Origin of the sequence: Mucilaginibacter phyllosphaerae, from assembly GCF_004378255.1 — a bacterium.
Classification (GTDB): domain Bacteria; phylum Bacteroidota; class Bacteroidia; order Sphingobacteriales; family Sphingobacteriaceae; genus Mucilaginibacter; species Mucilaginibacter phyllosphaerae.
The window spans coordinates 461,373-519,043 of the sequence record NZ_SNQG01000004.1; the positions used below are offsets into that span (position 1 = coordinate 461,373).

Here is a 57,671-nt window from a genome sequence, read left to right on the forward strand (position 1 = left end):
GGCTACGTACTCCGGCGAACGCTGGGCGATACCCGTGCCGCGTGCCTTGGCCGACTCTGCCATTTCATCACATATCATCACCGCATAATCTGCATGTTGTGCAGTTGCTACGGTTATGTCAAAATCTTGTATGGTCATTATAATAGAAAAATTACCGTTAAATTATTGGCATTTGAGGCCATAATAATCAGAGGGACATTGCTTAAAGAAGTTTAAAAACAACTTCTTTATTTGGGGCAGATTAAAACCTAATTCAAACCCGGGGGATGAACACCCTTCGTCGGCTGGGAGGGAATAACAAAACAAAAGAAACTAAAGCAGCGGCAACCTGGGTAAAAAATGCCCGGTTATCCATTCTGTTTATGTTTTGTTTGATCATTTTATGTAAAGTATTATACTTTTTAAATTTTGTGCAAATTATTGCATTAAATTTTACTTATGCAAGAAAAAACTGTTATAATTTGCACGTGCGCACAAAACATTACAATTGTGCAATACTGCAGTAACATTTAACAAATGCAGATAAGTTAAAAAGGTGCTTTAAAATGCCCCATAGCATAGTATGTGCATTTGTAAAACCATCAGCTGTAAATGATAACCATGCAAACAACAAACCCGCTTTTACTAACGCTGAATATCGATACTGATGCGCAGCAATTTTTTAATGATCTGAGAAAACAGTATTTCCCTGCCGACAGGAACTTTCTGGATGCGCATCTGATGCTTTTTCATCAACTGCCGCCTCACGAACCGAAGATTATGGAGGATATTGAAACTATTGTTCAAAAGCATCAAAATATATCTTTGCAGGTTTCCGGCTTATCCAGTATTGGTAATGGCGTGGCTTACAAGATAGAGAGCGGCCCTTTGCAACAATTACATAAACAGCTGCAGGTGCTTTGGGCGCAGTGGCTTATCCCGCAGGACAAAAATAAATTATGGCCGCATATCACCATACAAAACAAAGTTAAGCCGGATGCTGCCAAAGCTTTACTAAATCACCTATCTGCCGGGTTTATACCGTTTGCAATGCAGGGCACCGGCCTTAGCCTTTGGGAATACCAGGGAGGCCCCTGGCAGTTTGTACAAGAATTTAATTTTACCGGGGCAGCAAACCAAATTTAAATCATCATTGCTTCCGCATGATATCTGCAATGATCAGTTCTGCATGGATGCGCGAGTTTTCGATGAACCATAAATGGGTATCTAACCCGCCGCAAACTACTCCTGCTAAATACAGCCCCGGTTGGTTGGTTTCCATCGTATCCGGGTTATAGGTAGGGATAAATTTATCTTCTGTTAATTCAATGCCGAGTTTTGCCAGAAAATTAAAGTTGGGTTTATACCCTGTCATGGCCATTACAAAATCATTGGGGATGGTAACTTTACCATCGGGTGTATCAACATCTACCTCGGTTTGGCGTACCGCCGACAGGCTGGAATTGAAAAAGGCCTTAATGCTGCCTTCTTTTATCCGGTTAATAATATCCGGCCTTACCCAATATTTAACGCGGCTGCTTATCTCTGCCCCCCTAACCACTAAAGTAACCTCCGCACCTTTGCGGTAGGTTTCTAAAGCTACATCAATAGCCGAATTACTGCTGCCTACTACAACAACCTTTTGCGCGGTGTAATAATGCGGGTCCTGGTAATAGTGCTTTACTTTTGGCAACTCCTCGCCGGGGATATCCAGGTTAACGGCAATATCATAAAAGCCGGTAGAAAGAATTACTTTTTTAGCCTGATAAGTTGCCTTGCTTGTCGTTATTTCATAACCGCTATCCGCAGGTTTAACATTAGTTACTTCTTCAAATAAATTTAAAGGCAGGTTGTTAGATAGCGCAACCCTGCGGTAATACTCCAGGGCATCGTTACGGGTGGGCTTGTTATGCACGGTTACGAAGGGTACGCCGCCTATCTCCAGTTTTTCTGATGTGGAGAAGAACGTCATGGTAGCGGGGTAGTTGTATAACGAATTTACCAGGCAACCCTTCTCTACAATCACAAAGCTTAACCCGGCTTTTTGGGCCGCCAGTCCGCAGGCTAAACCAATGGGGCCACCGCCAATAATAAGTATATCAAGCATAATTGCGAAGATAGGCAGTTATGCTTTACAAAATATCGAATAATGAATGCTGAATGTAAAATTCCGAAGTAAACCTTATGGGAGCGAAAACAGGGCAAAAAAAATGGGATAAGCTACTTTTATCGCGCCGCTCAACTCTCTACCCTTGCTGCGTTCCCACCCTGGGGGAGTTCAAGAGGAGCTGGCCGTAAAAGACTTATCCCGCCGCAAAGATAGAAAAAGGATGCATTTTAGGTTAAGAAATTATTAAAAAAGGAAATTGTGTGGCAGGATGCTTGATTATCAGGAAGATTGATTTAGATATAAACGCAAGAACCCTGTACGGTTTGCACCTCGTACAGGGTTATCTTGCCTCACTTAACAGTATATAATAATTGCTTATTATTCTTTTTACGCTACCGACCCGCGCAGCAGCAGCGCGCCTACGGTTACGTTGGTGCGGCTATCAATAATAATTGCGCCGCCGTTTGCCTTATTTACTTCATAGGCATCAAAGGCTAAAGGCTCGGCGGTTTTGATCACAATGCGGCCTATATCGTTCAGTTTAAAATCCTCATCAAAATCTTTATCAAGCGTGTTGATGTTTACTTTGTACAAGATCTCGCGTATCTTACAGCGGATGGTTTTGGTATTGTGCTGCACCAGGTAGGTGAGCGATGGATCCAGCGGGCGGGTATCCATCCAGCACAGGTCGGCCTCTATCACGCTGCTTAATTGGGGCTGCCCGGCGCTGTTTACGATGATATCGCCGCGGCTGATATCGATATTATCCTGCAGGTGGACGGTTACCGACATGCCTGCCAAAGCTTCCTCCGGCTGTTTATCATACAATTCAATTTTTGATATTACCGAGCTGAAGCCCGATGGCAAAACCGTTACCTTATCGTTCACCTTAAACGCCCCGCTGGATACACGGCCGGCATAGCCGCGGTAATCATGCAGTTCGTCTGTTTGCGGCCTTACCACCCATTGCACCGGCAGGCGGGCATGGGCCGATGAATCATCAATGGTGATCTCTACCTGCTCTAAATGCTGCAGCAGGCTGTCGCCGGTGTACCAGCCAATGTTGGCGGATTGGTAAACAATATTATCGCCTTTTAGCGCACTAACCGGTATATAGGTAACCTCATTCAGGCCAACTTTTGCGGCCAGCTTTTTATAATCGGCAACAATATGGTTAAATACATCTTCGCTGTAGTTAACCATATCCATTTTATTGATACAAACCACCACTTTGGGAATCTGTAACAGCGATACCAAAAACGAGTGGCGGGTAGTTTGCTCGATAACCCCCTTGCGGGCATCTATCAAAATGATAGCTAAACCGGCATTGCTGGCACCGGTAACCATGTTGCGCGTATATTGAATGTGGCCGGGTGCATCTGCAATAATAAATTTGCGTTTATCGGTTTCAAAGTATTTGTATGCTACATCAATGGTAATACCCTGCTCGCGTTCGGCCTTTAAGCCGTCGGTTAAAATTGCCAGGTCGATGGTGCCATCGTCATTTTTACGGTTGGATGCGTGCAGGGCCTCCAACTGGTCGGCCAGAATGGCTTCACTATCGTACAGCAAGCGCCCTATTAACGTGCTTTTGCCATCATCAACACTACCTGCGGTTATAAATTTTAGTATATCCATTGTTGGATTTTAGATATCAGATTTACGATTTTTAGATCTTTACATTCAAAAAGAAAAAGCTTTTATCTTTCGCCTTTTACCCTTCTTTTAAAAGTATCCCCCTTTTTTTCTGTCTTCCATAGCGGCTTCGCTTACTTTATCGTCCATACGGGCGCCGCGTTCGCTTATTTTTGAGGATGCTATCTCATCGATAATGTCATCAATTTCAAAAGCGTATGATTCTACAGCTGCAGTACAGGTCATGTCGCCCACGGTGCGGAAACGTACATTTTTGCGTGCTACCACATCCGCCTCGTCCATATTCAGGAATGGCGATGCAGCCATTAATTGCCCGTTGCGGGTAATACAATCGCGCTGGTGCGCAAAATAAATAGTAGGCAGGGGGATGTTTTCGCGGCGGATGTAGTTCCAAACATCCAGCTCGGTCCAGTTGCTTATCGGGAACACGCGCACATTCTCGCCTTTATGGATCTTACCGTTGTAAATGTCCCAAAGTTCGGGGCGCTGGCGTTTGGGGTCCCACTGGCCAAACTCATCACGTACCGAAAAGATGCGTTCTTTAGCGCGGGCTTTCTCCTCATCGCGGCGTGCGCCACCAATACAGGCATCAAAGCCATGTTTGGCAATGGTATCTAACAAAGTAACCGTTTGCAAAGCGTTACGGCTGGCGTTTTTGCCTTTCTGTTCTATCACTTTGCCTTCGTTAATGCTATCCTGCACGTGGCCAACAATCAGTTTCTCGCCAATGCGGGCAATCATATCATCACGATAGGTGATAGTTTCTTCAAAATTGTGCCCGGTATCAATATGTACCAGCGGGAAAGGGAACTTACCCGGGCGGAAGGCCTTTAATGCCAGATGCACCAGGGTGATAGAATCTTTACCACCGCTGAATAGCAGCGCAGGTTTTTCGAACTGCCCCGCTACCTCGCGCAATATATAAATGGCTTCTGCCTCTAATTCGTCCAGATAATCTAACCGGTATTTGCTCATTCTTTTAAATCATTTAGCTGTACTGCATGTAACCCACATTCTTTTTTGCTTTGGTCTTCCCACCACCAGCGCCCGGCCCTAAAATCTTCGCCGGGTTGTACCGCCCTGGTGCAGGGCAGGCAGCCAATACTGGGGAAACCCTTATCATGCAAGGTATTGTACGGTATATTATATTGTTTGATGTAAGCCTTTACATCCTCTAAATTAAAATTAAAAATAGGGTGGAATTTGATCAGTTGATTACCCTCGTCCCATTCTACATCGCTCATTTCCTCGCGGTTAGGCGATTGCTCTGCACGGATGCCGGTTATCCAGCATTGGTTGCCTGCCAAAGCACGGTGTAAAGGTTCTATCTTACGGATACCGCAGCACTCTTTACGGTTGGCTACAGATTCGTAAAAGCTGTTTGGCCCTTTGGCGTTCACCATATCCTGCAGCTTAGTATTATCCGGGTAGTAAGCGTAGATAGGCTGTCCATAGATCTCCATCGTACGGTTCCACACATAATAGGTTTCGGGGAAAAGGCGTCCGGTTTCCAGCGTAAAAACTTTTATCGGGATATTGTTGGCAAATATCATGTGCGATATTACCTGGTCTTCCCAGCCAAAACTGGTAGAAAACACGATCTCGCCGGGAAATAACGCAGCTAAAGCCCGTAAAGCCTCAACCGGGTTTTTCCCGCTTACTAATTGCGATATGTAGTTTATATCTGCCATTAGAAAGGTAGGTGAGTTAAAAATTTAAAAATACTGCGGATGCTAATAAGGATCACAATAACCGCAACCGAGAGCATGATGGCTTTTGCCGAGATCTTATTAGAGATCCGTGCGGCAACCGGCGATGCCAGCGCGCTGCCGATAACCAAGCCGGCTACCGCATCCCAATGCCCGCTGTTAAGCATGGTAATAAATGTAAGCGACCCCATCAGCGCGATAAAAAACCTGGATAGTTTTACCGTGCCTAAGGAAAAGCGGGGGTGACGGCCGCCTGCTATTAAGGTAGACAGTACAATAGAACCCCAGCCGCCGCCGCCAACGGCATCAATAAAACCGCCGCCTAAACCCAATAACGATATGCGTTTTATTTTTGGCGTGGTACGCTTCTTTTTAATATTCAGCGCTTTTGTGAAAATAACCGTACCCAATATTAAGGTGTAAACCGATACTACCGGTTTGGTATATTGTGCATAATGCTCTAACGAGGAGAGTAAATAGGCGCCTGTAACTGCGCCAATGATGCCGGGCAGCAGTAATAACTTAAATAGTTTCCAGTTTACGTTGCCCATGCGGTAATGCATCCAGCCGGCAATTCCGTTGCTCATGATCTCGGACAAATGCACACCCATACTTGCCGAAGCAGGAGGAATGCCCATAGATAAGGAGAATGTGGTTGAGGTTACCCCGTATGACATGCCTATGGCGCCATCTATCAGCGCAAAAACAAAACCTGCCCCCAAAAAGTAATAAAACATGGGGGAGATGTTCTCTACATAGTTTTTAAAGGATGGGTCTTTGGTCCAAAGTACAGCGATGGTAAGGCCCAGGAAAACCACAAAAGTTGCCCAAACCAATAGTTTGATATTGTTGTTGCTCGGCGCTTTTTTAGGTCCGAGCAGTATTTCGGTTACGCGGTTCAGTTCTTTTACCTTGTAAGTAAAATCGCCGGATAGGGTGTTACGCACTTCGGCCATTTGCTGCAGGGTTATATCCAGTTCGCCGGGCAGCGATTGGTTTAACACCTCTTTTAAGCGTTTGGCAATGGTTGGCGATTTACCGTTTGTTGAGATGGCAATCTTTAAGTCGCCCTTTTGCACGATAGAACCTAAATAGAAATCGCAAAGTGCTGGCTTATCGGCAACGTTGATTAGTAGTTTACGGTCATGTGCCGATTGGCGTACATATTTGTTCAGCTCGCTGTCATCGGTTGCGGCAATAACAATATCGGCGGCATCCAGATCCGTATCAGCAAAAGGTTTTTGGATGATGTTTACCTGCGGGTATTGGGCAACAAGTGTATGCAACTGGGGCAAAAACTCCTTGGCAATAATGGTAACAGCAGCAGCCGGGCTATTGTTAAGCAGGGCCGTAAGCTTTTCTAAGCCAACATTGCCACCGCCAACCAGCACGGTATGCAGGTTATTCAGCTTTAAAAACACCGGGAACAACTGGTTACCCTGCGCCTCTGCCGGCCGAACGTCTGTTAAATTATTATCCTTTGGCAACAACGTCATAAACTTCTTTTACCAATTTAAATGTTGGATGTAAGGAAACCACTTCGCCTAATACGATTAAAGCCGGGGAGGTGATGCCCTGCTCTGCAGCTAAAGCCGTAATGGTATCCGCTACGCCAACAACCACTTTCTCGTTTACAGTAGTGCCGCTTTGTATTACGGCTACAGGTAATTGTCCTTTGCCTTCATTTTTAAAGATCTCCGCTATTTTAGCCAGTTTGTGGATGCCCATCAGCACCACAATAGTGGCGTTGGTTTTGGCGGCATCGTACAGGTCTGCAGATATTTTACCATCGGTTGTGGTGCCGGTTATCACCCAAAAGCTTTCGCTTAAACCACGGTGCGTAACCGGGATGCCTTGCAAGCCCGGCACACCTATAGAACTGGATATACCCGGTACTACCTGTGTAGGAATGTTAAATTCGGCAGCAAAATCCAACTCCTCGTGGCCCCGGCCAAATACAAAGGGGTCGCCGCCTTTAAGGCGCACCACATGGCCGTAGTTAAGGGCGTAATCAACCATTAAACGGTTAATATTATCCTGCGAAAAAGAATGATCGCCGGAGCGTTTGCCTACATAAACCTTTACCGCGTTTACCGGGGCAAATTCTAAAATTTCATCATTCACTAAAGCATCATACAATACCACATCGGCAGTTTGCAGGGCTTTAATGCCTTTCAGGGTGATGAGTTCTGCATCTCCGGGGCCTGCGCCAACAAGGGTAACACGTGCTTGCTTTATATTATCGGTATGGTTTTGTATCATGATTGCAACACTGCCTCTCTCTTTGCTTTTACAGCCTCTAAAAAATCTGTAGCCTGTTGCTTGTAGGCAGTGGCAAATTCTTCAGAAGGCTCATTTTTATTTATCTGTAGTGCCAGATCGTTAAAGGTGCCGTCAAGCGCCAGTTCGGCGGTTGCTACATAGTTGTTATCAAATTCTTTAATTACGCCGGTTTGGGTGCTGCTGTTTACGCCTTTATCAAGTAACAGGGCTTTTGCCGCGCTGATCATGGTGTTGTAGGAATGGTATATCGCATCTGCCCATAAACCTTTGGCATAAGCGCCATTTGCCCAGCCCAGCTTTTCTTCACTTTCGAATAACAGGGTGGCAACCAGATCTATAATTACACCGGCACACTCGCCCACACCAATGGCAGATACGTAGGTTTCCTGGTGGCCCCAGTCTACAAACTCATCTTCGGTTAAGGTGGTCAGATCGGCCAGGGGTTTTAGCAGGCGGTAGAAATAATCCTTGCCCTGCCTGTCGTAATAGGCATGGAAGGTCTCATTTTCACCCGAAAAAGCTTTATAATCGTCCAAAATCGCCCGCAGAACGTCCGTGGCACGTTTGGATGGTACTTTAATTACGCGTTCTGCGGCGCGGCCTTCGCCGTTACCTACCGTGCCGCCACCCAGCATCACCTGTACCGATGGCAGCACTTTTGCACCCGCTTTTAATGAGCTGCCGTGAAACCCGATATGCGCCAAACCGTGCTGGCCGCAACTGTTCATACAACCACTTATTTTGATCTTGATCTCGCGGTTGTAAATAAAATCTTCATATTCGTTATAGATCACATCTTCCAGCACCTTAGCCATGGTCATGCTGTTGCTGATGCCCAGGTTACAGGTATCGGTACCGGGGCAGGTAGTTACATCGGCCAGGCTATCAAAACCCGGCGCTGCCATATCTAAATTGTGCAGGCCGGCATATAAGGCAGGCAAAGCGTCTTTACGTACATATTTTAACAGCAGCCCTTGATTTTGGGTGATGCGGATCTCATCGCCCACGTAAGGTTTGATGGCTGCAACCAGTTTGCGTGCGGTGGCTGTTGGTATATCACCCACAGGCACTTTTATATATACACCGTAAAAACCTTGCTGTTTTTGCTCAAAAACGTTGGTTGCCAGCCATTGCTCGTAACGGAGCGGGTTGGCTATTTCTGTATCGCTATAAGTAATATCTTCCGGTAATTCTGGTTGCGGAACGGTATCACGGTTTATTTTGTAAGTTTTAACTTTTAAGGCAGTGCGTTCTTCATTGGCCAGGCGCAATACCTCATCTAAACCTATCTTTTGGATCAGGTATTTTAATCGAGCCTTGTTACGGTTGTTGCGCTCGCCGTGGCGGTCAAACACGCGGATGATGGCTTCTATATAGGGTATCAGCTGATCTTCCGGCAGGAAATCTTCTACCGGGCTTGCCAGCAGGGGTTGTGCGCCTAAGCCGCCACCCAGCAGTATTTTAAATCCTCGTTCGCCGGTTTCATTAATTTTGGGTATTGCACCAATATCATGGATATAAGAGAACGCCGTGTCTGCATCACTTGAGGAGAATGCGATCTTAAACTTACGGCCCATTTCCTGGCAGATGGGGTTGCGCAGAAAATATTCGAACGTAGCCTGTGCATAGGGCGATACATCAAATGGTTCCAGCGGATCTATCCCTGAGGTAGGCGAGGAGGTTACATTCCTGACCGTGTTACCGCATGCTTCGCGCAGGGTAATATCATCCTGCTCCAGTTCGGCCCATAGCTGTGGTGTGCGGTCGAGGCTTACATAGTGGATCTGGATATCCTGGCGGGTGGTTAAGTGCAGGTTACCGCTGCCATACTCGTCGGCAATGTCGGCAATTTTTAACAGCTGCTTAAAGGTTACTTTACCGAATGGCAGTTTAATCCGCACCATTTGTACGCCCGGCTGCCTTTGGCCATATACGCCACGCGCCAGGCGCAGGCTGCGGAATTTTTCGTCGTGGATCTTCCCCTCACGAAACGCACGGATCTTCTTTTCCAGATCAATGATGTCCTGTTCAACTATAGGGTTCTCCAGCTCTGTTCTGAAGCTTTGCATATCGGTACGTTATTTAGTCTTATCTCAAAAAAAAGCCTCTTCTGCTGCGGCTGAAGAGGCGAATATCATTTATTACACATTTACAGCCATGATCTATCTGTACGCATACAGCAGTTAATCAGGTTGTTATGATATGTAAAGCCTATTTGTTCCATTTCTATTCCCCAAATATATATATAGTATAGGGGATTAGTAGAATATATTTTAAAAAAGATGGTTTGTGATGTTGGAATGACGAGGGAATTTTAAATTGGATGGAAGGAAAGAATAAGGGTTTGTGCTTTTATTAACGTTAGTCGGCTCATCGCCTCAGGGGCTACTTCTTTTGTAAATGAATTTTATTTTTTGTCCTGAGCGATAGCGAAGGATCTATTAATGAATTTGCATATAAGTTACTTGGTGGTAAATAGATACTTCACTATCGTTCAGAATGACAAGGCTTAAACAAAAAAGCACCGCTTTGCAGCAGTGCTTTTAAGATATGATTAGCACATATTAGGTAGTATAACCCAGTATCTTTAATACTTGCTTGCTGTTTTGTTCTTCGCCAAATACCTCAAAATTAAATGTTTCATCGCGGTTGCGGCGGATGATAACATGCTTGGGCGATGGCAGCAGGCAATGGTGGATGCCGCCATAACCGCTTAATACTTCCTGATAGGCGCCGGTGTTAAAGAAACCCATGTATTGTACCTTACGGGTTTTAGGCATGTACACACTGTTCATGTGTGCTTCCTGGTTGTAATAATCCTGGCCATCGCAGGTGATACCGCCTAAATTTACACGCTCGTATTCGCTATCCCAGTTGTTGATGGGTAAAAGCACATACTTTTGGTTCAATGCCCAAACATCCGGCAGGTTAGTGATAAATGATCCATCCAGCATCAGCCATTTCTCACGATCATTTTGTTGTTTACGGCCCAACACTTTGTACAGGATGCCCGATGCTTCGGCTACAGTGTATTTACCAAACTCGGTAATAATATCCGGTTCCATCGTATCGTGCTCTGCGCAGATCTCTTTGATCCGGCTTACGATCTCGTTGATCATGTACTCGTAATCAAAATCAAACACCAGCGAATCTTTGAAAGGCATACCGCCGCCAATATCCAAGGTATCCAGGGCAGGGTTTATCTTTTTAAACTTGCAGTAAAGGGTTACGTATTTCTCCAGCTCGTTCCAGTAGTATGGTGTATCAGAAATACCCGAGTTGATAAAGAAATGCAGCAGCTTTACCTGAAAGTTGGGGTTCTTCTCTATTTTAGTATGATAAAAATCAATAATATCTTCCATACGTACGCCCAAACGCGAGGTATAGAATTGCGAATCGGGCTGCTCTTCTGCCGCTATACGGATGCCCAGGTTGCATGGGGTATCCATCTCTACCTCATCATCGTACAGGTTAAATTCTTCTTTATTATCCAGCACGGGGATGATATTGGTAAATCCATCGTGCAGCATATCAATAATATACTGTTTGTACTGGAAGGTTTTAAAGCCGTTGCATATCACGGTAATATCTTTGCTCACCGCACCCTTTTTCTCTAAGGCTTCTATCATCGGCATATCAAAGGCCGACGATGTCTCCAGGTGGATCTCGTTCTTTAGCGCTTCTTCTACAATATGCTTAAAGTGCGAACTTTTGGTGCAATAGCAGTATTTATAAGTGCCACGATAATTGTTTTTGATGATAGCCTGCTGAAAAAGCAGCTTGGCCTGCTGAATTTTCTTGCTGATGATGGGCAAATAAGTAAAACGCAGGGGCGTGCCATACGTTTCTATCATTTCCATCAAATTAAGGTCGTGGAAGTATAATTCGTCCTCTATTATCTCGTAACCATCCTGTGGGAAACCAACGCTTAGGTCAAGAAATTCCTGGTAACTCTGCATCTATTAAAATTTTGGCAAAAATGTAATTTTTTAACGGATTTTTTATTAAAATGTTGGGTGTATTTTATAGATGGATTGTAATTTGTTTGGGGCGCTCATTGTATTTGCAGGGTATGTACTGATAAGCCTATCGGAAGCATCAATCAAGCGTACTTGCATCGTGCCTTGCAATAGCGGTGCTTTCTCTACTGGTTCAGGTTAGCATAGCGTAACCCGGACCTGAAAATTCTGTAAGCTTTCAGCTTACACAAGCAGCATGCTTGCCCGGGTTTTAGGACGAAGTTGAAAACTTCGACCAGTGAGGTTTCAACATGTCATGGTGAGCCTGTCGAACCATTAGCCGCTTTGCTAAGTCTTCGACAAGCTCAGACTGACATGGTGTTTGTGTCCTGGTGAGCCTGTCGAACCATTAGCCGCTTTGCTAAGTCTTCGACAAGCTCAGACTGACATGGTGTTTGTGTTATGTGAGCTTGTCGAACCATTGCCGCTTTGTTATTCTTCGACAAGCTCAGACGGACATGGTTTTTGTGTCCTGGTGAGCCTGTCGAACCATTAGCCGCTTTGCTATTCTTCGACAAGCTCAGACTGACATGGTGTTTGTGTCATGGTGAGCCTGTCGAACCATTAGCCGCTTTGCTATTCTTCGACAGGCTCAGACTGACATGGTGTTTGTGTTATGTGAGCCTGTCGAACCATTAGCCGCTTTGCTATTCTTCGACAGGCTCAGACGGACATGGTATTTGTGTTATGTGAGCTTGTCGAACCATTTGCCACGCGTTATTGTTGTGACAGGCAGATTACTAACCGCTAATCTCTGACCCCCAAATGCACCTCTGCCATCATACACCTGGCGCTGCCACCACCATTGGTTTCGATGGTATTGATATCAGCATAAACCAATTTGCCGTATTTTTCTAAAGCGGTTTTTTGCTCGGCTGTTAATGATGCAAATGCCGCTTGCGACATTACCACCAAAGTTTCGCCTTTATCATTTCTTACCTCCAGCATATTACCGGCGAAGTGGTTCATCTGATCGAAGGTAATAGCAACGATCTCTTTTCCTGCCGATCTGATAGAATTGATAACTGATTCTTTTTCAATACTATTAATTATGCTATCTAAACAGATTACGGCGAACTTGCTGCCGATGGCCATCAGCACGTTGGTATGGTAAATGGCCTGTCCGTTTTGGTCAAAGGCATCAAAGGTTACTGCTTTATAGCCGGTGTAATCACAAAAGGCTTTCAGTACTTCTGCATGGGTACGGGGCGATAGGCAGGCATAGGCAATTTTGTTTTCCCTATCCAACACCATACTGCCGGTGCCCTCTAAAAACTCATTGTTTGCTTCAAACCTGCTCAGGTCAATTACATGGTTGGCTTTGAATTTTTCTTCCAACTGCCGGATGATATCTTCACGTCGTTCTAACCGGCGGTTTTGGGCCTGCATCGGGTACAAAAAAATGTCGCCGTTATCATGAAAAGATACCCAGTTATTCGGGAAAATAGAGTCGGGGGTATGCGGCTCTGCCGTATCACTAATTACGGTAACGTTTACGCCGTTATCGCGCAGTACATTTACAAAGCCGTCAAATTCCTGTACAGCTTTTTGCTGCACGGCCTGCTGGTCGCTCCCTTGTTTCTGGAAGGCGTTACTCCCTGCCGTTTGCGCGTTAAAGCCAAACGCCACCGGGCGTATCATTAATAGGTTGTTGGTAGATTGTTGGGTCATTGTCTGAATCAGAATTTACAGGATTTTAAAATTTACAGGATTGGGTCACTGAATACATTCTCATAATTCATTAATTCTGAAAATTCTGATTCAGACTTTATCCCTGTTCAGCGGCATGCTCATACAGTGGAAACCGCCGCGGGCGCGAGATAGTTCGGCGCTTGGCATCAGTATCAGGGTATCCGTCATGCTTTGCGGGTTAAGTTCGCCGCTTTCAAATTTGGGCAGCAGGTCGGTAACGTGGATCACCTCAAAACCGCTTTGTTTAAAGGCCTCTACCGTTTTGTCATTACGGTCGTAACCTACCACAACGCCATCCTTTAAAGCCAGCAGGTTGCAGCTATCCGTCCATTGTTCGCGGGCGTCATAAGGGAACTCGTCGTTACCGGAGTATATAAATTTGGTTGGCTCGGTGCTTTCTAAATCCTTTTGGCTAATGTTGTCCAGCAGGTCTTCCAGCGTATTAAAAGTTTTTGGCTTTTTATCTTTTCTAAACTGTACTATTTCGGGCTTGTCCTTATTCTTTTTATCGGCAAACCAGGCAATAGGCTCACGCTGCGATTGCTCTGTTTCGGTAATGGTTAATGATCTTAACAGCACCCACACATTACGTTTTACCTGCGTAAAAACGGTATCTATGTGCATGTAATCGCGCTTGTGCGGTATTTTTACGATGGATACTTTAGTAACTACATCACCCTCCAGTAATAATTTAATAGCTTCATTTGCACCGCTGATGGAAGTACGCTCGCTGCAGCCGATGATCAAATGTTGCGGACTAACCATCATTACATCACCACCCTCTATGGTAGTTTTCTCTTCATTAACCTCGCCGGGGCGTAAAAAGTGCTGCTTGTTTTCAGAGATCTCGATGATGTTATCCCGGTAGGCTGCAAATAACGGGTGGTTGAAGAATATGTAGCGCATCAGCAGCGTTTCGCGTGAGCGGGCTTTTTTAGCGGGCCTGTTCAGCAGTATGTGGTTGTTGATGGTTATCCCAAGGTCACGCGAAAATATCAGGTTGGGGATAGGTGCAAAGATCATGGTATCATCCGCCAGCGAGCCGGAAATGAAGATCTTGGCCAGCTCTACAGGATTGGTATTAATTAGTTGCAGCTGCATGCGGTAATTGCAGCTTTCTATAGCGCAAACGGCCGCTACCAGTTTTTTGCGGATATCGGTTTGCTGCAGAATATCACTCAGCAGCGTTTGGATCTCGATAACCCTGGCAGAGTTATGGAAACCTGCATTATCCGGCTTGAAAAAATCGCGGTTGGCCTCAGGGCTGTCTATTTGGTTTAGCTTGCCATGTATCTTATCCGGATCTAAAAAATATAGCAGCAGCTTTATATAATAATCATACTCTTTGCGGCGCATGGTGTCCAGGTGCACAATATCTTCAAACAGCCAGTCCTGGGCTTTTGAGGGTACCACTTTACCCAGCCCGCTGTCAGGGCTATGCACTAAAAGGGTACGCAGGTTGCCAATTTCAGATGTTACATCTATTTTAAAATCCTGGTCATTAAGTATCATAAATGGTTATAAGAGGAGCAAATCTATTATTTTTAGTCGGGAATTTATAGCGCTGTAAGCTACAATCGGGGCGTTTGCAGCAGGTGCAGTAAATTAAGTAATGTTAAAACAAGCCTATCTGTTTCTTGTCTTCTGCATCAACGGTTTCAAAACCCTTAATCCCTCTAAACCTAAAGGTTTTACAGGGTTCCCATTTTGGGGAGCCGCCGAAGGTTTCGCGCTTTACAATTTTCAGTTCGCTGATCCAAAAAGGCTCTACCAGCTTTTTGTGGCGAAAGTGAGGCCATAGCGTATTAAAATCGGCTTCGGGGATATCCCTTACCACGGTAATATGTGGTACCAGCATTTTTTTAATACCGAGATTTTTTCTGAGCAGCGTAAACCAGGCATCCACGGCAGGCGTAATGCGGATGTGTGCGTAAATAGTGTACCGGCTATGCAAATGGGCAAAATATTTAAAACCGTCAATATGCAGCAAAACCGGTGGCATCATGTGTAAAGCCTGTTGCATGCGGGCTATGGTATGTTCGGCAAAGTAAGGTTTCTGGCGCTCTGCATGCATAACAGAGATATGCGCAGGCGACTCCATACTTTTAAAATTACCAATGTGTTTTGCCGATGCCTTTTTGTATTTATCAACAAGCTCTTTAACAGGTTCGGGCGGCGAAAGCAGGAAGAGATAGTCGGCATAGCTGGTCATAATTAGTATAGATTATCGGCACAAATTTTACTAATTATTTTAGCAATTCAAATTATATTTTGATATTTGTGTATGGATGCAAAGCGGCATATCGTACATATCGACCTGGATTCGTTCTTCGTATCTGTAGAGCGTAAATTCAATCCGTCGCTCATCGGCAAGGCTGTTATTATCGGCGGCTCGGCAGATAGGGGCGTGGTGGCATCCTGCAGTTACGAGGCGCGTAAGTTTGGCGTACATTCGGCCATGCCCACGCGGCAGGCGCTAAAGCTTTGCCCGCATGCTATTGTGATCCACGGCACACACGGGCGTTATTCAGAGGCATCGCGCGAGGTTACGCAGATCATCCACAATATGGTGCCGCTTTACCAAAAATCGTCGGTAGATGAATTTTATATCGATCTAAGCGGTATGGAGCGCTTTCATGACCCGTTTAAACTGGCTTGTGAACTGCGCCAAAAAGTGATAAGGGAAACCGGGCTGCCCATTTCCTTTGGGATGGCATCGGGCAAAACGGTGGCTAAAATGGCTACCAATCAGGCTAAACCAAACGGGCAGCTTTGGATACAGCACGGGCAGGAAAAGGCTTTTTTGGCGCCTTTAAATATCGGTAAGATCCCCGGACTGGGCGAAAGTACCTGCCAAAAGCTTTACCAATACGGTATCGAAAAAATTGGCGATCTGCAGCGTGTTAACCTTAAGTTTTTGGAAGCGGTGTTTGGCAAGATGGGTACCTATATTTACAACAAAGCCCACGGTATTGACGATAGCGAGATCATCCCTCACAGCGACCGTAAATCTATCTCTACCGAGCATACTTTTGAAAGTGATGTAAACGATAAACGCACGCTCGAGAATATATTGGTAAGCATGACCGAAGAACTGGCCGGCAAACTAAGGCGGGAAAACAAGGTGGCATCCTGCCTGGCTATCAAGATCCGTTACGCCAATTTTGAAACGCACACCCAGCAAACTAAAATAGCACTTACCGCGGCAGAGCATATCCTGATACCGGGCATCAAAAACCTGCTGAACAAGGCCTGGAACCGCCACCGGCCCATCCGCCTGATAGGAGTAAGGCTCAGTAACCTGTGCCCCGGCAGTTACCAGATCAACCTGTTTGAAGACAATGAGGAGCGCATCCGGCTTTACCAGGCGATGGATAACATCAATTTCAGGTTTGGCGATAAAACGATTTGCCGCGCCGCAGGGATGGAAATAGGCGCCAGAACGTTTAATCCTTTTTTGAAGGGATAGGGATTTTAGATGTGCAGATTTGCGGATTATATATATTAACTACAAAGTACGTGTTTGCGAGGTACGGAGCAATATCCTGATTAGCTGTCAATATGCAAAACGTTCATGAAAAGTTTAGAGATTGCTTCGTAATGACGCCGCTGTAAGCGCTACAACTCTTTTTTCATTAAAATATCTGTTTGCTCATCGCTGCCCAGCATAAAGTTATGACTGCCGAAGGGCCCAAACCCCTTGATTTTATAAAAACCGATAGCTTTGGTGTTGTGTTCCCACACGCCAAGCCAAATGTACTTAAGCTGCCTGCTGGTAGCTTGCTGCATGGCAAACTCCATTAGCTGTTTACCAACCTGCTGCCCCTGGAAGCTGTTTAAAACATAGATCCGCTCCACCTCCACCGCATGAGCATCTTTTAATTCGGTTTGGGCAGCGTTGTAATTGAGTTTTAGGTAACCGGCAACAGCGCCGCCAACCAAAGCAAAATAAAATTCAGAATCGGGGTTATTTAATTCCAGCTGTATTTTTGGTAGTGTGAACGCAGCAGCGGCGTAAGCCTCCATATCTGCCGGATTGTTTTGATGCAAAAAGGCATCAAAAAAAGTGGTCCTGCTAAGTTCCAGCAGGGTAGCTGCATCCTTAACATTTACTTTAGAGATTTGAATGTTGTTGGGCATTTATCAATCAAATTGCCCTTGCAGGCGTTCTAATCGGTCTATCATCAGGTTAAGTTTCTCTTCCTCGTTTTTTATCATCCTGGGTTTAATGTAAAAAGTAGTGAACATAAACCATAAAAAGGTTGAGCCGTAGGTTATCAGCTTAAAATACAGCGGTGCATTCTCCAATACTTCCACAAAATATAAGCCCAGGCCGGCGCTTAAAAGCAAAATATAGATATAGTAAAACCAGCCGACAACCTTGCTGCGGTTGCGCTGATATTCTTTAAGGCTGCCCAGGTAAGCCGATGGGTTTTGGGTCAGGTCATGCTTTTTTAAGATATGATAATGCCTTAATATCATGCTGAGGTACATCACCATGGTCAATACAATTATTAAGATACCAATAGTAGTGGCCGGCGATTTAAACGCCATAAAAAACATAATTATAAATGCACCGGCAATGGTAGCTATCATGGTTACAATAGCCCAGTAAATGCGGTTAGTTAAACCGCGTACGCCGCTTTTTACCTGTTTAAGCACTTCATCTACCGATAAAGGCTCCTTTTTTGGCTGCGCCTGCCAAACCGACATTAAATGATCAAAGTCTTTCATGCTGATTGTATAACTCTGTCAATTTTTGTTTAATGCGATAGATCTTCACCCTCAAATTCCCTTCTGATATGCCCGAAACGTCTGCAATTTCGGGGTACGGCACCTCATCCAGTACCAACGTAATAATAATTCTTTCAGATTCTTCCAGTTTGGATATACACTTGTACAACAAGGCTACCTGCTCGTTCTTTTCCGAAAATACTTCGGGTTTATTTTCGGCAATGGCCGGGGTCAGTTCGTCCTTCGCCTGGCGTTTTTCTGATCGTAGATAAGTTAAACAAGTGTTTACCGCTATGCGATAGATCCAGGTAGAGATGAGCGCCTGGTTACGAAACTTGTGCAGGTTTTGCCAAACTTTTAAAAAGGTTTCCTGCAGCAGGTCGTTTGCCGCATCGTCATCGCCGGTATAACCATAGCACAAATGGTAAATTTTCTTTGAATTAGCTTCGTAAATTTTCCGGAAAGCGTCTTCTCTGTCTGCCACCTGATTAGTTAATTTTTAGTTGGACAAATTAACGCCATAAAAGTTACAACAGGTAACTTTTTTTATTAAACCAGGTTAATTTTGCTTCTGCATCGTCCAGAAGTTTGCTATAGTCCTGGCTATAATCGAATTGCAGGTCCTCATGCAGTTTGCCTATCAGCGTTTTTATCTTTTCAATTTGCCTTACCAGTATCAAACGGATAGGTTTATGCGAGGTTTGCCTGATGACGTACTGTAAAAAATTCTGGCAAAAATTCAGCAGCAGCTCAATTTCGGCCGTTTTGTTGCCGATGAATTTGGTGTATTTGGTGAGCATCTTCAAGATCTTGCGCAGGCCTTTAGCCGTAAAATAACTTTGTGACGGCAGCTGGCTAAACATAAATCCTGCTTCGGCCTTTATGCTCTCTACAAAGTCCTGTTCGTTGTGGGCGTCGAACAGCAGGTAGGCCAGCAGTTCCTTATTTTCTTTTTTATAACGTACCAGCCGCAAGCATAGTTCGGTAAGCTGCTCCTGCGGTATATGCTGAAGTTCTTTTTTTATTTGCTGCAAACCATAGGTAGTGATACTCATATATCTGTAAAGTTTTTATAGCCCCATATCATCTCCCGGTGATGAGCCGGGAGCGTTTAAATTCCCCTAACTTTCCGCAGGTGGCCGGGGTTGAGGCTAATCGTTTTAAATTTTGTAGTTTTACCGCACCAACTAAACACATGCAGAAAAGTAAACTTACCCTGTACATATTTTTAGCGTTAATATTAGGTGTAATTGCCGGTTATATTTACAATGCTACCGTAATAAACAATATTAATACCAAGATAAGCGCCGCCGAGGTAAATATAAAAACAATAGACCAGCAAATTGCCGCTACTGCCGATACAACTACCGCAAGCTTTAAGGCATTAAAAAAAGAGCGCGTTGCCCAGGTAAGCATCCGTAAAGAAAACGATACCGCCCGCGAGGATAAACTGGTTGGTTTTACCATTTTAAGCGATATATTTTTACGGCTGATAAAAATGATTGTGGCGCCATTGGTATTTACTACGCTGGTAGTGGGTGTTGCCAAAGTGGGCGATATTAAATCTGTTGGCCGTATAGGGGGTAAAACGCTGTTGTGGTTTTTAAGCGCTACGCTGGTATCTTTATTACTGGGTATGGTGCTGGTTAACTTTTTTAAACCCGGCCAGGCCATGCACCTGCCTTTGCCGGATAGCCATTTATCTACCGGGATCCAAAAAACGGCTCTTTCGCTGCGCGATTTTATCGGGCATGTTTTCCCTAAAAGCTTTGTAGAATCTATGGCCAATAACGAGATCCTGCAGATCGTGATCTTCTCGCTGTTCTTCGGGGTGGGCACTGCCGCCATAGGCGAAAAGGGCGAAGTGGTTATTAAAGCCATGGATGCCATTGCACACGTAATTTTAAAGATAACCGGCTATGTAATGCAGCTGGCACCCTTAGCCGTATTTGGCGCTATTACGGCCATTATAGCTAAACAAGGCTTAGGCATATTATCTACTTACGCCATTTTTATTGGTGAGTTTTATTTTTCGTTACTGATACTTTGGCTGGTGATCATCCTGGCCGGCTCGGTGGTTTTACAGGGGCGTGCCTTTAATTTGGTTAGCCGCATCAAAGATGCCATGCTGATCGCTTTCAGCACATCTACCAGCGAGGCCGCCTACCCCAAAGTGTTGCTGGAACTGGAGCGCTTTGGCTGTAACAACAAAATTGTAAGTTTTGTACTGCCGCTGGGCTACTCTTTTAACCTGGATGGCTCTATGATGTACATGACCTTTGCTTCGCTGTTTTTAGCACAATCCTATAACATTCACTTATCTTTTGAGCAGCAGCTGTCTATGCTGCTTATCCTGATGCTTACCAGTAAAGGTATTGCCGGGGTGCCGCGCGCATCACTGGTGGTAATTGCCGGTACCATCTCTATGTTCAATATCCCCGAAGCCGGTTTAGCACTGTTGATCGGTATCGACCCGCTGCTTGATATGGGCCGTTCTGCCACCAACGTTTTAGGTAACGCCATGGCTACCGCCGTAGTAAGCAAATGGGAAGGTGAACTGAGCAATGATTGAGTTATTGAATTACTGATTTCTTAATTAGTGAATTTTAAAATTAATCATTTATTGAATTAGTGTTTTTTTATCTGGGGTTTAAGTGATTACTTTTGCTGTTCTCATACATTAAAAATAAATGGCAGACGCTGATAAAATGAACTTTGCTGAAACGTTTAAAAACCAGACAAAAAAGTTTGTTGTAGATCATATTAAATTTTACAGGACATTGCCTAAAACCGAAGAGGCAAAAATAATAGGGAGGCAATTGCTACATTCTTCATCATCTGTAGGGGCAAATTACAGGGCGGCTTGCAGGGCCAGTTCACAGGCCGAGTTTCATTCCAAGCTTTCAACCTTGGTGGAAGAAGCTGATGGATCAATGCTTTGGATGGAAGTATTAATAGAAGCTGATTCTTAAGATCAGCTCTGCCTCCTGCAAAACAGTTTCAAAATTCACTAAATCATTAATTCGCTAACTCACTAATTATAAATGAGAACCCGTTCTAAAAAAATATTCCTGATCATGAGCATTGTGGTGCCGTTTTTACTGTATTGCTTTTATTATTATGGTATGATGGTTAAAAACGCTCCATATAAGTTTTCTGAATTTCAGTCGATACACTTTGAATACGGCTTTGGCGACACGCTGAACAATATATACGATTCTAAAACAGGGGAGTACCAGTTTGTGAACCGTCGCGATTCGCTGGTAAAAATAAAGCTGCGTTTAAGTAATGACGATCTTTTATACCTGCATCGTAAGGCTGCCGACCTGGGGTTTTGGGATTTCCCGGCCAACGAATTGAATACGGAAGCAAAGGGCCGCGTGCCCCGGTATTTAATACAATTCAATTATTTGCGCAAAAGTAAAAAGGTAATGTACGATGCATCGTACAACGGCGAAGAAAAACTGAAGGATGCCAACGAGCGGCTGATCAAAGAAATTCAAAAGGTTTTGAACGAGGCCGAAGCCCGCCAAAGAAATAGTAAATAGTGCATTGCTTTTGTTAAAAACAATGCATATATTTGCACCTCAAAATTTAAAACAATAATTAATCAACAATGTACGCAATAGTAAGTATAGCCGGGCAACAATTCAAAGTTGCGAAAGACCAGCAGATCTTTGTACACCGTTTACAGGGAGATGAAGGCGCTAATATTGAATTTGACAATGTGTTGTTAGCAGAGAACGAAGGCAGCTTCAAATTAGGTTCTGATTTGAAAAGCGCTAAAGTATCGGCTAAGATCGTGTCTCATTTAAAAGGTGATAAAGTAATTATCTTCAAAAAGAAACGCAGAAAAGGTTACCAGAAAAAAAATGGTCACCGTCAGCAATTTACCAAGATCGAGATCACCGGTATAACATTATAATTAAATTTTAACCGATCCGATCAAAATTTGGGTCACAAAAGAAATTAAGAAATGGCACACAAAAAAGGGGCCGGTAGTTCAAGAAACGGCCGCGAATCACATAGCAAGCGTTTAGGTATCAAAATTTTCGGTGGTCAGCCAGCAATTGCAGGTAACATCATCGTTCGTCAGCGTGGTACCAAACACAACCCGGGCCTTAACGTAGGTATCGGCAGAGACCACACTTTATTTGCATTAATTGCGGGTAATGTAGTATTCAAAAAGAAAGCAGATAACCGTTCTTACGTTTCTGTTATCCCTTTTGAAACTTCTGCGGTTGCAGAAGATGCAGCTCCTGCTCCGGCAGTTAAAGCTGAAACCAAAACTGTTGAAGCAGCACCTGTTGCCGCAGCAGAAGCTGAAGAAGCTCCTAAAGCAAAAAAAGCAGCAGCACCAAAAGCTAAAAAAGAAGCAGCACCTGATGCTGAAGAAGCCGCTGCTGAATAATTAAGCAAAAGCTAAACATATTAAAAAAGCCCTTATCTATTTGATAAGGGCTTTTTTTGTGGGCCTCTCCACTAAGCTTAAAGCTTACTTATAGCTTTGACAACCTTTAAAAAGTTGTCAAAGCACAAATTACTCTTATCTATTTGATAAGGGCTTTTTTTGTGGACCTTTCAACAAAACTTGAAGCTTACTTATAGCTTTGACAACTTTTTAAAAAGTTGTCAAAGCAAAATTACACTTGTCCCTTTGATAAGGGCTTTTTTTGTGGACCTCTCAACAAGACTTAAAGTTTACTTATAGCTTTGACAACTTTTAAAAGTTGTCAAAGCAAAATTCCTCTTATCAATTGAAATGTTTTTTGTGGACCTCTAAATTTAAAGCTTACTTATAGCTTTGACAACTTTTAAAAGTTGTCAAAGCAAAATTACCCTTATCAATTTGAAGTGTTTTTTTGTGGACCTCTCAACTAAACTTAAAGCTTACTTATAGCTTTGACAACTTTTAAAAGTTGTCAAAGCAAAATTATTCTTCTACTGGTCCAGGTTAAGCTTACTTATAGCTTTGACAACTTTTTGAAAGTTGTCAAAGCAAAAATTACACTTGTCCCTTTGCTAAGGGCTTTTTTTGTGGACCTCTAAACAAAGCTTAAAGCTTACTTACAGCTTTAACAACTTTTTAAAAGTTGTTAAAGCAAAAATTATTTCCAAAATGTACACTCTCTACTGGCCCAGGTTTTAAAACTTAAAGCTTTGACAACTTTTTAAAAGTTGTCAAAGCCCTTTTCTAATCCAGGTTTAGCGTAGCGTAACCTGGATCAGAAATTAGGTAAGTACGTAAGCAGAATGCCTTATTAATGCTGACAGGCCCTTTTTAAGTGATTTTTTTACTCCAATATCACCTTTTTCATGTACCAGGAATCAGCATCAATAACCGGTGTGGTTTTGCTGGGGACGATGATGCCGTTGGGCGTTACCAGCATGCGTTTGGTACCTGCATCGGTGGTGATGTCTATCGGCAGGTCCATATTGATGTTTTGCAGCTTAATTAAGTATTTATTACCGGGACGCTCTTTTACGCTCACTTCCAGCTTGTTGGTAGTGCGTAAAAACAGATCGAACAGGGGTTTTAATGATGTGCCGTTTGCTTTGCTGAAATATTGCTCCACATCATCGGTAACATTCTGATGATCGTAGGTGAACTGCGGATCAGTAGCCAGGCCCTTAAGGGTTTTAAAGAACAGGGTATCGCCCATTACATAATGCAGGGTGTGCATAAAGTAACCGCCCTTGCTGTAGATATCGCCGTTATAGGCCGATGCCTCATCAATATCCTTACCCAAAACAATAGGGAGTTTATGCTGAATACCGAAAGCCGATTTTTTAAAACGATCGATATAAGCCTGCCGGCCTTCCAGATCAAGCACCGGCAGGGCATCTGCGTAGGTATCAATCCCTTCGTGGATCCAGTAATCGGCCCAGTCGCGCGCGGTAACTTTGTTGCCCCACCACTCGTGCCCAAATTCATGGAACATCAGCCAATCGAAATCCTGCCCGCCAACTTTTGAGTACCTGAACTTATTGCCATAAGCATTCATGCTTTGGTGTTCCATACCCAAATGCGGGGTTTCTACAATGCCCAGTTTTTCTTTTGCCCAGGGGTATTCGCCAAAATACTTTTCTTTTGATTGGGCAGCTTTAATGGTCATATCTACCAAATGCGGGCCTTTATCGGCATGCTCTTTTAATACATAGAACTGCACCGGTACGGTATTGCCTGCAACAGATTTATAAGAACCTTTAACAACCGTGTAATCGCCGGCATTAAACACCAGGCTGTAATTGTTGATGCTATATTTAGTTTGCCAGTGGTAGGTGGCTGTACTGCCTTTTTTGCTTACGCCCTTTAACAAACCCGGCCCTGCAACCACCAGGTCTTTTGGTACGGTGATGTACATATCGGCACCCTCATTCGGCTCGTCAGAAGGGTGGTCTTTTGATGGGAAAAAGATCTTGCCGCCGGTTTGCTCGGCAGTAACGGCCAGCCAGGGGTGGCCGGTTGAATCTTGTGTCCAGGTAAATCCGTCGTCCCAGGGTGGTCTTTTGGCGATGCGTGGCCGGCCGGCATACAATACTTTGATGCTAGCTTTACCGGCTGCTAATTCTTTAGCCATGTTGATGGTTATCAGGCCGTTTTTATGGTCGAAAGTTTCTTTTTTACCATTTACAGATACCGCGCTAACATGCAGTGAATCCAGCAGATCTAAAATTAAAACTTTGGTTGGCTGCGCCATGATCACATCTATAATGGTTGAGCCGTCGATAGATTTTTGTGCAAAGTTGCAGTTAATGGCAATGGTGTAATGCCTTACATCCATTATGGCCTGCTCGGGTTTAAGCTTACCACCAGAAGTTTGGGCCAATGCACCATACCCTGTTACAAGCAGGGATAAAGCTGTGGCAATAGTTATTGTAGTTTTTTTCATCAAATAAGGAATGATTGTGTGCTTAAAGATAAGCAAGTCAATCTATTTGCTGATGATTTGGTATGTAAAAATTATGTGTGGAAAGACCGCATGATAACGGAAATAAGAATACAACCCAACGTCATTGCGAGGTACGAAGCAATCTCTTTATGACAATTATACAATTTGCATAACCAGTTTACCTATCGGGGATTGCTTCGTACCTCGCAATGACGGGTTTTATAATGTTTGCAAGCTAATACTCCCTCACCAGCAACCCATCTGCAAAATCGCGCAGGTATTGTTTGCTTTCTTCCGGCAGGTTGATCTGTTCTAACGCTTCGAAGGCTTTTTCGGCGTAGGCCTGCATTTCGGCCTCGGCATACTGGCGAATGTTTACACTGTTATATAATTGGGTAACGGCAGCTACCTTTTCAGCGGCATCAAACGCAGGGAGGCTTATCCAACGGGATAATTCTTCGGCGTCGGTACCTTTAACCAGTTCCTGCGCTTTGATGAGCAGGTAGGTTTTTTTATTGGAGATGATGTCGCCGCCAACCTGTTTACCAAATTTTTCGGGGTTGCCGTAAACATCTAAAATGTCATCCTGCAACTGGAAGGCTATACCCAGGTACTCGCCAAAGCTGCATAACAGTTCGGCATCTTTCATTTCTGCTTCGCCAATCAGCGCGCCTATTTTTAAGGCACCGCCCAACACTACGGCCGTTTTCAGGCGGATCATGTTGATATATTCAGGAATGGTGATGTTACTGATCGTTTCAAAGTTCATGTCCAGCTGCTGGCCTTCGCAAACGCCCACAGCGGTATCGTTAAAAACATCCAGTACGGTACGCAAAATATTATCGCGCACCTGCATCATCAGCTTGTAACCCTCTATCAGCATCACATCGCCGGATAGTATGGCCACGTTGTTATTCCACTTTTCGTGCACGGTGGTTTTGCCGCGCCTTTTGGGTGCGTTATCCATAATATCATCATGCATCAGCGTAAAATTATGGAAAACCTCAATGGCCAGGGCAGGGGGCAGGGCGGCCTCTACATCACCGCCAAAAAGGTCGCAGGCCATCAGCAGCAGGGCAGGGCGCATGCGTTTACCGCCTAAGGCAAGTATGTATTTTATCGGCTCATATAATTCCGCGGGATATTCCGGGTATTTCAGTTCGGCTACGGAGCTTGCAATTAAAGATTGCAGTTCTTCAAGTTTTCTCATGTGTGAGTGGTGAATAGTGAGCGGTGAACAGGGAACGGTTTTAAAACCACGCACTATTCACCACTCACCGCTCAACTAATATTAATTATTTACTAACGAAAAATCGATCTGCTTTTTGGTCAGGTCTACATTTTTCACACGGATCTGTACCTCGTCGCCCAGCTGGTAGATCTTCTTTTTACGCTGGCCGATGATGGCATAGTTTTTCTCGTCTAAAGTATAAAAATCGTCGCTGATATCGCGCAGGCGGATCATGCCCTCGCACTTATTTTCTACAATTTCTACATACATACCCCATTCGGTAACACCCGATATAATGCCGGTAAACACATTGCCAACCTGATCTTTAAGGTACTCCGCTTGTTTATATTTAACAGAAGAGCGTTCCGCATCGGCCGCTTTTTTCTCCATTGCCGAGCTGTGCTTGCAAAGCTCCTCGTAATGGTCGGCATTGGCGCTTTGGCCGCCGGTTAAGTAATGCTGCAGCAACCTGTGCACCATCACATCGGGGTAGCGGCGGATAGGCGAGGTAAAGTGCGTGTAGTGGTCAAACGCCAAACCGTAATGGCTGGTGCTTTTGGTAGTGTAAATAGCCTTAGCCATCGAGCGGATAGCCAGATGCGTAAGCACATTCTGCTCTTTTTTACCTTCCACATCCTCCATTAAATAATTAAGGGATTTGGCTATCTCTTTATCATTTTTGGTATTGATCTTATAGCCAAACCTTGCCGCAAATTGTGCAAAGTTAGCCAGTGCATCGGGCTTTGGCGTATCGTGCACGCGGTAAACAAAGGTGTATTTATGTTTGCCTTTACCCATTTTGCTTACATGCTCGGCCACTTTGCGGTTAGCTAAAAGCATAAAGTCTTCAATCAATTTATGGGCATCCTTGCGTTCTTTTACGTAAACGCCGGTAGGTTTACCGGTTTCATCCAGCTTAAATTTAACCTCGGTAGTTTCAAAACTAATGGCGCCTGCTTTAAACTTGCGTTCGCGCAGTTTGTAGGCCAGGGCATTTAGTTTTTCTATCTCCTCCACATAGTCGCCGGTTTTGGTTTCTATTACCTCCTGCACTTCCTCGTAAGTAAAGCGCCTGTCTGAGTGGATCACCGTTTTACCAAACCACTGGTCAACAATATTGGCGTTCTCATCCAGTTCAAAAACGGCGGCAAAGCATAGCTTATCCTCTTTAGGGCGCAGCGAGCATAAGCCGTTAGATAATCTTTCGGGCAGCATGGGTATCACCCGGTCTACCAGGTAAACAGATGTACCGCGCTCGTATGCTTCTTTATCCAAAGCCGAATCGGGGATAATGTAATGCGATACATCGGCAATGTGCACGCCAACCTCATAATTGCCGTTATCCAGTTTTTTAAAGGATAGGGCATCATCAAAATCCTTGGCATCAAAAGGGTCGATGGTAAAGGTAAGCACCTGCCTAAAATCCCGGCGTTTGGCTACTTCTTCTGCACTGATCTCGCTCGGGATGTCCTCTGCATCTTTTTCAACTTCGGCAGGGAAGGAGAGCGGGAACCCGTATTCGGCCAGTATGGCGTTCATTTCGGTATCATTCTCGCCCTGTTCGCCCAGTATGTGTTTAATGCGGCCGATGGGGTTTTTGGCACCCGCCGGCCAGTCGGTAATTTCAGCAACGGCTTTTATGCCATTTTTAGCACCATTTAAATCTGCAATCGGGATGAATATATCATGCATCATTTTGCGGTCATCCGGTATAAAGAAAGCAAAACGTTCAGATAGCTTTACCACACCGGTAAACTCCATTTTGTTACGCTGGATGATCTCTATCACTTCACCTTCCTGCCGTTTACCGCGGCTTTTGGCATATACGTACACTTTAACACGGTCGCCGTTAAGGGCGTTGCGCAGTTTACGCGGGGCCACAAAAATATCGGTTTCGGTCGGGTCGTCGGTCACAATAAAGGCCGAGCCGTCGTTGGTCAGGTCAACTTTTCCTTCCACAAAGGTTTTTAGTTCCAGCAGCTGGAATTTGCCCGGAGTGATCTCTTTAAGCACTCCTTTAAAGGCTTCGTTCTTTAAAATATCCAGTATTACGCCGCGGGCGTCAGGGTCGCGTACGTTAAGCTTGGCAGAAACCTGTTTGTGGTTTAGCGGTGTGTTGCCGTTTTGTTCAAATATATCCAGTACCATTTGCGTCAGCACCTGGTCTATAGTAGCGTTATTTTTATTCTTTTTTGACATTTATAAATGTTTGTTGCTAAGATACGGAAACTACCTTCAGGTTAAAGTAAACATTAAACAATATCAGAAAGATATCACAGCCAGGGCCTGTTAATGATGTCATCCAAACCTGTTCAAAAACCATGCGGATTGCTTTAAGGCAAAGGCAAAAACGTTGTTTTTTTCAAATATTTCTTTAAATCCAAAATTTGCATACTTTTATGTGCGATGGAAGAAAAAAATAACGATAAAACCATAACGGCGTGGGCCATGTTCGATTGGGCAAACTCGGCCTATAACCTGGTGATCACTACAACCGTTTTCCCGGCATATTATGTGGCTATAACCACCAACGCCGCCAACGGTAACCGGGTAAACTTTTTTGGGTTTAGCGTTATCAATACCGCCCTGCAAGATTATGCGCTTGCTGCCGCCTACTTAATAATGGTGTTATTGCTCCCCATCCTTAGCTCCATTGCCGATTATCGCGGTAATAAAAAGGCCTTTATGCAGTTTTTTACCATCCTGGGGTCGCTGGCCTGCTGCAGTTTGTTTTTATTTGATGAGAAAAATATTGAGTGGGGCATCGTAAGTTTTGCTATTGCGGCCATTGGTTATGCCGGCGGCTTTGTTTTTTATAACTCCTACCTGCCAGAGATCGCCACCGTGGATATGCAGGATAAGGTGAGCGCCAAAGGTTTTACCTATGGTTATATAGGCAGCGTATTGCTGCAGCTTATTTGTTTTGTTTTTATACTGATGCCCGCAAAATTTGGCTTAACCGCCGGTTCGGCCTCGCGTTTATCCTTCCTGCTGGTTGGTTTGTGGTGGATAGGTTTTGCCATGATTCCGTTCTCTATACTGCCCAAAGGCAGCCCGAATGCAAAAGCGCATCATCATCATATTATCAAGGGCGGCTTTATTGAACTGGGTAATGTGTGGGCAAAAATTAAGGTTATGCCTTTGTTGAAGAAATTCCTGCCATCATTCTTCTTTTATTCTATGGGGGTGCAAACCATTATGCTGGTAGCTACCAGCTTTGCCGCCAAAGAACTGGGCATGCCTACCGAAGCCCTCATCAAGATCATCCTCATTATTCAGGTGGTTGCCATATTCGGCGCAACGCTTATGTCGCGCTTATCTGATAAATACGGCAATGTGCGGGTATTGATATTAACCGTTTGTATCTGGATAGGTATTTGCGTAGCGGCTTTTTTCACCACTACATCTACCCAGTTTTATATTATAGCCATTGTTGTAGGTTTGGTAATGGGCGGCATCCAGTCGCTTTCGCGGTCAACTTATTCTAAATTTTTACCGCAGGACATCCCGGATACGGCATCGTTCTTCAGTTTTTATGATGTGACCGAAAAGCTGGCTATCGTAGGCGGTTTATTCAGCTTCGGGCTGATAGAAGAGCTAACGGGCAACATGCGCAATTCTACGCTGGTTTTGGCTTTGTTCTTTGTTATCGGCCTTGTGCTGTTGTTTTCTTTATTAACAACAGAACGTAAAGTTCAGAAATTTTCGGAATTTAGCAGCCGTTAACATTTACCCGTACAGATGACAATTGAGCTATTTATTCCGTGTTTTGTAGACCAGTTGTACCCCGATACTGCTTTTAATACCGTTAAAGTGCTTGAAAAGGCCGGATGCACGGTTAATTACAACCCCGAGCAAACCTGCTGCGGGCAGCCCGCCTTTAATGCCGGTTTTTGGGACGATGCCAAAACCATCGGCAGTAAATTCCTGAACGATTTTAAAGAGGACAGCATCATTGTATCGCCATCGGCATCCTGCACCGGTATGGTGCGCAATTATTATAATGATCTGTTCACCAACACTACTTCGCACAATAAATGCCGCAACATCCAAAGCAATATTTACGAACTGAGCGATTTTTTGGTGAATATTTTACAGGTTGATTATTTTGGCGCCGAACTGGAAGGCCGCGCCGTTTACCACGACAGCTGCGCCGGCCTGCGCGAATGCAAAATTAAGGGTGAACCCCGCCAGCTGCTGTCTAAAGTGCTTGGCCTGGAACTGGTGGACCTGAAAGATAACGAAACCTGCTGCGGTTTTGGCGGCACCTTTGCCGTTAAGTTTGATGGTATTGCCACCGCTATGGCGCAGCAAAAGGTAGATAATGCGCTTGCAGCCCATGCCGATTATATCATCTCTACAGATGCATCCTGCCTGCTGCACCTGCAGGGCTATATCGATAAAAATAACCTGCCTATCAAAACCATCCACTTAGCCGATGTACTGGCGCATGGTTGGGGGAACGTGTAATTTATTTAGTGATTAGTGTCCTGGTGAGCCTGCCGAACCATTAGCCGAGCGTACAAGTCTTCGACAAGCTCAGACTGACATGATGGGATTGTCATGGTGAGCCTGTCGAACCATTAGGCGAGCGTACAGGTCTTCGACAAGCTCAGACTGACATGATGGGATTGTCATGGTGAGCCTGTTGAACCATTAGGCGAGCGTACAGGTCTTCGACAAGCTCAGACTGACATGATGGCATTGTCCTGGTGAGCCTGTCGAACCATTAGCCGAGCGTACAGGTCTTCGACAAGCTCAGACTGACATGATGGGATTGTCCTGGTGAGCCTGCCGAACCATTAACCGAGCGTACAAGTCTTCGACAAGCTCAGACTGACATGATGGGATTGTCATGGTGAGCCTGTCGAACCATTAGCCGAGCGTACAAGTCTTCGACAAGCTCAGACTGACATGATGGGATTGTCCTGTTGAGCCTGCCGAACCATTAGCCGAGCGTACAAGTCTTCGACAAGCTCAGACTGACATGACGGGATTGTCCTGGTGAGCCTGTCGAACCATTAGGCGAGCGTATAAGTCTTCGACAAGCTCAGACTGACATGATGGAGGATTGTCCTGGTGAGCCTGCCGAACCATTAGCCGAGCGTACAAGTCTTCGACAAGCTCAGACTGACATGATGGGATTGTCCTGGTGAGCCTGCCGAACCATTAGCCGAGCGTACAAGTCTTCGACAAGCTCAGACTGACATGATGGATGATTGTCCTGGTGAGCCTGCCGAACCATTAGCCGAACGTACAAGTCTTCGATAAGCTCAGACTGACATGATGGGATTGTCCTGGTGAGCCTGCCGAACCATTAGCCGAGCGTACAAGTCTCCGACAAGCTCAGACTGACATGATGGGATTACCCTGGTGAGCCTGTAGAACCATTAGGCGAGCGTACAAGTCTTCGACAAGCTCAGACTGACATGATGGAGGATTGTCCTGGTGAGCCTGTAGAACCATTAGCTGCTTTGCTAATTATCAGACTATTACACTATATTCGTAATACAACCTGCATCATCATGAAAAAAATATACCTTTTTATCCTGCTTACTGCCTCAATTGCCTTTAATGCATCTGCGCAGCAACAAAAGGCATCCATTAATGATTTGGCCTTTATGGCCGGCACCTGGACGCTAAAACACGAGTGGGGAGATATGGAAGAGTTTTGGGGTAAACCCATGGGCGATAACATGGTGAGTACATTCAGGTGCGTTAAAAATGGTAAAGTGGTGTTTTATGAATTTATGGCAATAGAGCAGGCTGTTAACGGGCCCGTAATGAAACTGCGCCATTTTAATAAAGGCAGCATCGGGTGGGAGGATAAAAATAAGCCGTACCTGATGCCTGCTGTTAAGATAACCGCAAACCAGGTTGTATTTGAATCGATAGATAAACGTGTACGGATCACCTATAAACGTATCAGCCCGTTAAAAATGGATTGTATTTTAGATGAAAAAGGTAAAGACGGTAAGTGGAAGAAGGATGTATTTGCCTACACGCTGAGTAAGTGATTTTAACCGGTAAGAGGGCACTGCCTGCTATTAGGGTGTTGAATTGAAAAACGATTTGATTTTTAAGTACCAGTGCATTAACAAAGGGCTTGTTAAAAATAAACGCATTTTCCGGGATTCGTGGCTGGCACATTAACGCTGTGATTTAAAAACCCGATCCAATTTTACATTCCTGTTAATAACCAATCTTTAACCGCTAATCAACTAATCTCTAAAAATCTTATCTTTGTAGCTTGCAAATGAATAAGAAAGTAGCTTTTTATACACTTGGCTGTAAGCTTAATTACTCGGAGACCTCTTCTATCGGTCGCCTGTTTAATAACGCCGGTTTTGATACGGTTGATTTTACGGATACGCCCAACGTATATGTAATTAATACCTGCTCGGTAACCGAAAATGCCGATAAGAAGTGTAAAAAGATAGTTAAAGAAGCGCTGAAGATCAATCCGGCTGCTTTTATTACCATTGTAGGCTGCTATGCGCAGCTTAAACCCAAAGAGATTGCCGAAATACCCGGCGTGGATATGGTTTTGGGCGCCGCCGAAAAATTCCAGCTGGTAGATCATATTACCGACCTGACCAAAAAAACCAAAGCGGTTGTTTTAAACCAGCCCGTAAGCCATGCTAACAAATTTGTACCCTCATACTCTTTTGGCGACCGTACCCGCACGTTTTTAAAAGTGCAGGATGGCTGCGATTACTCGTGCACGTTTTGCACCATACCGCTTGCCCGTGGCAGCAGCAGAAGCGATACCATCGAAAACGTAATGAAGCAGGCCAACGAGATAGCGGCATCAGGGGTAAAAGAAATTGTGCTGACCGGGGTTAACCTGGGCGATTTCGGCATCCGGGAGGGTAAACGCGAAGACCGCTTTTTAGATCTGGTTAAAGCGCTGGACGAGGTGGAGGGCATCGAACGGATCAGGATCTCATCTATAGAGCCCAACCTGCTGAACGACCAGATCATCGCCTTTGTGGCCACATCTAAACGTTTTGTTCCGCATTTTCATATTCCGCTGCAATCCGGTTCTGATAAAATACTGGGGTTGATGCGCCGCCGTTATAAAAGAGAGTTATACGCTAATCGCGTAGCTAAAATAAAACAGCTGATGCCCAATTGCTGCATTGGTGTGGATGTGATCGTAGGTTTCCCCGGCGAAACCCGTGAGGATTTTATAGATACCTACAACTTCCTGAATGATCTGGACGTTTCTTATCTGCACGTTTTTACTTATTCGGAACGCGAAAATACGCCTGCTGCCGAAATGAGCGGCGCGGTGCCCGGTTCTGCCCGTGCCGACCGCAGTAAAATGCTGCACATCCTGTCTGACAAAAAGCGCCGTGCTTTTTACGATACCCAGATAGGCCAAACCGGCGAGGTGCTGTTTGAGGGCGATGTAAAAGAGGGCTACATGCACGGTTTTACCCGCAACTATGTTAAAGTAAAAGCCAAGTACGACCCCATACTGGTTAACGAAATAAAGACGGTGCATTTAACCGCAATTTCACCCGATGGTGATGTTGAAATAACAGAAAGCGAAGAAATATTAGTGCATTAACTATTATATTCGCAGCACAAATACCTGAATATGTTTCCAACCCTTTCCTCGCTGATAGAATATTTAACCGGCGTTAACATTCCGTTACCTATACAAACATTCGGCTTTTTTGTAGCTATTGCCTTTATGGCTGCCTACTGGGCCTTTACCGAGGAGTTTAAGCGTAAAGAGCAGTTAGGTTATATCCATCCGTTTGAAAAAACGATAACCGTTGGCGCGCCTATTACCCCGGGCGAACTGGCAGGTAACGCCTTGTTTGGCTTTATACTGGGCTACAAGGTGCTTGATGCCGTTTTGCATTACAGCGAATTGATTGATAACCCGCAGGATTTTCTGCTATCGTTAAAGGGCAACCTGGTGGGTGGTATTATAGTTGCCGGTTTAATGGCTTACTGGGCCTATTATGAAAATAAAAAGCAGGTTTTAGCTAAACCGGAACAACGCCGCGTTACGGTGCACACCCATGAATTAATGGGCAGCATACTTTTATGGGCGGCCATTTTTGGATTTGCAGGGGCCAAGCTGTTTAACGCTTTAGAGAACTGGGGCGAATTTATGCGCGACCCGGTTGGCATGCTGATAGGCTTTAGCGGTTTAACTTTTTATGGCGGTTTAATTTGCGGTGGGGCAGCGGTATTATACATTGCTTACAAGCACAATATTAAACCCTTAACCATGCTGGATATTGGCGGTGCCGGTATGATGCTGGCTTACGGCGTTGGCCGCGTAGGCTGCCAGATGAGCGGCGATGGCGATTGGGGCATCCCTAATCTTAAACCTAAACCAAGCTTTTTGAGCTGGGCGCCCGATTGGATGTGGAGCTTTAAATTCCCGCATAACGTGGATATGTCTGACCATGACAATCATATCCCCAACTGCGTAGGCAAGTTTTGTAATGAACTAAAACTATCGGTATATCCTACATCTTTCTATGAATCAGTAATTTGTATTTTATTATTCTTGATACTTTGGCAGTTACGCCATAAGTTTAAGGCGCCGGGCATTCTGTTTGGGATCTACATGATCATGGCAGGGGTAGAGCGTTTTTTGATCGAGCTGATCCGCGTAAATACCAGGTATGTAGTGGCAGGTATCTCCTTCACCCAGGCCGAAATGATCTCGGTTATTATGGTGTTGGGCGGTATAGCTTTAATTTATTTCGGTAACAAAAAGTACCGGCAAACAGGCGCTACAAACGCTTAGTATTTCATCTTAAAAAGCTTACATCAGATGCAGTTGAACCACATTATAGGGCAGGTAATTGATGTTGCTAAGGCAGCCGGGCAGTTCATCCGCCAGGAACGTAAAACGTTTGATGCGGGTAAAATTGAGTACAAAGGCCTGAACGATCTGGTATCCTACGTAGATAAAACGGCCGAGCAAAAGATAGTTTCCGGGCTGGAATTGATACTGCCCGAAGCCGGTTTTATAACCGAAGAAAAAACAACCACCAAAACAGGCGACCGCTATAACTGGGTTATTGACCCACTGGATGGCACTACCAACTTTATACATGGCTTGCCCACCTACTCGGTTAGTATTGCCCTGCAGGATAAAGATGAATTGGTTTTAGGCGTGGTTTACGAAGTTAATCAGGATGAATGCTTTTATGCCCATAAAGATGCACCCGCCTACTTAAATGGTGCCGAGATAAAGGTAAGCAACAAACCTACCATTGCCGATAGCCTTATTGCAACTGGTTTCCCATATTACGATTTTAGCTACCAGGAAGCCTACATCAAATTGTTTACCGAATTGATGCGCAACTGCCACGGCCTGCGCCGTATTGGATCTGCCGCGGTTGATCTGGCGTACGCCGCCGCCGGGCGTTTTGAGGCTTTTTACGAATATAATTTAAATCCCTGGGATATTGCCGCGGGCATCGTCATTGTGCAGCAGGCAGGGGGCGAAATAAGGAACTTTAAGGGCGGTTTAGAGGTGTTAAAAAGTCGTGAATTGCTGGCCACAAACGGTAAAATAACAGGGGAGATGCTGGAATATATTGAAAAGTATTTTATGGCAAATGTCAAAAAGTAAACGTTCGTTTCTCCGATCAAAAACCTCGTAAATAGATATAAAAAAGGCGGCTTGAAAATTCAAGCCGCTTTTTTATATCGGTATAACCCCAAATTATAAAGCTTCGGAAACCACTTCGGTAACTTCGGGTACCATCCTTTTAAGCAAGTTTTCGATACCCGATTTAAGGGTTACGGTAGATGACGGGCAACCACTGCATGAACCGCGAAGCTCAACAGTAACCACACCCTCGTTAAACGAACGGTAACTGATAGCGCCGCCATCCTGCTCAACAGCCGGGCGAACGTAATCATTTAGTATCTGCTGGATCTTTATCTCCGTGTCGGTACCCTCAAAAGCTACATCGGTTTCCTGCTCAACTTCCTGAACCTTTAATTCAGATTCTACAGCACCTTTTACAAATTCCTTTAATATCGGCTGGATATCATCCCAGTCGCTGCCTTCGGTTTTGGTAACCGTTACAAAGTTGCTGGCAAAAAATACACCGTTAACAAAATTGAATTTGTACAATTCCTTTGCAAATGGCGATTTTTCGGCACTCTCTCTTGTAGCATAATCCACGCTTCCGTTAATAAGCAACTTGTTTACAATAAACTTCATGGTTGCCGGGTTAGGGGTGGCTTCGGTATATACGCTGATATTCATGGATGTCAAATTTTTAGTATTGTTAACAAATGTAAACAGGTTTTTGATTAAAGCATCGCCCTAATATTGATTTGACCTGTTAATGACGGTAAAAAATTGTCATGGTGAGCCTGTCGAACCATTAGCCGCGCGTACAAGTCTTCGACAAACTCAGACTGACATATTAGATTTATAGATACTATATCCCCGTATAACTTTGCGGCGTTATGGCTTTTATCTCATTCTTAACTGCATCGCTAACTTCTAATCCATCTACAAACTCCGCGATGGTTTGGGCGTTAACCTGCGTATTGGTACGGGTAAGCTCTTTTAATGCTTCGTATGGGTTTGGATAAGCCTCGCGGCGTAAGATGGTTTGTATAGCCTCGGCAACTACTGCCCAGTTTTCCTCTAAACTGGCGTTGATAGCAGTCTCGTTAAGCAATAACTTATTTAAACCTTTAAGGGTAGATTTTAGGGCTATCAGCGTATGCGCCACGGGTACACCTATGTTACGCAAAACCGTAGAATCTGTCAGATCGCGCTGTAAGCGGGAGATAGGTAGCTTGGCAGCCAGGTGCTCAAACAAAGCATTGGCAATACCCAGGTTACCTTCGCTGTTCTCAAAATCGATGGGGTTAACTTTATGCGGCATGGCCGATGAGCCAACCTCGCCGGCTTTGATCTTCTGTTTAAAAAAGTTCATAGATATGTAGGTCCACATATCTCGGTCAAGGTCAATAATAATATTATTGATACGCTTTAAAGCATCGCATTGTGCGGCAAAATTATCGTAATGCTCTATCTGGGTAGTAAACTGCGAACGGTGCAGGCCTAAAATATCATTAACAAAATGGTTACCAAATGCTTTCCAGTCGGTTTCCGGGTAGGCAACATGGTGTGCATTAAAGTTACCCGTAGCGCCGCCAAACTTAGCCGAATAGGGTACCGCATTCAGTAAATTCAACTGATTTTCTAAACGTTCTACAAAAACACTGATCTCTTTACCCAAGCGTGTTGGCGATGCCGGTTGCCCGTGTGTATGTGCCAGCATCGGGATGTTTGCCCATTCGGCAGCAAATGCCTTAAGCTGATTAATCAGATTAGTGATCTCTGGCAGGTAAACCTCGTTAATGGCCAGCTTAAATGAATAAGGAATGGCTGTGTTATTAATATCCTGAGAGGTTAAACCAAAATGAATGAATTCTTTATAGTCTTCCAAACCGCCCAGATCATCAAACTTTTTCTTGATGAAATACTCAACAGCTTTAACATCATGGTTGGTGGTTTTCTCTATCTCTTTTATACTTACAGCATCCGCTTCGGTAAAATCCCGATAAATGTCGCGTAACTTTTCAGTCCTATTTTTATCAAAGCTTTGCAGCTGTTTTACAGGATGTTGGCAAAGTGCTATAAAGTATTCTATCTCTATAAATACCCTGTATTTAATTAAGGCGTATTCAGAAAAATAGGCAGCTAATGGCGCTGTGGTATTACGGTAACGGCCGTCGATAGGGGAAATGGCTGACAGGGAATTTAATTCCATCGAATAATTTTTTTGCAAAGATAGACAATTGTGGAAAACGAGCGATTGTCAACATGAAGTAATTTGACATGGAAACTTTGAAATCTAAAAATGTTTCCTTAGTTTTGACCAATAATGTCTAACAGTCAAACAGAAAGAATAGTATTAGGCGCAGAGGAGCTTTTTTTGCAAGCAGGTATCAAAAGCGTAACGATGGATGATATTGCGCGCCACCTGGGGATGTCAAAAAAAACCATTTATCATTATTTTAATGATAAGAATGATTTGGTGATTGCCCTGGTAGAAAAAAAATTAGAGGAAGATGCATGCCAGATAACACACATCATCAATACATCATCTAATGTGATAGAAGAGATGATCAATATGATGAAGTGCTCCGAAGAGATCTTCGGGCGCATCAATCCTATTGTAATACATGATATGCAGAAGTATCATCCGGATGCATGGGGGAAATTTCAGCAATTCAAATCAGATGTGCTGGTTAAAACATTAGAAGAATTATTGATAAAAGGTATGGCACAGGGTTTCATCCGCGAAGATGTAGACGTAAAGATACTGGCCAAAATGCGTGTTAACCAGGTAGAGATGGGCTTTAATACAATCATATTTCCGGTATCGCAATTTAGCCCCTGGAAGGTACAATATCAGCTGCTGGAGCATTTTAACTATGGCATTTGTACCCTTAAAGGGCACGAATTACTGGATAAGTATAAAGAAGAGCATTTCGAAAAAATAAATTAAACAGCTTACCCTGCTGACATACGGTTGTCAATTAAACCCCTTGTTTTGCAGGCATATTAAAAAACAAACAATAATCTATCATATCACACCCACAAAATGAAACGAATACAAACCCTGCTGTTATTGCTTACGGGGGCCTTAAACGGGTTTTCGCAAACGCAGCCCGCACCAGAAACTTACAACTTTACGGTAACCCAGGCTGTTGAATACGCCTATGCGCATCAGAATGCAATTGTTAATGCCAACCTTGATATTAAAAGTGCCGAGTACAAAGTAAAAGAAACAACAGGTATTGGTTTACCGCAAATTAGCGGCCAGGCAACCTTTACAGATTACCTTAAAATACCTACCCAGTTGCTGCCCGGCGAACTGGCAGGCCGCCCGGCGGGTACTTTTATCCCGGTGCAGTTTGGTGTTAAATACAATTCAAACTTATCTGTTACAGCAAACCAGATATTGTTTAACGGGAGCTATCTTGTTGGTTTAAAGGCATCTAAAACTTATAAGGAACTATCTGCACGCAGCTACCAGCGTACTAAAATAGAAGCCAATGTAAACGTTACTAAAGCTTACTACCAGGTACTGGTTAATAACGAGCAACTGCGTTTGCTTGATGCTAACATTACACAGTTAAAGCAGCAGGTAGATCAAACAACGGCCCAGAATAAACAGGGTTTTGTAGAAAAGATTGATGTTGACCGGATAGTTGTTCAGTACAACAACCTGCTAACCACGCGCGAAAATACCATTCGCCTGCTGGCTTTAAATTATCAATTATTAAAGTTTCAGATGGGGATGCCGATAGAATATAACCTAACGCTGGTGGATAAACTTACCGATGTTAACTTACAAAATGATGTGGCCGAATTAGGTGCAGATACTTCGTTTTACCGCAGGCGCATTGAGTATAACTTACAGGAAACCCAAAAAAGGCTTAACGAACTTGACCTGAAAAACAAAAAAACACAGTTTTTGCCAACTTTAAGCGCAAATGCAAGCTATGCGGCATCTTACCAAAACAACAGCTTTGGATCTTTATACAGTAACAACTTTCCTTCGGCTTATGTAGGTTTAACGCTAAGTGTACCTATTTTTAATGGGTTACAGCGCGAAAACCAGGTAAAGCAATCTAAAATAACCGTGCTTAAATCACAAAACGATCTGGTAAATCTTAAAAATTCTTTAAATCTGGAGGCAAGCCAGGCAAACGTGAATTTTATAAATGGCTTGCAAAGCCTTAATAACCAAAAGCAAAGCCAGGCACTTGCACAGGAAGTGCTAAGGGTAGCCAAAATAAAATATCAGCAGGGGGTTGGCTCAAGTATCGAAGTTACGCAGGCGCAAACAGCGCTGGAGGATGCGGATAACAAATATATACAAGGCCTTTACGATGCTTTAATAAGCAAGGTAGATCTTGACAAAGCATACGGCAGAATACAGTAAACAACAACTAAACACTTATATATCAACACACAAAATGAAAAAATTAATATACATACTCGCATTACTGTTACTGGCAGCATGCTCTAACAAGCCTAAAGATAAAAAAGCAGAGCTGGCCGATCTGCAAAAGCAGCAATCAGATATTAATGCAAAAATAACCAAGCTGCAAAGCGAGGTTGGTACCGATTCTACTAAGGCAACAGAGGTTGGCGTTGTGGAAGTAAAAAGCGGCGCATTTACCAACTATGTACAAATACAGGGTAAGATAGACGCGCAGGATAACGTAACCGCTTATCCGCAATCGCCGGGTACCATTACCAGTATTTATGTAAAGCCGGGCCAGCATGTATCAAAAGGCCAGGTTATGGTACAGTTAGATAACAGCGTATTACAGCAGCAAATTGCACAAAGCGATGCGCAGGTTAATTTAAACCAAACCTTATACAATCGCCAAAAAAACCTGTGGGACCAAAAAATTGGTACCGAGGTGCAATTTTTACAGGCGCAAACTAACCTGCAGGCAAGTAAAAAGGCTTTGGCAGCTTTACGCCAGCAGGCAAACTTATACCGCATTGTATCGCCAATAAGCGGCACAGTTGACCAAATGGATCTTAAGCTTGGCCAGGTTGCACAACCCGGTACAAACGGCATCCGTATTGTAAATGCTGATGTATTAAAGGTAAAGGCTGATGTGCCCGAGAGTTATGCAGGCAGCGTGGGCACTGGTAACGAAGTGATGATACTGGTACCCGACGCAAAAGATTCTTTAAAAACTAAGGTAACCTTTGCGGCCAAGGCGATCGATCCAACATCACGCAGTTTTGCGGTGGAGATAAAATTACCTGTTCGTAAATCGCTTCGCCCCAATATGACCGCTATTATCAAAATAGCCGATTATTCAAAAAATAATGCTGTTGTGATACCGGTAAAAGCTATCCAGAAATCGGAGGATGGTGATTACGTATATGTTGCAGAAAATGGTATAGCAAAACGTAAAACCATAAAAGTAGGTGTAACCTATGGTGGGCAATCAGAAATACTATCGGGCTTAAAAGCCGGCGAGCAACTGGTTACCGAAGGTGCAGCAGATATTGAAGACGGCGATAAGGTAAAGGTTTCACAATCTGCTATTTAATAACAACCTCTGATCTATTACAAATATGAAAGATGTTAAAAAAGAATTTGGTCCCTCAAGTTGGGCCATAGATAACAAAACCGCCATATACGTGCTCATTTTTATGATAACGGCACTGGGGTTAATCAGTTATAATAATTTACCTAAAGAGAATTTTCCGGATATTGCCGTACCAAAAATTTTCGTAACAACAACATTTTTGGGTCAGTCACCACAAAACGTTGAAAACCTGGTTACAAGGCAGATTGAGAAGAAATTAAAATCTCTGAAAGGTTTAAAAAAAGTAACATCAAATTCTGCGCAAAACGTATCTATAATTACAGCCGAGTTTAACGCTAATGTTAAAACAAAAGATGCGAAGATTGATGTTAAAGATGCAGTGGATAAAGCACGGCAAGATTTGCCGCAAAACGATGCAAACTTTAAAGAGCCGGTTATATCAGATATTAATGTTGCCGATCTTCCTATTTTATACATTAACATTTCAGGCGATTACGACTTGAAGAAGCTAAAGGAATATGCCGACATTTTAAAAGATGAGATTGAAAGTTTTAGAGAAATCTCAAAAGTAGATGAGGTTGGTGCTTTAACGCCCGAAATACAGATAAATGTTGATGTTAATAAAATGGCTGCGGCTCAGATTGGCTTTAGCGACATTATCCAGGCTGTTGGGCAGGAAAATATTTTATCATCTGCCGGTACTATAAAAACGGATGGTGTCCGCCGTAGTATTGATGTTAAGCAGGATTTTAAAAATGCCGACCAAGTAGCTGCAATGATTATCAGGAACCCCAAAGGACAGGCGGTTTACCTGCGCGATATTGCAGAAGTAAAAGATTCATTTTTAGAGCAGGAAAGTTATGCCCGATTAAAAACGCCTGAGCAATCTAAATTTAAAAATGTAATAACCCTTAACGTAAGTAAACGAACTGGTGAAAATCTTATCGAAGCATCGGACAAAATAAATGCTCTAATTAAAGAGAAGAAAAAAACCGATTTTCCTAAAGGATTAAACATAACTGTAACGGGCGATCAGAGTGACAAAACCCGTACTACACTTAACGATCTGATCAACACGATCATTATCGGGTTTATATTGGTAACTGTTATCCTGATGTTTTTTATGGGTACAACCAATGCTATATTTGTGGCACTATCAGTACCATTATCCTGTTTTATAGCCTTTATGATTATGCCGGCCATTGGGTTTACCCTTAACATGATCGTGCTATTCTCGTTCTTGCTTGCCCTGGGTATTGTGGTTGATGATGCAATTGTAGTTATAGAAAACACCCATCGTATTTTTGCGAATGGTAAAGTACCAATTAAGGAAGCTGCTAAAATGGCTGCAGGAGAGGTGTTTCTGCCGGTATTTTCCGGTACTATGACAACCCTTGCACCATTTATACCATTAGCATTCTGGAACAGTATTATTGGAGAATTCATGTTCTTTCTGCCAATAACACTCATCATCACCTTACTGGCATCATTGGTTGTAGCATACATCATGAACCCGGTTTTTGCGGTCGATTTTATGGAACCACACCATCCCGGTGAGCATGATAATCCTAAATTTGATAAAAAAACAAAAAAAACAGTATTAATACTAAGTGGTATTACTGTGTTTTTATATTTGCTTACATTTTTACCAGCCGAAAGTACATTACATATCAGTGTTTTGCTACCGAATTTATTTATACTAATTATCCTGTTATATCTCCTAAACCATTTTGTATTACTTAAAGTGATAGATCGGTTTCAGAATAATGCATGGCCTAAATTTCAGAATTGGTATGCTAAATGGCTGGAAAAAGCTGTAAGAAGGCCAATAACCATGTTAGTAGGGACTTTTGGATTATTTGTATTATCAATTGTGCTGTTAATAACGATAGGTAAAACGCCGGAGTTTTTCCCGTCAGGAGACCCTAACTTTGCCTATGTCTACATTACAATGCCCATCGGTACCGACCAAGCTACTACAAATGAAATAACCCGTAAAATAGAAAAAAAGGTTGCTGAAATTGTTGAGCCGGATAAGGATATTGTATCATCAATTATATCAAATGTTACTAAAGGCGTTACCGACCCACAGGATGAAGACCAGGGAGACTATCAGAATAAAGGCAAAGTAACTGTAGCTTTTGTTGAGTTTGGCAAACGTGATAAGAAAGATACTAAAGTGGTTCTTGCCAAAATACGTAAAGCTGTACAGGGCTATCCGGGTGTTAAAATAGCGGTTGCGCAAGAGGCGAGTGGGCCACCCGTACAAAAGGATATTAGCATTGAGATAATTGGTGATAATTTAGACTCGCTGGTAAAAACAGGTAGCCGTTTAAAAACATACCTTGATAAACAAAATATTGCAGGTATTGAGAACCTTGTTGCAGATGTGCAAAATGATAAGCCAGATATTGTATTTGATATTGACCGCGAGCGTGCAAACCGCGAAGGCATAAGTACAAAAACCATTAATGATAATTTAGGAGCTGCTATTTTTGGTGCAAAAGCTGCCGATTTCAGGAATACGAAAGAGGATGACTATCAAATAAAAGTTAGGGCGATGGAAGAGCAGCGGGGCAATATTGATGAGTTGCGTAACTTAAAAATAACTTATCGGGATTTGGCTACAGGCGGCGCAATTCGCCAGGTACCTATTTCTGCTTTTACAGATATTCGCTATACAAATACCTTTAGTAATATTAAGCGTAAACAGCAACGCAGGGTGTTAACTTTAGCATCAAGTGTGGTTAAACCATATAATGCCAATGAGGTTAACGCTAATATATTAAGAGCTATAAGCAACTTTAAAAAAGATGATACTATAACCATCAGGCAGGGCGGCGGCCAGGAAGATCAAATGGAAGCGGTAACTTTTCTTGGTGGTGCCATGGGGACATCTTTTGGGTTGATATTAATTATCCTGATGATCCAGTTTAACTCCATCGGGAAAACGTTTATCATTATCAGCGAGATATTCTTTAGTATCATAGGTGTATTTCTTGGAGTGACATTGTTTGGGATGACTATGGCCATTGTAATGACAGGGATCGGTATCATTGCCCTTGCCGGCGTGGTGGTACGTAACGGTATCTTGCTGGTAGAGTTTACCGATATGCTGATAGATCAGGGTGCCAATCTGCACGATGCAGTGGTGGAAGCAGGCCACACCCGTATGACACCGGTATTGTTAACCGCAACTGCAGCCATATTGGGTTTAATACCGTTGGCAGTTGGTTTTAATATTGATTTTGTGGGTTTATTTACACATTTTGAACCGCACATTCACTTTGGTGGTGATAACGTTGCCTTTTGGGGGCCATTAGCATGGACTATGATCTTCGGCCTTGGTTTTGCAACCATTATTACCCTCATATTGGTTCCATGTATGTACATCATCCGTGTAAACATGAAAAATTACTTCTTCGGTAAAAAAGAAGAAGTTGAAAAACCTAAGCTGGAAGTTAAGGAAGCTTAATACAATTGTATAAACACATAACAAGGGCCGCACAGTTTTACTATGCGGCCCTTGTTGTTATAATTAAAAAGATATTAGTTGTACCTTTTTACCAAAGCTTTAACCTGCCCGGCTATTTTATTTATTTTTCTTTCGCGTTTGCTGCCGGCATCAAGCGCATCATAAACCAGGCCCGCGTTTATGGCGTAAACACCATGGTGTAAGGCATCAATGGCTATGTCTTTTGGTTCTTGTTGGTTTATTGGCTTTGCGGCATCGTGTTTTGGCAACATCACTAAGGCTGTACTCCAAACAGCGCCAAAGTGCACCAGCGCAGCCAGTATGCCCCTTAAACCGGTTAGGCCAATAATGCCACGGGCAACGCCCCAGACGGTGCCATAGCTCCAGTGTAATTCCTGCGTTAATTTTTGTTTGTCTTCATTGGCAGCCGGTTTAACGCCCGCGGTATCTTCTGCAACTTTAAGCGGTGCATCACTGCTCTGGCGTTTGGTGATTTTCATTTCTACCATCTGCGATAGGGTCATGGCGGCTGTTGCGGCCAAACCGGCCAGCAGGCCTTTGCCTATGGCACTACCTAAGGCACCAAGTGTATTATCTTCGTGTAGTTTCATTATGTACTTATTGGTGTATATACAACAACACATTTTACTTATTGATTGAGTTTTTTTACTTTTCATTCAATAAAAGGCTGATTATTTAGGAATGGTTATTGTACCTGTATCCCAAATTATCAGCATATTATGAAACTGCAAATAACAAATGCCTTTAAGCAGGCTGCCGGATTAGGAATTATCGCGGGCATGCGCACATTTTCGGCACCCGCGGTAATCAGCCATGTTTATAGCAGGCATCCTTCAAAACAAATAAAAGGCACATCGTTAAATTTTATGCAAACCATACCTGCATCAAAAGTATTTAAGGTTTTAGGCGCAGGCGAACTTGTAGGCGATAAAATGCCATTTGCCCCAAAGCGTACGGCTGCTGGCGGGCTTGCAGGCCGTTTTCTGTCAGGCGCATTATGCGGGGCAACTGTTTATAAGGCAAACCATAAACAACCTGTAATTGGCGGGCTGATAGGAGGGGCGGCGGCTATAGCATCCGCCTTTGGATGTATGTTTTTACGTATTGGCCTTGCTAAACGCAGCGGCCTGCCCGATCCGGTGATCGGTGCCATAGAAGATGCCATTGTTATTAGTGCTGGTACGGCAATTGCAAAAAGCATGTAATTTCTATACAAATTTCATTTAAATTTCATTTTTCGCCAAACCTTTAATTTATTGATTGGTTATTTGATAGTTTTGTTTAAAAAGTCAGGAACTTTTTTAAACTTACATTTACCTTGCAATAACAGCATGAGCGCAGCAAACGAGCAGCAGGATCTTAAACGCGAAAAAATTATAGAAGCATCCTATCAGCGGTTCCTTCATTATGGTTATTCAAAAACCACCATGAATGAAATAGCCGGTGATCTTTCTATGTCTAAAGCATTATTATATTATTACTTCCCGGATAAGAGTGAGCTATACATGGCTGTTATGCGTAAGCTGGCGAATGATTACTTAAAGCAGCTTGAAGATAAGGCGGGGCATTTTACAGATCTGCGCGAAGCCTTTTTGTTCCAGGTGAATACCCACCACGATTTTATTGTAAATAATTATAATTTTTTTGATTTTTTCAGGCTTAACGAACAAAACCTGCCAGATACCATATGGGAAACCGTGAGCCAGATCCGCAGTGCCGAAATCACTCTTTTAGCCGATGTGATACAGACCCGGGTAGAGAAAAACAATTTAAAGCCAATTGCCCCGCCATTAGAAATTGTGGAGGTGTTTTTAGATGCTCTGCATGGCATTAAAGTAGGTGGGGTATTACAAAGTAAAAAGCTCAATTTTCCACACAGGGAGGATCTTGATGAGATTCACAAAAAGCGCCTGCTGCTGATTGATGTTTTTGTAAAAGGCTTAAACTAAACCGCCTGTAAAGCGGTATTAACAACAATATTGCCTACCAGTATTTTGTGAACAGGGCAGGCATCTGCTATCGTGATCAGGCGTTTGGTTTGGTCGTCATTAAGTTCGCCTTTAAACTCAAGCTTGCTTTCTATTAAAACGCCTTCTTTGTTTTTAAATAATTGCAGGTTAACAATTATTTCATCAACTACCCACATTTTACGATCGATGTACATGCGTAAGGTAATGGCAGTGCAGCTGGCCAGGCTGGCCAATAATAAGTTATAAGGCGACATGCCCGTATCTGTGCCGCCAATTTTATTCGGCTCATCAGCTATAATAGCATGGTTGCCGCTTGTTACAATAGTTTGATATTGGGCATGTGCAATACGTGCTGTACCATCAACTACAAATTCGTTTACACTATCCATGTGGTTTTTTGGGAATGGGCTTTAATTATTCTGATCTAAGTTCACCAATGCCCAGTTAGATGATTTTTCGCCGGCGCCGCCATTGTATTTTAAAGTGATGGTGAAATTAGTTTTTTCGCTTTCGCCATTGCTTTCTTTGGTAATGTAAGATGATTTGATCACATATACCGAATCGGATTTTTTAGCAAATTTATATTCATCATCAGAAAATGTAATATTGTGCGACAACACAGTAGGCATAATGTATTGTTTGGCTACACCGTAAGCCGTATCGCTATCCGGCAAGCCAGAAAAAACATCGCCGGCGTTAGTTAAGGCGAATTTGCCGATGAGTATTGCAAAAATAACCACAAATACTACAATCATCCAGCCGGCTTTGGATGCGGTTTTCTTTTTTACAGCTTTATCTTTTAGGTAATCTTTTTTCATAGGTTTCGGGCTGTGAAATTAGTAAAAAAGTTAATAAAAATCATAACACCTGCTTGCACCTAAAAATTTATGATCGCTGCCATATCTGGATGGCAAAGTGGTTTCATATCCAATACTCCCCTCGGTTGTGCCGCTGGTATTGCTGTAGTTTAAACCACCGGCAGGCACATCATGACTAACCCCAAAACGTACTTTTTCGCCACCCTCTTTATTAATGAACAGATCAAAAATAAAGGAGATCACAACGGCGCCCGGCCCGCCCTGGCCGCTGCTGCGGTACCATAAGCCCGCACTTATACTACGCCTTTTATACTGCATGCCTGCATTTAGGGATTGTGCCTGTGCCTGTTTGTAAAAAACTACCGAAGGGATGATATACGATTTATCTTCATCATCCAGGTTATCGTCTTGCGTAAGATTATATCTAAAACTGGCGTGTAGCGTAGCCCTTATGGGTAATTTTGCCGGTGCCCCTGTAAATGATTCGTTTGGGCGGTTTACGTGCTGCGCCGCGCCGCCAATGTTAAAACTTTTAAGGGTAAGGTTAATACCGGCGCCGGCATCAAAATAAAATTTGTTGTTAAAGGCCGGTTTATCGGCGCCCGTTTCAGAACCGGGGATATAGCCCAGGCGGGGGTCTATCTGGTCGCCGAAAGCCAGCTTGCTAAAATCAACCGATCGGTTGGTAACCCCGGCTTGTAAACCAAACGACAACACATAATCTTCTGACCCTACACTGTAGGAATAAATACCCGCAATATTGTTTTTATTCAGGTAGGCATACCCTTCGCTGCTGCGGGTAAAAAGCAAGCCAATACCGCCGCCAAACTGTGGTACATTATAATCTATTGAGGCCGACAAATAGGATAAACCACCAGGTACAGATGTGTACTGGTTGCGGTAAATGAGATTCATCCGCAGATCGCCTTTAAACTGGCCGTTAAGCGCAGGATTAAGATATACCGGCGAATTGAAAAATTGCGAATACATATGATCTTGTGCAGAAGCAGGTAACCGGCCAAGCAGGGTAGCTGTTAACAGTAAAAGGCAATTGTAAAAGGTTTTTTTCATTTGCCTTATTTTAATAAACTGATATAACCGCTGCGTTTGGGTAACGACCCATTGTATGACATCCCTTTCCATTCGGTGCCGTTTATAAACGTGGCAGACGCCTGCCAGATATAGGTGCCCTGCTGTACCATAACTCCTTTAAATGTACCATCCCAGCCTTCAACAGGTTCGCCGTTACTGCCTAATGCATTAGTTTGCCACAATAGCTGCCCCCAATTATTAAATATCTGCAGCTGCCATTTTGCAATACCAGATCCTTTGGCCGTAAACTTTTGCAGCATTACAGCACTGCCCTGCGGCTGGAAAGCATTGGGCAGGTACAAAAAGCCCGGTACACCCGTGATTTTTACCTTTTTACTTATCACATCAATACACCCCCTGCTATCTTCAACGGTTAAGGTAACATCAAATTCGCCTACATCACCGTAGGTATGTGTGGGGTAACGTGTCATAGCACTTTGCCCGTCACCAAATGTCCAGGTCCATTTTACAGGTGTGCCCACAGTTTTGTCAGCAAACTCAAAGTGATAGTTGGGTATAGCTGTTTCAAAACCGGGTTTGGCATCAAAATCGGCAAGGGGTTTTGCATAAACAGTTATCAGATCTTTATATATTTTAATGTCGCTGCAACCTGTGTTGGGGTTGGTTACCGTTAAGGTTACCGTATAAGGTGTTGTTCCCGGTGCATATTTGTGCTTTACATTGTTATAGTTATTTGAATGGGGGGTACCGTCACCAAAATCCCAATCATAAGTAAGTTCACTCGCTTGTGAAGAAGGGTCGGGTATAGTTGTATTTGTAAATGTAAACTCAACATCGTCGCACTTACCTATTACCTTATCCGCTTTGAAATCGGGCCTTGGTTTTTCATAAATTTCTATCCGGTGTAAAATGGGGTCAGATTCCTGACTTCCGCAAGAGCTTAAAGCTATTACAGAAACATAGTAAATACCCGGATTGGGAAATGTATAATTCAGGCTGCCATCCAATACAACCGGTATAAGAGGTATTACTGTTCCATCAGTGCTGGTTATGTGAAACTTAAAATTGTCGCCACCTGTAGAGGCATTTATCAATTTAACCGTTAAAGGATAACAGCCCTTGGTCACATCATTTTCTACTTGTAAGCCAGGCCTTATATCGTACGGAGATACCACAATGCTTTGTGGCTGGCTTTCGCCGGTTTGGTTGCAAAAATCAACTACAACCAGTTTAACTTTATATATTTTAGGATTTTTTTTAGCTAACAGGTTAAAAGTTTCGCTGGCACCTGTGGTATTAGTTTTTGTTTCAATCGTTCCGTTTTCATCAAACAGGATATAGGTGTATAATTTGTAAGTGGCGAAGGATTTGTTTTCTACCACTATCGGAAAATCTCCGCAGCCGGATACCAGATCAGGGAATGCCCTTGGCGCGGGCGCAACAGGGTGTACTTTTACGGTTTTGATAAAAGCAGGCCTGTTGGTGCAGTTATCGGCTATGGTAAGCGATACGGTATATTCAAAATCTACCCCGCCGGCTTTTGGTTGAAATATGTGCTGCGGATTAATCTCGTTTGATGTTGGCGTGCCGTCACCAAAATCCCAGATGAAATTAACACCATTGATATGGCTGGAAGTATTGGTGAATTGTACATCAACAGGCCCGCAACCTTCAATATTATTAAGCGTAAAACCGGTTGTCACATCAGGCAGATTGGTAATCACAACTTCGTCGTAACTGCTTTCGCAGGGTGGGGCATTTATTGTCCATCTGAATATATAGGTATTTCCGCCGGTTAAACCGGTTACGGTGCTTTTAGGGTTTGTAGGGTCGGTAATCACCACACCTGCTGCAGGGCCTGTTTCCAGTGTCCATATGCCATTAAAGGGCTGTGGGTTGTTGCCCTCTAATGTTATAGTGGTTTGGTTGCATAAAGGCGGCGGATCTGCCCCGGCGTTTGCAGTTGTAACAGGTTGGGTTACGTTGAGTGTTGCAGCAGATGAAAAAGCTATGCTGCAGCTTCCGTTTTGTACTACTGCCCGGTATTGTATTGTTTGTGTAGCATTTAAATAGGTAAGCGTATTCCCGGTGTTTGTAACAGGCAGCCAGGTAGCGCCGCTATTTACAGAGCTTTCCCACCGTAAAATATTGCCTAAATTGCCTGTTAAGGTAACTACGCCATTATTGTTACCGGGGCAAACGGTTGTAGTGCCATCTACCGTGCCGCCAATAGTTTGCGCATTAATTGTTACCGTTAATGTAAAAGGCGTACCTGTGCATCCATTTAGTACAGGTGTAATTGTATAGGTAACTATAGCATCTGTAATGTTGTTGTTAATAATCACATCATTAATGGTGCTACCACTGCCTGTAGCGCTAAACCCGGTTGCCGTGCCCGATGATAATGCCGCTGTATAATTAAATACCGTAGCCGGATTGGCAGATGTAATGGTGTAGTTTAGGGGCGAGCCGCTGCAAACTGTTTTAGTGTCTGTACTTGTAACCGTAGCCTTTTTTACAAAAGTTATAAGCACGGTGCTGGCTATTTCATTACAAGGTGCATCAAGCGATGTAGTTGCGGTATAGGTTAAAAGTACCTGGCCGTTTGCTATATCTGTAGCGGTAGGGGTGTAAGTGGTGTTTGGCGTATTTGCCGGGCTGAATGCTGCCTGCCCCGCCGTTGGGCTTGTCCACCTTACTGTGCTTACCAAACCACCGGTGCCGGGGCTTGCTGCCAATATTACAGGTGCACCCTCGCAGATGTTGCTTTGAGGTGGGCCGGCAAATACTGTTGGCGCCTGTACAAATTTTAATTGCTGCGTTGCTGTAGCTGTACCGCAATTATTGCTATGGGTAATAGTGATTTTGTAGGTAGCATAATCGTTAAAAATAATACGCGGGTATTGGCTGTTAGCCGTACTGCCCGGCGCATAAGAAAATGTACCGCCATTAGGGCTGCTAATTGCCCATACATATGTGGTTGGTGTAGCCTGGGCAGTGCCGGTTAAAACTGTTTTAGTGAAAATAGCGGTAGGATCAAAGCTGATGGGTACACCGGTGCCGCATTGTGTAACATCGGGTGCTAATGTTGCCGTGGGTACGGTATTTACAACAATCTCTTTTTCGACGCTTGATTTTAGCCCGCAGTTTAAGGTAGTGATATCAAGCCTGAACTTATACACGCCGGTACGGTTAAAATTAAAAGCCGGTATTTTTGCAGCGGCATTAAAACTTACCCCCCCTGCCGGGCCATTTACCAACACCCAATTGTACGTGGCGTTGTTATTACAAAATTCATCCACTAAAGAATTATTGACAGGGCTAAGGGGGCCTGCAGACAGGCAATAGACGGCCGGGATGGTAAAATCGGGATTAGGGGCATCCTGAACGCAAATATCATGAGATTTATCTTCGGCATTACATAACCCGTTGTTATTTTGTAAACGCAGGGTTACTTTGTAATTGCCATGTGTTGGAAAAGTGTAAACGAATGACTGATCGAATCTTAAGGGCTGGCTTTTTAGCACATCATTTACATACCATAAATAACGAACGCTTAAGTTTCTGCAATCAGACCCTGTACTATTTGGGTCCATACCAGGGTCGGAGGCATTTATAAATGTTACTGCCGAACCGGTACAGGCATTCGCAGGTAAATTAAAATCATTTTTGGGCGATGACAATACTTTGGCGTAGCTTGTAAGTGGCGGCACTATGTTAGAACAATATGGACTTACCGGCTGCAGATCAACTTTAAAGACATTATTTTGCCCATTGGCCGATCGGCCGCAGGAGGATATGGAGTAATTGTGTACTACTTTACCGCCGGCTTTTAAAATATCACAAAGTGTGTAATTAACAATTACACCATCGCCCCAGTTAACATTATAACTAAGACCCGGATAATTACGTTCTATACCCTGGGTGCCGGTGATAATAACATTATAAGTTAGCTGGCTGGCGCCATTTAAACAAACTGTAGTACTGCCGCTTGCACTAAAACTATTATTAACTACATTGTTTATCAATATAAATGATTTGGTACCAACCAAGCCATCTTTTTTTGCTTTTACAGTTATGGTATAGTTAGCTAAACCAGCATTAAAAGAAGCAGGAATGGGTTTGTTGCCGGCTTCAAGTGTTTGGGATAATTCATTAAAAAAATCAGCAGTTACAGTGGCGCCTGCTGTTGAATTATCTTCAAAATCATAAGGAGGGGGTGGGTTGTCTGCATTTGCTATACATACTCCAAAAACCTCGGGGTTATTATTATTCAATAACTGTGATGTTAAACCAGCAACTACGCCGGTAACGGTGTTAATGGTAAACGTACCCGATTGGTTACTGATCACTGCTGGCGAACTTGACTTTACCCTTAATCTGTACCCTGTACCGCCAGAAATTCCTGCCGGGATCACACCGTTAACAAAAGTTGCATAAAAGCCGCTCATTGTGCCAATTTGCGTTTCGGCAGCGAAGCTGCCCGATGCATCAGACAAAAAGAGGGTATAAATGTTATTTATAGCGATGCAGCCATTTGTATTATCAATTTGAATAGGTACGCTAATTGTAGATCCTCTTCCGTATGGCCCCGGGTCAATAGCCCCAACTGTAATGGTTTGTGCAATAGCACCTGCCATTACAAACAAGCCAATAAAGGCAATAAATAAACCTTTAGTAAAAGTTTTACCCATCAATCACACATCAAAGTCAATAGTTTTAACAATTTGCATATGTTATCAAACGGCCATACGGATTTCCGAAAGGAGATGATATAACACTTGGCTGTGTACGTAAACCGTATCAGCCTTGTTACAACTAATTAATGCTATAAGTAGCTGGAAAAGCGGAAATTAAGTTGCTACCCAAAAAACAGGTAGGAGATAAATATGGCTGCAATAACACCGGCCAGATCGGCAATTAAACCTGCAGGGATTGCATATCTGGATTTTTTGATACCTACCGAGCCAAAATACAAGGCTACAATGTAAAAAGTAGTGTCGGCAGATCCATTGAATACAGAACCAAGCCTGCCTGCAAAACTATCAGGGCCGTAGGTTTGCATTACATTAATCATCATAGCTTTAGAGCCAGAGCCGCTGAGGGGTTTCATGTACGCTACCGGCATAGCATCAACAAAACGGGTATCCAGTTTTAAACTTGTTGCGGCCCATTTTACCCCGCTGTTTAAGTAATCCAGCGCGCCGCTGTTGCGGAAAACACTAATGGCTACAAGCATAGCCACCAGGTAGGGAATTATTTTAACGGAAACTTCGAACCCGCTTTTCGCGCCATCGATAAAGCTTTCAAATACATTTACTTTTTTGCGCAAGGCGCCTAAAATAAATACGGTTGGTATAGCAAATAGTAACAGGTTACTGGCCACTTTTGATACGGTTGTTATTTGTTCTTTGTCAAGATACTGTGTGAAATACCAAACTAACAGGGCTATAAAAGCCGTCATACCGCCCAGCCAGCTTATAATAACCCTATCAAAAAGGTTTATTTTTTGTTTAATGGCCACTGCAATCATTCCTACAACTGTTGCCACATAAGTTGCTATAATGCAAGGGATTAAAACATCTGCCGGATCCTTGGCATGAAGGATGAAACGCTGTGCTATTATGGTAACAGGCAACAGCTGCAAGCCCGATGTATGCAACACCAAAAACATGATCTGGGCGTTTGAGGCAGTCTCTTTATTAGGGTTAAGTTCCTGTAAGCTGTTCATCGCTTTTAAACCAAGCGGGGTGGCCGCATTATCTAACCCAAGCAAATTGGCCGAAAAGTTCATCATCATTTGCCCGGTTGCCGGGTGTTTTTTGGGTACCTCCGGAAACAAACGGCTAAGAAAGGGGCCTACAATGCGCGACAGAAAGTTCATGGCGCCGGCACGTTCGCCTATATTTAGTATGCCCAGCCAAAGTACCATATTGCCGGCCAAAGGCAGCGCGATATCCATTACCGAGGCTTTTGAACTATCAAACATACCATCAATCAATAACTTAAAGGCATCCGTATCACCAAAAAATACCAGTTTGCAAAATGCTATTACAAAAGCAATCAGGAAAAAAGCTATCCAGATGTAGTTTAAGGCCATAGTATTGATTTAGGGCATGAAGATAATTTTTTATTGTATAATTTACAGTCGATAAGCTTATTAAAATCAAAATAATTGGAGTCAAGCCCAAATAAATGGCTTAACTCCAATATATTAAATGATATGTTATTATTATCTCAAAAGCATAACTTAGCATAATTATTATATTGCTTATGCCTACTATAAAACTTTCCCGCGTTAGCGGCAATTACGGCTTTGAAGCCACCGACGAGTACGGCCATACCGTACGTATGGACAGTAGCCCCGAAAGTGGTGGCGAAAACTTTGGCGTACGCCCTATGCAAATGCTTTTAATGGGTTTGGGTGGTTGCTCGGCAATTGATGTTATTGCCATTCTTAAAAAACAACGCCAGGACGTTGTTGACTATAAAATGGTTATAACAGGCGAACGTGAAGCCGGCGTAGAACCATCTTTATGGCAGGATATTATGCTGGAGTTTCATATCTACGGCAATAATGTTGACGAGGATAAAGCTAAAAAAGCGGTTGAACTATCGCTAAACAAATACTGTTCTGTTGCGGCAACCCTGTATAAAGCTGCGGCAGATATAAAATGGAAAGTATTTATACATCCCGCCGGATGATTTTGAGGTGTCATGAAGCAATTGATACCAATACCAACGCTGCACTTGTTCTCGGTGCTGGATAAGCTGCTGATAGAATTGCTTTCTTCTTTATCACCAGAGGAGTGGAATAAGCCTACCGTAGCCCGGTTATGGACCGTGAAAGATATTGCCGCGCATTTACTTGATGGTAACGTGCGCGGCATAGCTATTTTAAACGGGCATCAGCTTTCACCCCCAGATAAACCGATAGAAAGTTATCAGCACCTGGTAGCCTTTTTAAATGAACTGAATAACACATGGGTAACTGCCATGAAAAGGGTTAGCCCGCAATTGCTTACCCGCCAATTAGAAAGTACAGGTAAACAATATATCGAATACCTGCATACGCTTAAACCTTTTGAGCAAGCTATGTTCCCGGTTGCATGGGCAGGGGAGAATATATCGCTTAACTGGTTTCATATTGCACGTGAGTACACCGAGAAATGGCACCACCAGCAGCAGATACGTGATGCCCTGGGTAAACCCGGCTTAATGGCCAGGCAATTATTTTATCCTTGTATGGATACCTTTATGCAAGCCTTGCCGCATACTTACCATCATGTAGCAGCCGGCATAAATACGATTATAAAAATAACCATCAGCGGCAGGGAGGGAGGCGTTTGGTTTCTAAAAAAATCTGTTGAAAAATGGCAGCTTCAAAAGCAGCAACCCGAAACTGCTGTAAGTGCCGAAGTAATACTATCCCCGCAAACCGCCTGGAAGTTATTTACCAAAGCTATTTCTGCGCAAAATGCCATAGCTGATTCGCGTATAAAAGGGGATGCTTTGCTTGCTGATACTGTATTCAAAACCATCGCTGTAATGGCTTAAAAAGTTTTACACTGTATGCTTTTAGGGTCACTGTAACTTTCTTGATACATATACCGTGTTTGACCTTGACTAATCTATTTGTTTGGTCAAAATTTCAATATAATAAGCTATCATATAGCTTATTATATTGAAATTTATGATCAGAATACTACGTAATAAAAAATAGCCTGAATCTCTAAAAAGGCTTACTGGCATCAATGTTGGTATGAGGGAAATGTCTGCTTATACAGTTTATCAGACACTCAAAAATTACACAACATGAAAACAAATTTAAAAAAAGCTTCCCTTCTGCTTACTGGCCTGCTGGCAGGTAGCACATTATTTGCCCAAACCGATTCTGTTCAAACAACCAATTATGTTAAGCCATTTTCTGGCGGGCCTGTACGTACATGGTCGATAGGATTTAACGGCGGTTTGTTAACCCCATTCACAATTTTTGGCGCCAATGGCCGTCAGGATTTCAGACAGCCACAATCTGAGATAGGTTACGGTGGTTACATCAAAAAGCAATTTTCTCCAACATTTGCTTTACAGGCTGATTTCCTTCGCGGAGAGGTTAGCGGCACAAGAGGCCAGGCTGGTTTTGGTACACCAAACAGCTTTAATACCAAATTAGATTGGTCTGGTGCATTAAGCGCAAACATAACACTTGGTAACATCAGTTGGTTCCATAGCAAAACCTCAATCCAGCCTTACTTAACAGCGGGTGCCGGTTACATGGGTTACAAAACAACTATTACAGATGCAGCAGGTAACACTACGCCATATGCTAACGGTGCAGGCGAAAACACAATAAACGAATGGTTTGTACCAGTTGGTTTAGGTTTTAAAGTAAATTTAGGCCCAAGTGTAAACTTAGATTTAGGCTACCAGGTTAACTTTGTACAATCTGATAACTTTGATGGTTACAATATTGGTAACAGCAACGACAGATTCTCATACGCACACATTGGTTTAGAGTTCTTGTTAGGTAGTTCAAAAACTCCGGCTATGGCTACTTACAACCCGGTTAACTCAATGCGTACAGAATATGTATGGCAGAATGCACAAACCAAAGCGATGTTACAGGCACAAATTGATGCTGAAAAAGCTAAAAACGATCAGTTAAGAAATGACCTGAACACTACTAACGCAAACTTGGCAAAACTTACTATTGATAGCGATGGTGACGGCGTATTAGACATTAACGATAAATGCCCTAACACACCATCTGGTACTAAGGTAGATGGTTCTGGTTGCCCATTGGCTAAACCGGTAGTGGTTATTACTGAAGAAGATCGCCGTGTGGTTAAAGATGCTATCTCAAATCTTGAGTTTGATTTAGGTAAAGCTACTATCCGCGAAAAATCATTCGCAAGCTTAGACAGGG

General features: G+C 43.5%; 49 protein-coding genes and 1 other RNA gene (2 of these 50 cut by a window edge). 22 read left to right on the plus strand and 28 right to left on the minus strand.

Annotation, left to right across the window (positions count from 1 at the left end; genetic code table 11):
• Nucleotides 1-138, minus strand: partial view of a GNAT family N-acetyltransferase gene (locus tag E2R65_RS13140; protein ID WP_134336927.1) — the 5' end (the start) only. Its footprint begins 516 nt before the window's first position; 138 of the gene's 654 nt are visible here — the first part of the coding sequence; it begins with the start codon at nt 136-138; the stop codon falls past the left edge of the window.
• Between the two features lie 462 nt (nt 139-600).
• Between E2R65_RS13140 and E2R65_RS13145 the strand changes: the two genes are divergently transcribed.
• The gene (locus E2R65_RS13145; RefSeq protein WP_158285282.1) at nt 601-1,125 is read left to right on the plus strand and encodes a 2'-5' RNA ligase family protein; all 525 of its coding nucleotides are present in this window, start codon (nt 601-603) and stop codon (nt 1,123-1,125) included.
• A 4-nt stretch (nt 1,126-1,129) separates the two neighbouring features.
• Here E2R65_RS13145 and E2R65_RS13150 read toward each other — a convergent pair whose 3' ends face one another.
• The 12 genes from E2R65_RS13150 to E2R65_RS13205 all read right to left on the minus strand — a co-directional run bounded on the left by E2R65_RS13150 (nt 1,130) and on the right by E2R65_RS13205 (nt 15,660).
• A complete protein-coding gene (locus E2R65_RS13150; protein ID WP_134336929.1) occupies nt 1,130-2,086 on the minus strand; it encodes a YpdA family putative bacillithiol disulfide reductase in 957 nt (318 codons plus the stop codon).
• Between the two features lie 103 nt (nt 2,087-2,189).
• Nucleotides 2,190-2,288: signal recognition particle sRNA small type (gene ffs / locus E2R65_RS13155), an RNA gene on the minus strand.
• Nucleotides 2,289-2,476: 188 nt separating this feature from the next.
• A complete protein-coding gene (locus tag E2R65_RS13160; protein ID WP_134336930.1) occupies nt 2,477-3,727 on the minus strand; it encodes a sulfate adenylyltransferase subunit 1 in 1,251 nt (416 codons plus the stop codon).
• Nucleotides 3,728-3,814: 87 nt separating this feature from the next.
• Nucleotides 3,815-4,720 (minus strand): sulfate adenylyltransferase subunit CysD, encoded by a 906-nt coding sequence (cysD, locus tag E2R65_RS13165; RefSeq protein WP_134336931.1) that lies wholly within the window; start codon nt 4,718-4,720, stop codon nt 3,815-3,817.
• Nucleotides 4,717-5,436: a phosphoadenylyl-sulfate reductase gene (locus tag E2R65_RS13170; protein ID WP_134336932.1), complete on the minus strand. Its 720-nt coding sequence runs from the start codon at nt 5,434-5,436 to the stop codon at nt 4,717-4,719. The genes cysD and E2R65_RS13170 overlap by 4 nt, the downstream gene beginning before the upstream one ends.
• Nucleotides 5,436-6,950 (minus strand): TSUP family transporter, encoded by a 1,515-nt coding sequence (locus E2R65_RS13175; RefSeq protein WP_134336933.1) that lies wholly within the window; start codon nt 6,948-6,950, stop codon nt 5,436-5,438. The genes E2R65_RS13170 and E2R65_RS13175 overlap by 1 nt, the downstream gene beginning before the upstream one ends.
• Nucleotides 6,928-7,716: a uroporphyrinogen-III C-methyltransferase gene (gene cobA, locus E2R65_RS13180; protein WP_134336934.1), complete on the minus strand. Its 789-nt coding sequence runs from the start codon at nt 7,714-7,716 to the stop codon at nt 6,928-6,930. The genes E2R65_RS13175 and cobA overlap by 23 nt, the downstream gene beginning before the upstream one ends.
• The gene (locus E2R65_RS13185) at nt 7,713-9,806 is read right to left on the minus strand and encodes a HEPN domain-containing protein (RefSeq protein WP_134336935.1); all 2,094 of its coding nucleotides are present in this window, start codon (nt 9,804-9,806) and stop codon (nt 7,713-7,715) included. The genes cobA and E2R65_RS13185 overlap by 4 nt, the downstream gene beginning before the upstream one ends.
• Nucleotides 9,807-10,301: 495 nt before the next feature.
• Nucleotides 10,302-11,696 carry an arginine decarboxylase gene (locus E2R65_RS13190; RefSeq protein WP_134336936.1) on the minus strand — a complete coding sequence of 465 codons (1,395 nt, stop codon included), beginning with the start codon at nt 11,694-11,696 and terminating at the stop codon, nt 10,302-10,304.
• A gap of 807 nt (nt 11,697-12,503) precedes the next feature.
• Nucleotides 12,504-13,427: a citrulline utilization hydrolase CtlX gene (gene ctlX, locus E2R65_RS13195; RefSeq protein WP_183500351.1), complete on the minus strand. Its 924-nt coding sequence runs from the start codon at nt 13,425-13,427 to the stop codon at nt 12,504-12,506.
• A gap of 90 nt (nt 13,428-13,517) precedes the next feature.
• Nucleotides 13,518-14,960 carry an arginine deiminase family protein gene (locus E2R65_RS13200; protein ID WP_134336937.1) on the minus strand — a complete coding sequence of 481 codons (1,443 nt, stop codon included), beginning with the start codon at nt 14,958-14,960 and terminating at the stop codon, nt 13,518-13,520.
• A 103-nt stretch (nt 14,961-15,063) separates the two neighbouring features.
• The gene (locus E2R65_RS13205) at nt 15,064-15,660 is read right to left on the minus strand and encodes a 2'-5' RNA ligase family protein (RefSeq protein ID WP_134336938.1); all 597 of its coding nucleotides are present in this window, start codon (nt 15,658-15,660) and stop codon (nt 15,064-15,066) included.
• Nucleotides 15,661-15,732: 72 nt separating this feature from the next.
• Between E2R65_RS13205 and dinB the strand changes: the two genes are divergently transcribed.
• A complete protein-coding gene (gene dinB, locus E2R65_RS13210) occupies nt 15,733-16,917 on the plus strand; it encodes a DNA polymerase IV (RefSeq protein ID WP_134336939.1) in 1,185 nt (394 codons plus the stop codon).
• Between the two features lie 149 nt (nt 16,918-17,066).
• On the opposite strand, the gene E2R65_RS13215 is transcribed toward dinB, so the two are convergent.
• Genes E2R65_RS13215 through E2R65_RS13230 form a run of 4 tightly spaced genes read right to left on the minus strand, consistent with a single transcriptional unit; the run spans nt 17,067 to nt 19,237 of the window.
• A complete protein-coding gene (locus E2R65_RS13215) occupies nt 17,067-17,588 on the minus strand; it encodes a GNAT family N-acetyltransferase (RefSeq protein WP_134336940.1) in 522 nt (173 codons plus the stop codon).
• A gap of 3 nt (nt 17,589-17,591) precedes the next feature.
• Complete coding sequence (locus E2R65_RS13220) at nt 17,592-18,182, minus strand: hypothetical protein (RefSeq protein WP_134336941.1); 591 nt, start codon at nt 18,180-18,182, stop codon at nt 17,592-17,594.
• Nucleotides 18,169-18,666, minus strand: a complete 498-nt coding sequence (locus E2R65_RS13225; protein WP_134336942.1) for an RNA polymerase sigma factor — start codon at nt 18,664-18,666, stop codon at nt 18,169-18,171. Before E2R65_RS13225 ends, E2R65_RS13220 begins: the two co-directional genes overlap by 14 nt.
• A 43-nt stretch (nt 18,667-18,709) precedes the next feature.
• Nucleotides 18,710-19,237 (minus strand): hypothetical protein, encoded by a 528-nt coding sequence (locus E2R65_RS13230; protein ID WP_134336943.1) that lies wholly within the window; start codon nt 19,235-19,237, stop codon nt 18,710-18,712.
• 140 nt (nt 19,238-19,377) lie between these two features.
• On the opposite strand from E2R65_RS13230, the gene E2R65_RS13235 reads away from it, so the two are divergent.
• From E2R65_RS13235 to rpmA, 5 genes are all read left to right on the plus strand, one after another.
• Nucleotides 19,378-20,754, plus strand: a complete 1,377-nt coding sequence (locus tag E2R65_RS13235; protein ID WP_134336944.1) for a dicarboxylate/amino acid:cation symporter — start codon at nt 19,378-19,380, stop codon at nt 20,752-20,754.
• Nucleotides 20,755-20,872: 118 nt separating this feature from the next.
• Nucleotides 20,873-21,154 (plus strand): four helix bundle protein, encoded by a 282-nt coding sequence (locus E2R65_RS13240; protein ID WP_134336945.1) that lies wholly within the window; start codon nt 20,873-20,875, stop codon nt 21,152-21,154.
• A gap of 72 nt (nt 21,155-21,226) precedes the next feature.
• Nucleotides 21,227-21,730: a hypothetical protein gene (locus tag E2R65_RS13245; RefSeq protein ID WP_183500350.1), complete on the plus strand. Its 504-nt coding sequence runs from the start codon at nt 21,227-21,229 to the stop codon at nt 21,728-21,730.
• Between the two features lie 68 nt (nt 21,731-21,798).
• A complete protein-coding gene (rplU, locus tag E2R65_RS13250) occupies nt 21,799-22,107 on the plus strand; it encodes a 50S ribosomal protein L21 (RefSeq protein ID WP_134336946.1) in 309 nt (102 codons plus the stop codon).
• A gap of 51 nt (nt 22,108-22,158) precedes the next feature.
• On the plus strand, nt 22,159-22,593 hold the full coding sequence (gene rpmA, locus E2R65_RS13255; protein WP_134336947.1) for a 50S ribosomal protein L27: 435 nt from the start codon (nt 22,159-22,161) through the stop codon (nt 22,591-22,593).
• An 883-nt stretch (nt 22,594-23,476) separates the two neighbouring features.
• Here the strand turns inward: rpmA and E2R65_RS13260 are convergent.
• The 3 genes from E2R65_RS13260 to rnr all read right to left on the minus strand — a co-directional run bounded on the left by E2R65_RS13260 (nt 23,477) and on the right by rnr (nt 28,505).
• Nucleotides 23,477-25,075 carry a M1 family metallopeptidase gene (locus E2R65_RS13260; RefSeq protein WP_134336948.1) on the minus strand — a complete coding sequence of 533 codons (1,599 nt, stop codon included), beginning with the start codon at nt 25,073-25,075 and terminating at the stop codon, nt 23,477-23,479.
• A gap of 235 nt (nt 25,076-25,310) precedes the next feature.
• Nucleotides 25,311-26,285, minus strand: coding sequence for a polyprenyl synthetase family protein (locus E2R65_RS13265; RefSeq protein ID WP_134336949.1), 975 nt, complete (start codon nt 26,283-26,285; stop codon nt 25,311-25,313).
• An 81-nt stretch (nt 26,286-26,366) separates the two neighbouring features.
• Complete coding sequence (gene rnr / locus E2R65_RS13270) at nt 26,367-28,505, minus strand: ribonuclease R (RefSeq protein WP_134336950.1); 2,139 nt, start codon at nt 28,503-28,505, stop codon at nt 26,367-26,369.
• 207 nt (nt 28,506-28,712) lie between these two features.
• Here rnr and E2R65_RS13275 point away from each other — a divergent pair, with 207 nt between their 5' ends.
• The 6 genes from E2R65_RS13275 to E2R65_RS13300 all read left to right on the plus strand — a co-directional run bounded on the left by E2R65_RS13275 (nt 28,713) and on the right by E2R65_RS13300 (nt 35,919).
• Entirely contained in the window at nt 28,713-30,032 is a 1,320-nt protein-coding gene (locus E2R65_RS13275) for an MFS transporter (protein ID WP_134336951.1), read from the plus strand.
• A 15-nt stretch (nt 30,033-30,047) separates the two neighbouring features.
• Entirely contained in the window at nt 30,048-30,776 is a 729-nt protein-coding gene (locus tag E2R65_RS13280) for a (Fe-S)-binding protein (RefSeq protein ID WP_134336952.1), read from the plus strand.
• Nucleotides 30,777-31,831: 1,055 nt separating this feature from the next.
• Nucleotides 31,832-32,323, plus strand: a complete 492-nt coding sequence (locus E2R65_RS13285; protein WP_134336953.1) for a DUF6265 family protein — start codon at nt 31,832-31,834, stop codon at nt 32,321-32,323.
• 239 nt (nt 32,324-32,562) lie between these two features.
• Complete coding sequence (gene mtaB, locus E2R65_RS13290) at nt 32,563-33,882, plus strand: tRNA (N(6)-L-threonylcarbamoyladenosine(37)-C(2))-methylthiotransferase MtaB (RefSeq protein ID WP_134336954.1); 1,320 nt, start codon at nt 32,563-32,565, stop codon at nt 33,880-33,882.
• 30 nt (nt 33,883-33,912) lie between these two features.
• Complete coding sequence (locus E2R65_RS13295; RefSeq protein WP_134336955.1) at nt 33,913-35,085, plus strand: prolipoprotein diacylglyceryl transferase; 1,173 nt, start codon at nt 33,913-33,915, stop codon at nt 35,083-35,085.
• Nucleotides 35,086-35,112: 27 nt separating this feature from the next.
• The gene (locus E2R65_RS13300) at nt 35,113-35,919 is read left to right on the plus strand and encodes an inositol monophosphatase family protein (RefSeq protein ID WP_134336956.1); all 807 of its coding nucleotides are present in this window, start codon (nt 35,113-35,115) and stop codon (nt 35,917-35,919) included.
• A 93-nt stretch (nt 35,920-36,012) separates the two neighbouring features.
• Here the strand turns inward: E2R65_RS13300 and E2R65_RS13305 are convergent, their stop codons facing one another.
• Both E2R65_RS13305 and purB read right to left on the minus strand, forming a co-directional pair.
• Complete coding sequence (locus E2R65_RS13305; protein ID WP_134336957.1) at nt 36,013-36,564, minus strand: NifU family protein; 552 nt, start codon at nt 36,562-36,564, stop codon at nt 36,013-36,015.
• 178 nt (nt 36,565-36,742) lie between these two features.
• Nucleotides 36,743-38,089 (minus strand): adenylosuccinate lyase, encoded by a 1,347-nt coding sequence (gene purB, locus E2R65_RS13310; protein ID WP_134336958.1) that lies wholly within the window; start codon nt 38,087-38,089, stop codon nt 36,743-36,745.
• A gap of 114 nt (nt 38,090-38,203) precedes the next feature.
• On the opposite strand from purB, the gene E2R65_RS13315 reads away from it, so the two are divergent.
• The 4 genes from E2R65_RS13315 to E2R65_RS13330 all read left to right on the plus strand — a co-directional run bounded on the left by E2R65_RS13315 (nt 38,204) and on the right by E2R65_RS13330 (nt 44,883).
• Entirely contained in the window at nt 38,204-38,830 is a 627-nt protein-coding gene (locus tag E2R65_RS13315) for a TetR/AcrR family transcriptional regulator (RefSeq protein WP_134336959.1), read from the plus strand.
• Nucleotides 38,831-38,926: 96 nt separating this feature from the next.
• Nucleotides 38,927-40,273 (plus strand): TolC family protein, encoded by a 1,347-nt coding sequence (locus E2R65_RS13320; protein ID WP_134336960.1) that lies wholly within the window; start codon nt 38,927-38,929, stop codon nt 40,271-40,273.
• Between the two features lie 34 nt (nt 40,274-40,307).
• The gene (locus tag E2R65_RS13325) at nt 40,308-41,408 is read left to right on the plus strand and encodes an efflux RND transporter periplasmic adaptor subunit (RefSeq protein WP_134336961.1); all 1,101 of its coding nucleotides are present in this window, start codon (nt 40,308-40,310) and stop codon (nt 41,406-41,408) included.
• A 25-nt stretch (nt 41,409-41,433) separates the two neighbouring features.
• Nucleotides 41,434-44,883: an efflux RND transporter permease subunit gene (locus E2R65_RS13330; RefSeq protein WP_134336962.1), complete on the plus strand. Its 3,450-nt coding sequence runs from the start codon at nt 41,434-41,436 to the stop codon at nt 44,881-44,883.
• A 74-nt stretch (nt 44,884-44,957) separates the two neighbouring features.
• Here E2R65_RS13330 and E2R65_RS13335 read toward each other — a convergent pair whose 3' ends face one another.
• Nucleotides 44,958-45,494 (minus strand): hypothetical protein, encoded by a 537-nt coding sequence (locus tag E2R65_RS13335; protein WP_183500349.1) that lies wholly within the window; start codon nt 45,492-45,494, stop codon nt 44,958-44,960.
• Nucleotides 45,495-45,623: 129 nt separating this feature from the next.
• Here E2R65_RS13335 and E2R65_RS13340 point away from each other — a divergent pair, with 129 nt between their 5' ends.
• Together E2R65_RS13340 and E2R65_RS13345 are read left to right on the plus strand one after the other, a co-directional pair.
• A complete protein-coding gene (locus E2R65_RS13340; protein WP_134336963.1) occupies nt 45,624-46,109 on the plus strand; it encodes a DUF4126 family protein in 486 nt (161 codons plus the stop codon).
• A gap of 126 nt (nt 46,110-46,235) precedes the next feature.
• Complete coding sequence (locus E2R65_RS13345; RefSeq protein WP_134336964.1) at nt 46,236-46,853, plus strand: TetR/AcrR family transcriptional regulator; 618 nt, start codon at nt 46,236-46,238, stop codon at nt 46,851-46,853.
• Here the strand turns inward: E2R65_RS13345 and E2R65_RS13350 are convergent.
• The 5 genes from E2R65_RS13350 to E2R65_RS13370 form a co-directional block, all read right to left on the minus strand.
• On the minus strand, nt 46,850-47,263 hold the full coding sequence (locus tag E2R65_RS13350) for an OsmC family protein (protein ID WP_134336965.1): 414 nt from the start codon (nt 47,261-47,263) through the stop codon (nt 46,850-46,852). The genes E2R65_RS13345 and E2R65_RS13350 overlap by 4 nt on opposite strands.
• A 21-nt stretch (nt 47,264-47,284) precedes the next feature.
• Entirely contained in the window at nt 47,285-47,692 is a 408-nt protein-coding gene (locus tag E2R65_RS13355; protein WP_134336966.1) for a hypothetical protein, read from the minus strand.
• A 30-nt stretch (nt 47,693-47,722) separates the two neighbouring features.
• Nucleotides 47,723-48,763 carry a PorP/SprF family type IX secretion system membrane protein gene (locus E2R65_RS13360; RefSeq protein WP_183500348.1) on the minus strand — a complete coding sequence of 347 codons (1,041 nt, stop codon included), beginning with the start codon at nt 48,761-48,763 and terminating at the stop codon, nt 47,723-47,725.
• Nucleotides 48,764-48,768: 5 nt separating this feature from the next.
• The gene (locus E2R65_RS13365) at nt 48,769-53,439 is read right to left on the minus strand and encodes a PKD domain-containing protein (protein ID WP_134336967.1); all 4,671 of its coding nucleotides are present in this window, start codon (nt 53,437-53,439) and stop codon (nt 48,769-48,771) included.
• A 167-nt stretch (nt 53,440-53,606) separates the two neighbouring features.
• Nucleotides 53,607-54,845: a nucleoside recognition domain-containing protein gene (locus tag E2R65_RS13370; RefSeq protein ID WP_134336968.1), complete on the minus strand. Its 1,239-nt coding sequence runs from the start codon at nt 54,843-54,845 to the stop codon at nt 53,607-53,609.
• 173 nt (nt 54,846-55,018) lie between these two features.
• Here E2R65_RS13370 and E2R65_RS13375 point away from each other — a divergent pair, with 173 nt between their 5' ends.
• The 3 genes from E2R65_RS13375 to E2R65_RS13385 form a co-directional block, all read left to right on the plus strand.
• A complete protein-coding gene (locus E2R65_RS13375; protein ID WP_134336969.1) occupies nt 55,019-55,450 on the plus strand; it encodes an OsmC family protein in 432 nt (143 codons plus the stop codon).
• Nucleotides 55,451-55,462: 12 nt separating this feature from the next.
• Nucleotides 55,463-56,302, plus strand: coding sequence for a maleylpyruvate isomerase N-terminal domain-containing protein (locus E2R65_RS13380; RefSeq protein ID WP_134336970.1), 840 nt, complete (start codon nt 55,463-55,465; stop codon nt 56,300-56,302).
• A gap of 258 nt (nt 56,303-56,560) precedes the next feature.
• Nucleotides 56,561-57,671 carry the 5' portion of an OmpA family protein gene (locus E2R65_RS13385; RefSeq protein WP_134336971.1) on the plus strand. It continues 251 nt past the right edge of the window, so the window shows 1,111 of its 1,362 coding nt (coding positions 1-1,111); it begins with the start codon at nt 56,561-56,563; its stop codon lies off the right edge, out of view.

Bases quoted from the DNA above. Each gene is read 5' to 3' on its own strand.
- mtaB (WP_134336954.1), top strand. From the start codon at position 32,563: ATGAATAAGAAAGTAGCTTTTTATACACTTGGCTGTAAGCTTAATTAC.
- E2R65_RS13260 (WP_134336948.1), bottom strand. From the start codon at position 25,075: ATGAAAAAAACTACAATAACTATTGCCACAGCTTTATCCCTGCTTGTA.
- E2R65_RS13160 (WP_134336930.1), bottom strand. From the start codon at position 3,727: ATGGATATACTAAAATTTATAACCGCAGGTAGTGTTGATGATGGCAAA.
- E2R65_RS13330 (WP_134336962.1), top strand. From the start codon at position 41,434: ATGAAAGATGTTAAAAAAGAATTTGGTCCCTCAAGTTGGGCCATAGAT.
- E2R65_RS13215 (WP_134336940.1), bottom strand. From the start codon at position 17,588: ATGCCCAACAACATTCAAATCTCTAAAGTAAATGTTAAGGATGCAGCT.
- E2R65_RS13265 (WP_134336949.1), bottom strand. From the start codon at position 26,285: ATGAGAAAACTTGAAGAACTGCAATCTTTAATTGCAAGCTCCGTAGCC.
- E2R65_RS13170 (WP_134336932.1), bottom strand. From the start codon at position 5,436: ATGGCAGATATAAACTACATATCGCAATTAGTAAGCGGGAAAAACCCG.
- dinB (WP_134336939.1), top strand. From the start codon at position 15,733: ATGGATGCAAAGCGGCATATCGTACATATCGACCTGGATTCGTTCTTC.
- E2R65_RS13205 (WP_134336938.1), bottom strand. From the start codon at position 15,660: ATGACCAGCTATGCCGACTATCTCTTCCTGCTTTCGCCGCCCGAACCT.
- E2R65_RS13200 (WP_134336937.1), bottom strand. From the start codon at position 14,960: ATGATACTTAATGACCAGGATTTTAAAATAGATGTAACATCTGAAATT.
- E2R65_RS13355 (WP_134336966.1), bottom strand. From the start codon at position 47,692: ATGAAAAAAGATTACCTAAAAGATAAAGCTGTAAAAAAGAAAACCGCA.
- E2R65_RS13295 (WP_134336955.1), top strand. From the start codon at position 33,913: ATGTTTCCAACCCTTTCCTCGCTGATAGAATATTTAACCGGCGTTAAC.
- E2R65_RS13240 (WP_134336945.1), top strand. From the start codon at position 20,873: ATGGCAGACGCTGATAAAATGAACTTTGCTGAAACGTTTAAAAACCAG.
- E2R65_RS13315 (WP_134336959.1), top strand. From the start codon at position 38,204: ATGTCTAACAGTCAAACAGAAAGAATAGTATTAGGCGCAGAGGAGCTT.
- purB (WP_134336958.1), bottom strand. From the start codon at position 38,089: ATGGAATTAAATTCCCTGTCAGCCATTTCCCCTATCGACGGCCGTTAC.
- E2R65_RS13340 (WP_134336963.1), top strand. From the start codon at position 45,624: ATGAAACTGCAAATAACAAATGCCTTTAAGCAGGCTGCCGGATTAGGA.
- E2R65_RS13175 (WP_134336933.1), bottom strand. From the start codon at position 6,950: ATGACGTTGTTGCCAAAGGATAATAATTTAACAGACGTTCGGCCGGCA.
- E2R65_RS13150 (WP_134336929.1), bottom strand. From the start codon at position 2,086: ATGCTTGATATACTTATTATTGGCGGTGGCCCCATTGGTTTAGCCTGC.
- E2R65_RS13185 (WP_134336935.1), bottom strand. From the start codon at position 9,806: ATGCAAAGCTTCAGAACAGAGCTGGAGAACCCTATAGTTGAACAGGAC.
- E2R65_RS13375 (WP_134336969.1), top strand. From the start codon at position 55,019: ATGCCTACTATAAAACTTTCCCGCGTTAGCGGCAATTACGGCTTTGAA.
- E2R65_RS13145 (WP_158285282.1), top strand. From the start codon at position 601: ATGCAAACAACAAACCCGCTTTTACTAACGCTGAATATCGATACTGAT.
- E2R65_RS13305 (WP_134336957.1), bottom strand. From the start codon at position 36,564: ATGAATATCAGCGTATATACCGAAGCCACCCCTAACCCGGCAACCATG.
- E2R65_RS13350 (WP_134336965.1), bottom strand. From the start codon at position 47,263: ATGGATAGTGTAAACGAATTTGTAGTTGATGGTACAGCACGTATTGCA.
- rnr (WP_134336950.1), bottom strand. From the start codon at position 28,505: ATGTCAAAAAAGAATAAAAATAACGCTACTATAGACCAGGTGCTGACG.
- ctlX (WP_183500351.1), bottom strand. From the start codon at position 13,427: ATGACCCAACAATCTACCAACAACCTATTAATGATACGCCCGGTGGCG.
- E2R65_RS13190 (WP_134336936.1), bottom strand. From the start codon at position 11,696: ATGCAGAGTTACCAGGAATTTCTTGACCTAAGCGTTGGTTTCCCACAG.
- E2R65_RS13365 (WP_134336967.1), bottom strand. From the start codon at position 53,439: ATGGGTAAAACTTTTACTAAAGGTTTATTTATTGCCTTTATTGGCTTG.
- E2R65_RS13345 (WP_134336964.1), top strand. From the start codon at position 46,236: ATGAGCGCAGCAAACGAGCAGCAGGATCTTAAACGCGAAAAAATTATA.
- E2R65_RS13320 (WP_134336960.1), top strand. From the start codon at position 38,927: ATGAAACGAATACAAACCCTGCTGTTATTGCTTACGGGGGCCTTAAAC.
- E2R65_RS13335 (WP_183500349.1), bottom strand. From the start codon at position 45,494: ATGAAACTACACGAAGATAATACACTTGGTGCCTTAGGTAGTGCCATA.
- E2R65_RS13280 (WP_134336952.1), top strand. From the start codon at position 30,048: ATGACAATTGAGCTATTTATTCCGTGTTTTGTAGACCAGTTGTACCCC.
- rplU (WP_134336946.1), top strand. From the start codon at position 21,799: ATGTACGCAATAGTAAGTATAGCCGGGCAACAATTCAAAGTTGCGAAA.
- E2R65_RS13235 (WP_134336944.1), top strand. From the start codon at position 19,378: ATGCAGAAAAGTAAACTTACCCTGTACATATTTTTAGCGTTAATATTA.
- cobA (WP_134336934.1), bottom strand. From the start codon at position 7,716: ATGATACAAAACCATACCGATAATATAAAGCAAGCACGTGTTACCCTT.
- E2R65_RS13300 (WP_134336956.1), top strand. From the start codon at position 35,113: ATGCAGTTGAACCACATTATAGGGCAGGTAATTGATGTTGCTAAGGCA.
- E2R65_RS13220 (WP_134336941.1), bottom strand. From the start codon at position 18,182: ATGAAAGACTTTGATCATTTAATGTCGGTTTGGCAGGCGCAGCCAAAA.
- rpmA (WP_134336947.1), top strand. From the start codon at position 22,159: ATGGCACACAAAAAAGGGGCCGGTAGTTCAAGAAACGGCCGCGAATCA.
- E2R65_RS13245 (WP_183500350.1), top strand. From the start codon at position 21,227: ATGAGAACCCGTTCTAAAAAAATATTCCTGATCATGAGCATTGTGGTG.
- E2R65_RS13360 (WP_183500348.1), bottom strand. From the start codon at position 48,763: ATGAAAAAAACCTTTTACAATTGCCTTTTACTGTTAACAGCTACCCTG.
- cysD (WP_134336931.1), bottom strand. From the start codon at position 4,720: ATGAGCAAATACCGGTTAGATTATCTGGACGAATTAGAGGCAGAAGCC.
- E2R65_RS13380 (WP_134336970.1), top strand. From the start codon at position 55,463: ATGAAGCAATTGATACCAATACCAACGCTGCACTTGTTCTCGGTGCTG.
- E2R65_RS13325 (WP_134336961.1), top strand. From the start codon at position 40,308: ATGAAAAAATTAATATACATACTCGCATTACTGTTACTGGCAGCATGC.
- E2R65_RS13370 (WP_134336968.1), bottom strand. From the start codon at position 54,845: ATGGCCTTAAACTACATCTGGATAGCTTTTTTCCTGATTGCTTTTGTA.
- E2R65_RS13275 (WP_134336951.1), top strand. From the start codon at position 28,713: ATGGAAGAAAAAAATAACGATAAAACCATAACGGCGTGGGCCATGTTC.
- E2R65_RS13230 (WP_134336943.1), bottom strand. From the start codon at position 19,237: ATGAGTATCACTACCTATGGTTTGCAGCAAATAAAAAAAGAACTTCAG.
- E2R65_RS13285 (WP_134336953.1), top strand. From the start codon at position 31,832: ATGAAAAAAATATACCTTTTTATCCTGCTTACTGCCTCAATTGCCTTT.